Origin of the sequence: Streptomyces sp. NPDC056224 (genome assembly GCF_042267665.1) — a bacterium.
Classification (GTDB): Bacteria; Actinomycetota; Actinomycetes; order Streptomycetales; family Streptomycetaceae; genus Streptomyces.
This window is the reverse complement of sequence record NZ_JBHJTK010000003.1, coordinates 169,781-227,451: the sequence shown is the minus strand read 5'-3', so window position 1 is coordinate 227,451 and position 57,671 is coordinate 169,781. Positions and strand designations below refer to the sequence as shown.

Sequence of the window (57,671 nt, the reverse complement as noted above, 5' to 3'; positions counted from 1 at the left end):
GGAGAGGAAGTTCGAGTTCAGCCCCTGGAAGATCGACCAGATGACGATCAGGCCGATGACGACCGGGAGGGAGCCCAGGTCGCCGGCCTTCATCCGGCGCTTGAACTCGCCCACGTACCCGGCGAGGCCCTCCTCCCTGACGAGCAGCCGGGGGTCCACGGCCGGGATCGCGTCGTGCGCGGCCGCCGGGTTGACCGGGTCGATGTGCTCCTGCTGGTCGGCGGGGCCCTTGCCCAGTGGATCGGTGGCGGGGTTCTGGGTACTCACTTGCCGGCCTCCGAGGTGCGGGCCGCCCGGCGGGTCACGGCGTTGTCCGTGGCACCGGTGATGGCGGAGATGATCTCTTCCTGCGAGGTGTCGGCGACGTTGAAGACACCGTTGTTGCGGCCGAGCCGCAGGACCGCCACCTTGTCGGCGACGGCCTTCACATCGGCCATGTTGTGGCTGATGAGGATGACGGCGTGGCCACGCTCCCGCAGCCGCTCCACGAGGTCGAGAACCTGTGCGGTCTGCTCGACGCCGAGGGCGGCGGTGGGCTCGTCGAGGATGACGAGCTGGGGCTCGCCCAGCATGGAGCGGGCGATCGCCACGGTCTGGCGCTGACCGCCGGAGAGCGAGGCGATGGGGATCCGGACACTGGGGATCCGGATGGACAGGGTGGTCAGGAGCTCGCGGGCGCGCCGCTCCATCTCCACCTCGTCGAGGACGCCACGGCGCTTGAGCTCGCGGCCGAGGAAGAGGTTGCCGACGACATCGATGTTGTCGCACAGCGCCAGGTCCTGGTAGACCGTCGCGATGCCCAGGTTCTGGGCGTCGTGGGGCTTGCCGATGGAGACCGGACGGCCTTCCCACTCGATGACGCCGTCATCGATGGGGTGCACGCCGGCGATCGTCTTGACCAGCGTGGACTTTCCGGCGCCGTTGTCGCCGACCAGGGCGACCACCTCACCGGAGTGGATCTCGAGTTCTACGTCGGTCAGGGCCTGAACGGCGCCGAACCGCTTCGAGACCCCTCGCAACGCCAGCACGGGCGCAGCGGACACATGAACCATCTCCTTCGCCGCCTGACCGGCGGGGATGTCGTGCAAAAGAGCAGGAGCGGGGCGAATGGGGGAACGTTTCTGCCCGGCGCCCCGCCAGTGGCGGGGAATGAGGGGCGGGGCGCCGGTCAGGCACGGGGGGCCGCCTCGCGAGGAGGCGGCGGGGGCCGCTACTTCAGGCCGATGGCGGCGCAGGCCGCCGCGTACTTGTCGGTGCAGATCTCGTCGACCGTGTAGACGCCGTCCTTGACGACGGTGTCCTTGATGTTGCCCTTGGTGAGCGAGACGACCGGGATCAGCACGGAGGCGATGCCCTTGGCGGACGGGCTGTCCACCGTGGAGGTGGTGACGCCGTCGAGCTTCTCCTTCTTGGCGAGGGCGACGGCCATCTTCGCGGCGGCCTCGGCCTCGGGGGCGTACGGCTTGTAGACGCTCATGAACTGCTCGCCCGCGACGATCCGCTGCACACCGGCGAGTTCGGCGTCCTGGCCGGTGACCGGCGGCAGGGGGGAGACGCCGGCACCCTTGAGGGCCGTGATGATGCCGCCCGCCATGCCGTCGTTGGCGGAGTAGACGCCGATGACCTTGTCCTTGCCGAGCGCGGAGAGCGCGGCCGCCATGTTGGTGTTGGCGTTCTCCGGCTTCCACTCGACGGTGTCGTACTCCTTGCCGACGTTCACCTTGCCGTCGAGGACGGAGTGCGCACCGGACTTGAAGAGCTTGGCGTTCGGGTCGGTGACCGAGCCGTTCATCATGACGATCTGGCCGTCCTTGGCCTTGTCGCCCAGCGCCTCCAGCAGGGCCTTGCCCTGGACCTTGCCGACCTCTTCGTTGTCGAAGGAGGTGTAGGCGTCGATCGGGCCCTCGGCCAGACGGTCGTAGGCGACGACCGGGATGCCGGCGTCCTTGGCCTTCTTGACCGAGCCGGCAATGGCCTTCGAGTCCACCGCGTCGACGATCAGGACGTCCACCTTGTTGGTGATCATCGTGTCGACCTGCGAGTTCTGCGTGGTGGCGTCCTGCTTGGCGTTGGCGTAGACGACCTCGCCCTTGCCGCCGGTGAGCTCGGCGACCTTCTTCTCGATGAGCGGCTTGTCGAACTTCTCGTAGCGCGCGGTCTGGTTCTCCGGCAGGAGCAGACCGACCTTGATCGCGTCACCCTTGGCGGCGCCGGACTCCTTGGTCTTGTCGCCGGCCTCCTTGGCGCTGCCACAGGCGGCGAGGGAAACGGCCATGGCACCGGCGGCAACGGCTACAGCGGTTCTGCGCATACGCGTGTTCATTACTTGAACCTCCCTGACGAGGCCGCAACCCTGCGGCCGAGGTGGATGTGAGTCAACCCCGGCCGCAAGTTTGCCGTCAAGGAGTGAATCCTTAACGAGATGACAACGGTGCCATCCGTTATCTAACTGAAGACATGGCGGCTGAAGCACGCACTCCACTTCCATGATCTGACAAAAGTGTCGAATCGCCCATTTCACTGAGCACCAGAGCCAGCGCGCCGAGCACCTCGGCCCGCCCTCCCAGTGACCCTGTCAGCACCGACAACTGGCGCGCCGCGCTCGGAATCGCGTACCTCCCGACTGATTCACGGATCGGCGCCAGGACGAGTTCACCCGCCTCCGCCAGGGAGCCGCCCAGGACCACCCTGCTCGGGTTCAGGAGGTTGCACAGACTGGCCACGCCGCTGCCGACGTGGCGGCCCACGTCGGTGATCACGCGGCGGCAGCCCGGGTCCCCCTCGCGGGCCAGTTCGACCACCCGCTCCATCGTCAACTCCGGTCCGTGGCTGCCCTGGAGCAGCGGAAGCACGTACCGGGCCGCGGCGAAGGTCTCCAGGCAGCCGCGGTTCCCGCAGCGGCAGACGGGACCCGATTCGTCGAGGGTGATGTGCCCGATCTCGCCGGCCGTGCCGCCGGGGCCGCGGTAGATCTGACCGTTGATCACCAGCCCCGCGCCGACGCCGCTGGCGACCTTGATGTAGGCGAGGTCTTTTACTCCCCGCCCGCTCCCCCAAACGAGTTCACCGAGGGCCCCGAGGTTCGCGTCGTTGTCCACGTACACGGGTACGCCGAGGCGCTGCGAGAGTTCCTGGCGGGGGTTGATGCCGGCCCAGCCCGGGAGGATCGCGGTCGAGCCCAGGGTCCCGGATTCCACGTCGATCGGGCCCGGGACGCCGAGGCCGACGCCGATGACCTTGTCCAGGCTCACCCCGATGCCCGCGATCAACCGTCCGACCAGTGCTTCCGCCCGGTCGAAGCCCTCCACCCAGGAGGCGTCCACGTCGAGCGGCTCGGCCTCCTCCGCCAGCACCTGGTGGGCCAGGTTCCCGACCGCCACCCGCAGGTGGGTGTGGCCGAAGTCCACGCCGATCACGATGCCGGCGTCGCCGCTGAGCGACACGCTGCGGGCCCGCCGGCCGCCGGCCGAGGTGTCGGTGACCTCGACGGTCCCGCCGTCCTTGAGCTCCCGGACGATGTTGGAGACCGTGGCCGCCGACAGTCCGGTGGCGCGGGCGATCTCCGCCTGGGTCAGTGACCCCGCGAGGCGCACCGCCCGCACGACCCGTTCGAGATTCGCGCGATGTAGCGAAGACTGCGATCCGGGCGTCTGCACGACTCATCCACTCCTGCCCATAAGCGACGGCCAGCCGTCGCCCCCGGCCGGGGAACGTCGCGGCTGCGCTCGCTCCGAGACCCCGGCGTCTCTCCAACTTGTGAACCTTAAGTCGAGCCTTTGTCCCTCGACACGTCAAGAGGCTGACACGGCACGAATCGGCCGCTATCGGCCACAAGGGGAGAGAACGGTCCGTGTGATCGCGCTACGGTCGCCGGGGCGCCGGTCCTCAGCGGCCTTTCCGGCCGGACCTGGCGCTTTGTAATGACGGCGCTACGCGAGGAGATGTTCGGGACGGGTGCCGGGCCAAATCCTCTCAGCGCTGCCCGCGTCGGCTGATCCGTTAGGCTGACCTCGCTTCCCCTTCCCCCGCATGTCTGCCCCGGCTCTTGCCCGCGTCACCCATGCCCACGCGTCGGCGGCCACACCACGGGCTTCCTCGGCGGCGGGCCGTCCCCCGCCCGGTCAGCATCGCCGGCGGTGTGACGGCGACCGGTGGCGGCCGGCCCTGCGGCAGGCGCGGGACCGGGGAACCCGGTACCAGGACGCTCCCAGCTGCAGCCACACGACGACTCGGCGGGCCGGGCGTGGCACGCCGAGGGACCTGAGCCCCGCGAGCCGGCCGGTTGCCGGGCTCAGCTGCGAAGCAGGAGCAGCACGGGGCACGCGGCGGTGGTCGCGATGACCGCCAGGGCCAGAGCAAAGGTGCGCAGCCGCAGGGTGCGGTAGCGGTCCTCGTATTCCGCGCGGAGCTGAGTGCAGCGATGGGCGAGGTGGCGGGTCGTCGCCTTTGCCGTCTCGATGCGGGTGCCCGCGTAGAGGCGTTCGAGTTCTTGTCGTTCGTTGGTGGTCAGCCAGGTGAGTTGGTCGCAGAAGGCGACGGCTTCGCGGTGGGCCCGGGTGAGTTCGTTCTGCCAGTAGAGGTAGCCGTCCAGGCTGCGCAGGCCGTCCTTGACGGACGCTGCCGGTTGGCCGCCCGAGTCGTTTGCCGCCGACGCGTCCATGGCGGTCACCGCTTGCCGCCGCCGGCGCCCGCCCCGGAGGCGCCGGAATGGTCCTGTACGTGATCGAGCTGGGAGATGTCCGGGTGGTGCAGGTCGAACGCCGGGGACTCGGAACGGATCCGCGGCAGGGTGAGGAAGTTGTGCCGCGGCGGCGGGCAGGAGGTCGCCCACTCCAGCGAGCGGCCGTAGCCCCACGGGTCGTCGACCTCGATCTTCTTGCCGTACTTCGCCGTCTTCCAGACGTTGTACATGAAGGGAAGCAACGACAGGCCGAGCAGGAACGAGCTGATCGTCGAGATCGTGTTCAGGGTGGTGAAGCCGTCGGCGGCGAGGTAGTCCGCGTAACGACGCGGCATGCCTTCCACGCCCAGCCAGTGCTGCACCAGGAACGTGCCGTGGAAGCCCACGAACAGCGTCCAGAAGGTGATCTTGCCCAGGCGCTCGTCCAGCATCTTGCCCGTGAACTTCGGCCACCAGAAGTGGAAGCCGGCGAACATCGCGAAGACCACGGTGCCGAAGATGACGTAGTGGAAGTGCGCGACGACGAAGTACGAGTCGGAGACGTGGAAGTCCATCGGGGGCGAGGCCAGGATGACGCCGGTCAGACCACCGAAGAGGAAGGTGACCAGGAAGCCGACCGTCCACAGCATCGGGGTCTCGAAGGACAGCGAGCCCTTCCACATGGTGCCGATCCAGTTGAAGAACTTCACACCGGTCGGCACCGCGATCAGGAAGGTCATGAACGAGAAGAACGGCAGCAGCACACCGCCCGTGACGTACATGTGGTGCGCCCACACGGTCACCGAGAGGCCGGCGATCGCGATCGTCGCCGCGATCAGGCCGATGTAACCGAACATCGGCTTGCGCGAGAAGACCGGGATCACTTCGGAAACGATGCCGAAGAACGGCAGGGCGATGATGTACACCTCTGGGTGCCCGAAGAACCAGAAGAGGTGTTGCCACAGCAGCGCGCCGCCGTTGGCCGCATCGAACACGTGCGCACCGAACTTGCGGTCGGCCTCCAGCGCGAAGAGCGCGGCGGCCAGCACCGGGAAGACGAGCAGGACCAGGACAGCGGTCAGCAGCACGTTCCAGGTGAAGATCGGCATGCGGAACATCGTCATGCCGGGCGCGCGCATGCAGATGATCGTGGTGATGAAGTTGACCGAGCCGAGGATCGTGCCGAAGCCCGAGAAGGCCAGACCCATGATGCCCATGTCGGCGCCGATGCCGGGCGAGTGCACCGCGTCCGACAGCGGCACGTACATGAACCAGCCGAAGCTGGGAGCGCCGCTCGGGGTGAGAAAGGAGGCCGCCGCGATCAGCGAGCCGAACAGGTAGAGCCAGTAGGCGAACATGTTCAGTCGCGGGAACGCCACATCGGGCGCGCCGATCTGCAGCGGCATGATCCAGTTCGCGAAGCCCGCGAACAGCGGGGTGGCGAACATCAGCAGCATGATCAGGCCGTGCATGGTGAAGGCCTGGTTGAACTGCTCGTTTGACAGGATCTGCGTGCCCGGACGGGCCAGCTCGGCGCGCATGAACAGCGCGATGATGCCGCCGACGACGAAGAACGCGAACGACGTGACCATGTACATCGTGCCGATGGTCTTGTGGTCGGTGGTGGTCATCCACTTCACGACGACATTGCCCGGCTGCCTGCGCCTTAGCGGCAGCTCGTTCTCGTACGAGGCTTCATCCGGGGCGGTACCCCGGGGCGGTTGCGAAAGGACTCCCACGCGAACTCCTGGTCACTTCGTCATCGGTGCGGACCGCGCCGGCCTGACCAGCGACGGACCGGCCGACGGGTGACCACGCGCGCGGCGACTCTGCCCCACGGCCGCGGCCCGCGCCGCGTCGGCACGCCGAAAACGCACGGAATGGCACCCGATGGGCGCCTCGGCGTCGGCAGAAGGCGGCGAGGCCCCGCCGCGCGGCGGGCCTCCTTGTCGTCGAGCCAGCTACTTGAGGGTGGCGGAGGTCAGGCCGGCCTGGATCTGGCGCTGGAAGGAGAGGTAGACCGCCAGCATGGGGATGATGGCGATGGTGGCGCCGGCGAACAGCACCGGCAGGTCGGTCTCGTAGCCCATCTGGTACTGGAGCTGGATGAGCCCTTGCGTGAGCATGTACCGCTCGGGCTCGCCGCTCGTCTGCGGCTGCATCAGCACGGCGGGCAGGATGTACTGGTTCCACTGGCCCAGGACGTTGAAGATCCCGACGCTGATCAGGCCGGGCTTGGCCATGGGCAGCATCACCTGGAAGAAGATCCGGGTGTCGGAGGCCCCGTCGATGACCGCCGCCTCGTGTATCGCCGTGGGCAGCGTCCGGAAGAAGGAGTGCATGAAGAAGACGGTGAACGGCATCGAGTAGGCGACGTACACCAGGATCAGACCCTGGTAGGTGTTCAGCATGTCGAAGCGCTTGACCATGAAGAACAGCGGTACGAGCGCCAGGAACACCGGGAACATCGCCCCGCTGACGAAGAAGTAGTAGATGACCCGGTTTCCCCTGAAGGGGTAGCGGGCGAGTACGTAGGCGGCCATCGAGCCGAACAGCATGGTCAGCGGGACCGAGAACACCAGCACGATGAGGGTGTTGGCGAAGTAGCCCCCGATGCCCTTCTCCCAGGCCCGGCCGAACGCGTCGAAGTGCCAGTTCGAGGGCCAGCTCAGGGCCGAGCCGCCGATCTGCGCGTCCGTCTTGAAGGAGCCGAGCGCGAGCCAGATCAGGGGCAGCACGATCATTATCGCCCAGAGGACGAGGAAGCCGTGCGAGAAGACGTTGAGGACCATGCCCTCGGAGCGCCGCTGGTCCCGCTCCCCCGTCCGGCCCGGTTTGCCGGACCGCTCCGCGGCGGCTTCGCCCGGAGCCTTGATCACTGTGGACTCTGCGGTCATCGTGGAACTCCTCTCAGAACTCGATGCGCTCGCGGCGGGTGGCGCGCAGCGTGATGATGGAGAGGATCATGGTCAGGGCGAGCATGACCACGCCCATGGCACAGGCGTAGCCGCTCTTGCCGAAGTACAGGAAGTTGCGCATCAGCACTGTCGACATGACCTCGCTGTGGTGGTCGGGTCCGCCGCCGAACTGGCCCGAGGTCATGGTCGACACCAGGACGAACATGTCCATCGCGGCGATGCCCAGATAGACCGCGGACGTCTGCACAGAATCCCACAGCAGCGGCAGGGTGACCCTGAAGAAGGTCTGGGCGCGCCCGGCGCCGTCGAGCAGCGCGGCCTCGTAGATGTCCTTGGGGACGGACTGCATGGCCGCGGAGAACAGGACGAGGTAGAAGCCGACTCCGTGCCAGACGACCACGAACAGCAGGGCCCACAGGACGAAGTCGGGCTCGTTGAGCCATTCGACGGGGTGCTGCGCGTCGATCAGGCCGATCTTGGTGAGGAAGCCGTTGAGCAGGCCGCCCTCGTCGCTCCGGTAGATCGCGCCGAAGAGCACGGAGAGGATGGCGAGGGAGAGCACCTGCGGGAAGAAGTAGACGATCTTGTAGACGCGCGATCCGCCGACGCCCCGCACTCCGCCGGCCCCGCTGCGCCCGCCGGCGTTCACCATGAAGGCGAAGAAGAGGGCGAGCAGGATGGTGACGACCGGGACGAACACCAGGAGCAGCAGGTTGTGCCAGAGGGCGCCGCGGAAGACCTCGTCCTTCAGCAACGTCGCGTAGTTGTCCGTGCCGACGAAGTCGAACGTCGGGGACTGGCCGCTCCAGTTGGTGAAGGAGTAGCCGAACGTCTGTACGTACGGCCAGATGACGAAGGTCAGGTACAGCGCGAGGGGCGCGACGAGGAAGCCGGTGATGAAACCGGCCCGCCCCTTGCGCTGGGCTACATGGCTCATGGTGTCCGTCCCTGCGGTGTCAGGCGCGCTTGTTGTTCTTGGCGTTCGGGTCCTTGGCCGCCTTGTCTACCGCAGCCTGGGCCCGCTTGATCCACTCCTTTGGCTGGATCCGCTGGGCCATCAGCTCATTGGACGCGTTCTGGATCTCGGTGTCCATCTCGCTGTACCAGTCGGGGTAGCGGTAGCTGAAGGTGTTGCTCCCCGCCGCCTTGAGCGCCTCCACCGCCGACTGGGTGCCCGGCCGCAGCTTGACGCTCGGGTCCACGCCGTCCTTGACGACGGTGAGCGAGTTGGCCTGCTGGGCGAAGATCGTCGACCATTCGCGGGACAGCATCGAGCGGAGGAACTCCATGCCCGCCGCCTTGTTGGCGGCCCTCTCCGGCACGATGAAGGGCTCGTCGACACCGGCCCGGATGGCCTCGAAGGGCAGCTTGCTGTCGGCGAGCAGCGGCATCGGCAGGAACTTCATGTCGAAGTCCTCCGGGGTCTGCTTCAGCTGCTCGTTCTCCAGCCAGGAGCCGGAGGGGATGAACGCGGCCTTGTACTGGTTCCAGGCGGTCTGGGACTCCGTGTGGGTGAGGCCGTTGGTGCCCGGCATCAGCAGGCCCTTCTCGACCACCTCGTACACCGCCTCGACCGCGGCGAGGGCGGCCGCGTTGCCCTCGAAGGCGTTCGGCTCCAGGTTGTCGATCGCCTTCATGGCCTCCAGACCGCCCTTCTTGGCGATCAGGTCCATGATGACGACGTTGATGTAGTACGGGAACTTGCCCTGGTGGGCGAGGCCGCCGATGCCCGCATCCCTGGCCTTGGTGCAGACGGCCAGGAACTCGTCCCAGGTCTTCGGCGGCGCCCAGCCCTTCTCCTTGAAGAGCTTGCCGGAGTACCAGAAGCCGAACACGGCGTAGACGTACTTCAGCACGACGAACTTGCCGCCCTGCAGCCCCTGTTCGTAGGCACCCTCGACCAGCGTGTCGCGCACCTTCTTGGTCGGGTCGTCGAGCGAGGGCGCGTCGAGCACGGCGGTGAGGTCGGCGAGCTGGCCGCCCTTGGCGAGCACGTCCAGCTTGATCTGCTGGGCGCCGGAGTCGTCGACGACGTCCGGCGGGTTGCCGCCGTTGAAGCGCGGCTGGAGCTTGGCGGTGATCTCCTGGGTGCCCAGGTGGTTGCTGGTGGTGCCCCACTTCTTGTCGAAGGCGGCCTCCCAGGCCTTCGCGTAGTCGTCGCCGAAACCGCCCTTGAAGACGACGACGTCCAGCTTGCCGCCCTTCGCGACGCCGAAGGGGTTCTCCTTGGTCACGGCGCCCTTGTCGGGGCCCTTCGTGGAGTTCTCCCCACCCCCCGAGGCGCAGGCGGACAGGAAGCTCATCGTCGGCACCGTGATCAGTCCGAGTGCTGCGGAGCGCTTGATCAGATCACGGCGCCCGAGGCCCTCACCAGTGGATCCCATGCTCATGTCCTCGCCTTCGTCGGAAGTGTGAAGGAAGCCGGAGAGTCACGGCGTCGCCGCGCATGCGGACATCACCGCAGGTCCCCGCCCGTCCCCCGGTCCGGAGCCGATCGCATCGCGGTGATCCGGACGGGCACAGGTATAGTCCACTTCCGCTCGTGTGAGCAAGATCATGCACACGTATGGCCGCCAGTTTTTCCGAGTTGAGACCTGTCTGTCACCTGGGTTCGCCGCCGGACAAGCGGAAGGGCCGCACCCCCTTGACGGGGATACGGCCCTTTGGTGCCGATGGCGTGCTTAGCCGCGGATCAGGTTGCGGAGCACGTACTGCATGATGCCGCCGTTGCGGTAGTAGTCCGCCTCGCCCGGCGTGTCGATGCGGACGACCGCGTCGAACTCCACACCGGTGTCGGTGGTCACCTTGACGGTGCGCGGGGTGGTGCCGTTGTTCAGCTCCTCCACACCGGTGAAGGCGAAGGTCTCCTCGCCGGTGAGGCCCAGGGAGGCCGCCGTGGCGCCCTCGGGGAACTGCAGGGGCAGGACGCCCATGCCGATCAGGTTGGAGCGGTGGATGCGCTCGTAGGACTCGGCGATGACGGCCTTGACGCCGAGCAGCGCGGTGCCCTTGGCGGCCCAGTCGCGGGACGAGCCCGAGCCGTACTCCTTGCCCGCCAGGATGACCAGCGGGATGCCGGCGGCCTGGTAGTTCTGGGAGGCGTCGTAGATGAAGGAGACCGGCGCGCCGTCGACGGTGAAGTCGCGGGTGAAGCCGCCCTCGGTGCCCGGCGCGATCTGGTTGCGCAGGCGGATGTTGGCGAACGTACCGCGGATCATGACCTCGTGGTTGCCGCGGCGGGAACCGTACGAGTTGAAGTCGCGGCGCTCGACGCCGTGCTCGGTGAGGTACTTGCCGGCCGGGGTGTCGGCCTTGATCGCACCGGCCGGGGAGATGTGGTCGGTGGTGACCGAGTCGCCCAGCTTCGCCAGCACGCGGGCGCCGGCGATGTCGGAGACCGGGGTGGTCTCCATGGTCATGCCCTCGAAGTAAGGGGGCTTGCGCACGTAGGTCGACTGCGGGTCCCACTCGAAGGTGTTGCCCGTCGGGATCGACAGCGCCTGCCACTGGGCGTCGCCCGCGAAGACGTCCTGGTAGGACTTGCTGAACATGTCCTCGCCGATGGCGTTCGCCACGACGTCGTTGACCTCGGCCTCGGAGGGCCAGATGTCCGCGAGGAAGACCGGCTTGCCCTCGGTGTCGACGCCGATGGCGTCGGTGGTGATGTCCACCTTCATGGAGCCCGCGATGGCGTACGCGACGACCAGCGGCGGGGAGGCCAGGTAGTTCATCTTGACGTCGGGGTTGATGCGGCCCTCGAAGTTGCGGTTGCCCGAGAGCACCGAGGTGACCGCGAGGTCGTGCTCGTTGATCGCCTTCGAGATCTCCTCGTCCAGCGGACCGGAGTTGCCGATGCAGGTGGTGCAGCCGTACCCGACGAGGTTGAAGCCCATCTTGTCGAGGTACGGGGTCAGGCCGGCCTTGTCGAAGTAGTCGGTGACGACCTTCGAGCCCGGGGCCAGGGTGGTCTTGACCCACGGCTTGCGGGTCAGACCCTTCTCGACCGCCTTCTTGGCCACGAGCGCCGCGGCGACCATGACGTAGGGGTTCGAGGTGTTGGTGCAGGAGGTGATCGCGGCGACGGTGACGGCGCCGTGGTCGATCTCGAAGGAGGTGCCGTCGGCCAGGGTGACCAGCGTCGGGCGGGTCGGCACGCCGTCGGTGGCGGCCGGGGCGTCGGACGCCGGGAAGGACTCCTTGCCCGCCTCGTCGTCGTCCTCGACGTAGTTGCGCACGTCCTGCGCGAACTGCTCGGCGGCGTTGGCCAGGACGATGCGGTCCTGCGGGCGCTTCGGGCCGGCGATGGAGGGGACGACCGTGGAGAGGTCGAGCTCCAGCTTCTCGGAGAAGTCAGGCTCGGCGGCCGGGTCCAGCCACAGGCCCTGCTCCTTGGCGTACGCCTCGACGAGCGCGACCTGCTGGGCGTCGCGGCCGGTCAGGCGCAGGTACTTCAGGGTCTCGTCGTCGATCGGGAAGATCGCGGCGGTGGAGCCGAACTCCGGCGACATGTTGCCGATGGTGGCGCGGTTCGCCAGGGAGGTGGCGGCGACGCCCTCACCGTAGAACTCGACGAACTTGCCGACGACGCCGTGCTTGCGCAGCATCTCGGTGATGGTCAGCACCAGGTCGGTGGCGGTGGTGCCGGCCGGCAGCTCGCCGGTCAGCTTGAAGCCGACGACGCGCGGGATCAGCATGGAGACCGGCTGGCCGAGCATCGCGGCCTCGGCCTCGATGCCGCCGACGCCCCAGCCCAGCACGCCCAGGCCGTTGACCATGGTGGTGTGCGAGTCGGTGCCGACGAGGGTGTCGGGGTACGCCTGGCCGTTGCGGACCATGACCGTGCGCGCCAGGTGCTCGATGTTGACCTGGTGGACGATGCCGGTGCCCGGGGGGACGACCTTGAAGTCGTCGAAGGCGGTCTGGCCCCAGCGCAGGAACTGGTAGCGCTCCTTGTTGCGGCCGTACTCCAGCTCGACGTTCTGCGCGAAGGCGTCCTTCGTGCCGAACTTGTCGGCGATGACCGAGTGGTCGATGACCATCTCGGCGGGCGAGAGCGGGTTGATCTTCGCCGGGTCGCCGCCGAGGGCCTTCACGGCCTCACGCATGGTGGCGAGGTCCACGACACACGGGACACCGGTGAAGTCCTGCATGATCACGCGGGCCGGCGTGAACTGGATCTCCTCGCTGGGCTGGGCCTGCGAGTCCCAGTTGCCGAGCGACCGGATGTGGTCGGCGGTGATGTTCGCGCCGTCCTCGGTACGGAGCAGGTTCTCCAGCAGCACCTTCAGGCTGTAGGGAAGGCGGGCGGAGCCCTCAACCTTGTCCAGCCGGAAGATCTCGTACGACTCGTCGCCCACCTGCAGCGTGCTGCGGGCGTCGAAGCTGTTCGCCGACACGACAGTCTCCTTCATGCATGAATTTCGCGCGTATGACCGCATCCTGCCGCCACGCCCCATGGCCAATCCGCTAAGGTAAGGCTAAGTTAGGTAACCCTTACCAGCGGGGGCGGCTGCGGTACGCCTTCGGCAGATATCTCGATGTCGAGATAACTCTAGTACATGTCCGGGGGCAGGGACGAGGCACGTACCCGCAGGCCCGCCGGGACGGTGCGCTGCCCCGGGGGTTCCGTATACCCGGATTCGATCAGTGTGACCAGCGCGGACATCGCCGACTCGGCAATCCGTTCGGGATTGAGGGTGACGGTGGTCACGGGAGGTTCGAGCGCCCCGTACGCCGGGTCCTCACTCGCGCAGACCAACAGGAGACCTCCGGGCGTACTGATTCCATGGCGCGCGGCGGCGGCCAGTACCTGACGGCCGCCCGGATCGTAGAGGGAGTAGACGGCGTCGGGGCGGCCGGGCGCGCCGAAGGCGCGGTCGAAGGCGCGGCCCTGGTCGTCCTCGGGGTGGAAGGGGACCACCAGCGGGGGCGTACCGCGCTCCGCGCACCAGTGTTCGTAGGCGGAGGTGACGGCCCTCGTGTAGTACTCCCGGCCGAAGCCGGAGTGCAGGGCTACGCGCCGGGCGCCGGACGCGGCGAGGTGGTCGAGCACCTCGCGGGTGGTGGCCTCGTGGTCGTTGTCCACCCACACGTCGTCGGGCCGGGGGTCGGCGGGCCGCCCGTCGAAGACCACGGGCAGGCCGCGCGCCCGCAGGGCCCGGAGCACCGGATCGTCCTGCGGGCTGTCGAGCAGCAGCATCCCGTCGACGGCCAGGGTGTGCCACAGGGGCTCGGCGCCGCGGTCCGCGGGCAGGCTGATCAGGGCGTATCCGTGGGAGTGGGCCACGGAGGTGGCGGCGGTGAGCAGCCGGGAGAAGTACGCGACGCCCGCGAAGTCCCAGGTCCAGTCGGCGTAGGTGGTGACGGCGAAGCCGAGGGTGCGGGTACGGGGACCGCGGTGGGCTCCGTAGCCGAGGGCGGCGGCCACCTCCCGGACCCGGCGGCGGGTGCCGTCGCCGAGGCGGCCGGTGCCGTTGAGGGCGTGCGAGACCGTCGCCGTGGAGACCTCCGCGGCGCGCGCGACATCGGCGATCGTCGGTCCGGGCACGCGGGCCATCGTACGGATTCCGTCGTCCGGGGTGGGTTCCGGTTACGGGGTTAACCAAAGAGTGTCCTGGCCACATCGACGATCGGAGTGGTCATGACGTCTTCTTCCCTGTCCCGGCGGGGCCTGCTGGCGGCGGCCGGGGCCGCCGGTGCGGCGGGTCTGCTCGGCACGGCGGCCGGCAGCGCCTCGGCGGCCCCCTCGGGGCGCGGCCCGGCGGCCCTGGTCATTCACCACGCGCGGGTGTTCAGCGGGGCCGGGACGGGCCGGCCGGCCGAGGCGGTGGCCGTCGGCCGGGACGGAACGATCCTGGCCACCGGGGAGAACGCGGCGCTGCGCCGATTCGTGGGACGCGGCACCGAGACGGTCGACGCGGGCGGCAACACCGTGATGAGCGGCATCCACGACGGGCACGTGCACCCGCTGGGCGCCGCGGACCGCTCGCTGCGGCCCTCGCTGGACGGGGCGCAGACCACCGTGGAGGAGCTGCGGGAGATCCTTGGCGGGTTCCTCGCCGACACCGGCGGCGCGGCGGCGGAGCCGGACCGCTGGCTGGTGGTGGAGGACTGGAATCCCGTCGGGCTGCTGCCGGCGGGGACCGAGGCGCACCACTCGGCGCTGGACGCGCTGGCGACCCGCCGCCCGATCGTCCTGGTCGGCGGCGACGGGCACAACCTGTGGGCGAACCAGCGGGCGCTGGACATCGCCGGAATCAGGGCCGACACCCCGGACCCGGTGGGCGGCAAGGTCGTGAAGGGGCCGGACGGACAGCCGACGGGCGTACTCAAGGACGACGCGCAGGGCCTGGTGAAGCGGCACGTCCCGGAGCCCTCCCGGGCCGAACTGGTCGCGGCCTCGGCCGGGGTGCTGGACCTGGCGGCCGCGAACGGGATCACGACGATGATGGACGCCCTGGTCGGGCGGCACGAGCTGGAGCTGTACCAGGCCCTCGCGGGCGCCGGGAAGCTGCCGCAGCGGATCGTGCCGGCGATCCGGCTGGACGCCGAGCAGGCCAAGGACCCGGCGGGCGCGCTGGAGTACGCGCGCGGCCTGCGGCGGGAGTTCGAGGGCGTGCGCGGGCTCCGGTTCGGGATGATCAAGGTGTTCCTGGACGGGGTGATCGAGTACCCGGCGCAGACGGCCGCGCTCCTGGAGCCGTACCTCGACGGTGCGGGCGCCCCGACGGACAACCGGGGCGAGCTGTACACCTCGGCGGCGGACTACGGCCGGCTGACCGCGGCCTTCAACACCGCCGGCTGGCAGATGCACGCCCACGGACTGGGCGACCGTGCGGTACGGACGGCGCTCGACGGGTACGCGTACGCGCGCCGGGCCACCGGGCAGCGCGATCCGCGCAACGCCATCGCCCACCTCCAGATCGTAAATCCGTCCGATCTGCGGCGGTTCGCCCAGTTGGGTGTCGCGGCCTGCATGCAGCTCCAGTGGGCGGCGAAGGACACCTGGACGATGGAGGCGCTGCTGCCGTACATCGGTCCCGGGCGGCACCGCTGGATGTACCCCGCCCGCAGCCTGGAGAAGGCGGGCGCGCGGCTGGCCGGCGGATCCGACTGGCCGGTGGACGCGCTCCAGGTGTGGAACCAGCTGCGGACGGCCGTCGACCGGCAGGGCGCGCAGGGCGAGGGCGAGCTGTACCGGGAGCTGGAGGGCCTGAGCCGTACGTCCGCCCTGCGCATGCACACGGCCGGTACGGCCTGGCAGCTGCGCCAGGAGGGGCTGACGGGCACGGTGGAGCAGGGCAAGGCCGCGGATCTGGTGGTGCTGGACCGGGATGTGACCCGTTGTCCGGTGGCCGACATCAGCGGCACCCGGGTGCGGATGACCCTGGTCGGCGGCCGGGTGGTGCACGACGCGCAGTCCGCGGCGGGCCGGGCGGCTTCGGCGCGGGCCGCGCGGGCGGGATCCGGGCCGCGCCCGGCCTCGTACGCGGCAGTGCACGGCGGGCGCCACCGGGCGTGCGGGTGCGGGAACGGGGCCTGAGCGGAGCCCGGTCGGGGCCGAGGCGGGCCAAGGCGGGGTCGATCCGGGGCGGGCGCCGAACCGAGCCGAGCCGAGGCGGGGCCGGCCGGGCCGTCAGAGCCGGGCCGGGGCGGGGCCGGGCGGACCGTCAGCCGAGGAGGTCATGCCTCAGGGCCCAGGAGTTGACGGCGGCGGCGATCTCCCCGGGCCGGTCCTCCGGGGCGAGGTGGGCGGCGGGGCCGCAGTACTCGGTCTCCAGCGCGGAGATGTTCTGCGCGCACCACGCGACCGTCTCGGCGCCGATCATCAGGGCGGGCGAGCCGTCGAAGGTGAGCAGCAGCTTGGGCACTTCCGGGCTGGCCGACAGCCAGGCGCCGTACGCCTCGACGACGGCGAGCACGTCGGCGGGCTCCCCGTCGATCGGCAGCGAGCGGGCCCACCGGAGCATGGGCAGCCGGCTCTCGCGGGTCGGGTAGGGCGCGGCGTACACGGCGCGGTCCGCCTCGCTGATCGGGTTCAGCACCGTCTGCCCGATGCTGTCCTCGATGAAGATGTTCCGGTCCAGGACCATCTCCTCCCCCACCCCGGGGGTACGTATCGCCTCGAACCGGGCGCGGGCGGCGGGCGGGTACTGCGCCCAGCCGAGCGGCCGCACGATGGTCTCCATGAAGGCGACGCCGCGGACCCGGCCGGGGTGGCGGGCCGCCCAGTCGAAGGCGAGCGCGCCGCCCCAGTCCTGGCCGACCAGCACCACCTCGCCGAGTCCGAGGGCGTCGAACCAGGCGTCCAGGTAGCGGGCGTGGTCCGCGAACCGGTACTCCCCGCCGGGCTTGCCGGAGCGGCCCATCCCGATGAGGTCGGGGGCCAGGGCCCGGATCCCTCCCCCGATCCGCGGGAGCACGCCCCGCCACAGGTGGGAGGAGGTGGGGTTGCCGTGCAGGAAGACGAACGGCACGCCTTCGCCGCGGTCCTCGTAGTACATCGTCGAGTCGAGCACGCCGGTCACGGGCACGGAAGGCCCCCTTCGAGAATCGTTCGTATGACTAACGTTGGTGACGCGAACGAAGCTATACCGTTAGTGGCACTAACGCAATGGCTACCATCGACCCATGACCACGGAAGAGAACGAGGCCGTGCCCGCGCGGCTGCGGAAGCTGCCCAGCCGCCTGCTGGGGCAGGCCTCGACGCACGCGCAGCGACTGGTGACCGAGAGCCTGAGTGGGGCAGATGCGCACAAATGGCACTACGCGGCCCTGGTCGCCCTGGAGGAGTCCGGGCCGGTGAGCCAGGCCGCGTTGAGCACCCGCACGGGCATCCACCGCAGCGACCTCGTCGCCGTCATCAACGAACTCGCCGAGCGCGAACTGGTGGAGCGGGCCCCTGATCCCGGGGACCGGCGACGCAACGTCATCACCCTCACACCGCTCGGCCGGCGGCGGCTGCGCACGCTGGAACAACTGCTCGACGCGGCCCAGGAGGAACTCCTGTCCCCCCTGTCCGCGCAGGAGCGGGACCAGCTGGTCCGGCTCCTCGGCCGGCTCGTCGAGCACCACGCCACCACCGGCCCCACCATGGGACCTGACGGTCGATAACACCCAAATGGACCACCCAGCTCGATCAACATCTCATATCTGAGATACGGTGCAGCCATGGCAGACGACTACCTCGTACGCATCGGCAAGCTCATCCGTGACGCCCGGCAGCACCGGGGCTGGACGCAGAGTCAGCTCGCGGACGCCCTCGGCACCAGCCAGAGCGCCGTGAACCGGATCGAGCGCGGCAACCAGAACATCAGCCTTGAGATGATCGCCCGCATCGGGGAAGCCCTCGACAGCGAGATCGTGTCCCTCGGCTACGCCGGCCCGATGCACCTGCGCGTGGTCGGCGGCCGTCGGCTGTCCGGTGCCATCGACGTCAAGACGAGCAAGAACGCCTGTGTCGCCCTGCTGTGCGCCTCCCTGCTCAACAAGGGCCGTACGGTACTGAGGCGGGTGGCCCGCATCGAGGAGGTCTACCGCCTCCTGGAGGTCCTGAACTCCATCGGTGTCCGCACCCGGTGGATCAATGACGGCGTGGATCTGGAACTGGTCCCGCCGGCCCGTCTCGACATGGAGGCCATGGACGCGGACGCGGCCCGCCGGACCCGGAGCATCATCATGTTCCTGGGCCCCCTGCTGCACCGCATGGACCACTTCCGCCTCCCGTACGCGGGCGGCTGCGACCTCGGCACCCGGACCATCGAGCCGCACATGATCGCCCTGCGCCGCTTCGGCCTGGACATCACCGCGACCGAGGGCATCTACCACGCGCAGGTCGCGGCCGGGGTGTCGCCGGACCGCCCGATCGTGCTGACCGAGCGCGGGGACACGGTCACCGAGAACGCCCTCCTGGCCGCCGCCCGGCACGACGGCGTCACGGTCATCCGCAACGCCTCCTCCAACTACATGGTCCAGGACCTGTGCTTCTTCCTGGAGGCCCTGGGCGTCAAGGTCGAGGGCATCGGCACCACCACCCTCACCGTCCACGGCATCCCCACCATCGACGTGGACGTGGACTACTCCCCCTCCGAGGACCCGGTCGAGGCGATGAGCCTGCTCGCCGCCGCGGTGGTCACGGAGTCGGAGCTGACGATCCGCCGGGTCCCGATCGAGTTCATGGAGATCGAGCTCGCGGTCCTGGAGGAGATGGGCCTCGACCACGACCGCTCGGCGGAGTACACGGCCGACAACGGCCGCACCCGCCTGGTCGACCTGACGGTCCGCCCCTCCAAGCTCGAAGCCCCGATCGACAAGATCCACCCGATGCCGTTCCCCGGGCTGAACATCGACAACGTCCCGTTCTTCGCGGCCATCGCCGCCGTCGCCCAGGGCCAGACCCTGATCCACGACTGGGTCTACGACAACCGGGCCATCTACCTGACCGACCTGAACCGCCTCGGCGGCCGCCTCCAGCTCCTGGACCCCCACCGCGTCCTGGTCGAGGGCCCCACCCGCTGGCGCGCGGCGGAGATGATGTGCCCGCCGGCCCTGCGCCCGGCGGTGGTGGTCCTCCTCGCGATGATGGCGGCCGAGGGCACCTCGGTGCTCCGCAACGTCTACGTCATCAACCGCGGCTACGAGGAACTGGCCGAGCGCCTCAACTCGGTGGGCGCCCAGATCGAGATCTTCCGCGACATCTGATCGGCGGGGTGTCGTGCCCTTTGGCGGCACGGGGCACGACACCTCAACATGCCAGCTGACCAGCGGATACCTACCTTCAATGACCTCCACTGATCACTGCTGCTTTTCAACACCTTGTGCAACGCACGTGCAAGATGATCTTGAATGATTGACGATACGTCAGGACAATCTGAAGGTCCGTCAGCCTGCACGGAGGGTTATCGCCGAAGCGACCTCGCACCGTCCGATGTCGGTCGTGTCACACCGACCGCGGCTGGTCGACGAGGTGAACGCCCTCCGCCCGACGTCATCCGGCCTCGCGACGCAGCCTGGGGTCAGGCCGCGCATCAGAGTCCTTCGGCTGACCACTTCGCCACGCAGAAGAGCACCCGCACCACGCGGGCGGGGGTCCTCTGTCGTAGACGGGCGCGATGTCACGCGCTCAGCCTGCGCCCACCTCGTGGGAGCACCCGCCGTGACGTCCGGGCCAGCGGAGTGTCGGGCCGCCCTACGATGAGCAGAGCGACAAGCCTCCGCGCCCCAGGCTCTGGCCCTCAGAACATAGCCGTGGGGACGCCGAGACCGACCGACAGCTGACCGACTCCACCCGCTTGATGTATTCCGCCGACATGGCCGCCTTCACTGCCTGGTGCGCGAGCGTCGGTCGGCGGCCGCTGCCTACTACTGAGGTTGAACTCGTGATGTCGCTGCGACGTTCAGGCGGGTCTGATGGTCAGGCCGGTCTCGGCGAGGCAGCCGTCTATGAGGTCGCTGCGGTACTGGATGTGCCGTAGGCCGCGTCGGATGCGCTGGACGAGGTGTTCGGGGGTGCTGAAGGCGACGTTGGAGAGTCAGCCTCGTCGCAGGAGAGACCAGATCCCTTCGACGGGGTTGAGGTCGGGTGCGTAGGGCGGCAGGTAGTAGATGGTCAGCCAGTCCCGGGAGGCGGCGAACTCCCGTAGGCTGGCGGCCTTGTGGACGTTGAGGTTGTCCCAGACAAGCACGATCGGGCCGCCGAGCTGCTGGTGCGCGGCGATCAGCAGGTCCCGGTAGTCGCGCCAGGGGAAGCTCTTTCGCCCGTCACGCCGGCCGTCGTCCCGGCGTGGCCGGTAGATCAGCCGCGACCGGTGGCCGGGCTTGTAGCAGGTCAGCGCCGCGATCGATGTCCGTCTGCGGGATCGGCCGCGGACCCGCACCACCGGGGTCCGGCCGCGCTGGGACCAGGTCTTTGCGTGCGGCGGCATGGAGAATCCGGCCTCGTCCTCGAAGACCAGCCAGGCCCCACGGGCCGCCGCGAGCCTTCCGCGCCCGGCCACACCTCCTTGACCCACCCGTCCACCGCCTCGTCGTCCCGCTCGACCGCCCGTCGGGCCGGGACCTGACAGGATCAGCCGTTGCGCATCAGCAGCTTGCGCACGCCCTGGATGGTGTAGGTGAGGTGGAAACGCCGGCCGATCACCGTCTTCACACGACTCAGGGTCCAGCGCTGGTCTTCCCAGCCGTGCGCGGCCGGACCCTTGGCCAGCTCCGCCTCCAGCTGGGCGAACTGCTTCTCGCTCAGCCTCGGCAGCGACGCCGGCCCCTGCGACCGCAGAGCCCGCAGACCACCCTCGTTCCACGTCTGCCGCCACCGCTGCACCGACCGGACGCTGACCCGCAGTCCTTGGCGATCACCGAACTCGCATCGCCCAGGGCGAACCTCTCGGCCGCCTTGAGCCATAACTCCTCGCGGAACTTCTGCCGTTCGGCAGTCAGCCCGCCCCCTTGTGGATACCGCATGCCCCGGCGATACCGCACGAGCGACGAGCCGTCAGCCCCCACGACACCACGAGTTCCACCTCAGTAACCTCGTCCACCTGCTGTTATCTGACGCTGTTGCCAGCCGCAGAGTTCGGGGTCGGAGACGCCCCCGCGCGGCACAACGGCAACGACCCCGCCCCTGCCCCTGGCTCCAGCGCGAGCACGAACTCGCCATGACGAGACAGCGGCGGCGCATACTGGAAGCCGTTCTCGGTGCGGGTGATCACGATGCTGCCCGCGCAGCAGCGACTCGTGGAACGGCCACGGGCCATCGCCTTGGAGAGGTGCCCCTCGGGTGGCGGCGGAGAGCTCGACTCATGGCAGTGGACCGACAGCTGCGTGCAGGCGATGTGTGCGTCGGGTGCCGCTGCCCGTACGCCTTCGATGATTTCCGGTCGCGGGTTGGCCGTCCGGCCGCTCGTTCCCATCGAGAAGATCACCATACGCGGGTCGACCGCGGATGTGAGTGAGCGGGCGAACTCCATCGGATTCATAGCCCCGGGGAGACCGCCGTGATGCGGGAAGACGAGAACATCCGCGCCGAGTTGCTGACTCCGGCGCTCCAAGATGTCCCGCAAGCCGACGCCGTCGATGTCACTGGCGAGGAGCACGGCCGCCGCGCCGTCGAGATGGATCCGGATGACGGCGGACATGGTGTTGCTCGTCACCGTTCCGAACCGGGCATCGCGCGTGCGCGGACCTGAGAGCGCCATCAGCGATCGAGGATGACACACTTCGAGCTCCGCCCGGCCCACCCGAATGGGAAGGCCCGTATCCGTAGATACTGGAAGGATGCCGGTGGTGCGTTTGTCGTCCGCCACGAGCTGCAAGGTTTCCTGCAGGTGCCGCCACGCCAGCGTGTCCTTGGACGCGTCGGTGTTAACCCGGACACGGCCGAGCGACCACCGCGGGTCCAGGAGGAGCCTGTTCATTCCCGCGATGTGATCGTTGTCGACGTGCGAGACGATGACTTCCTCGAGGTCCGTGCAGCCGAGTCTTTCGAGTTCGGCGTGTGTGGTGTCGTCCGCGGCGTCGACAACCGCGCACCGTTGCCCGTCGCGGACGATAGCGGAGTTGCCATGACCAACATCCAGGATCGTGACCTCGAGGTCGTCCTCAGAAGATGCGCTCTGACGGGGCAGAAAGGGAACGGTCACAGGGCGTGGATTTCCTCGGACAGTTGGGGGGCCAGGGAGATGTGTGCGAAGCAAAGGTCCTCAGCCCGAGGGGCGTAGCAGTTGACCTCGGCCCTCAACCAGGTGCCGGGCAGCAGGGCGTCGGCGGGAACTCCGGTGTCCTCCTCGAAGCGCAGCAGCGGCAGTTGCGCCACCTGCGTCAAGCTCCAGCCGCTGACCAGCACTTCGGCGTACGGTGCTTCACCTGCCGGGTGCACGGCGAGGACCTCGATCGGGGTGCGGAACCGGCTCCGCTCCCGTGACCATCTGCCGGCCGCCTCCTCGAGCGCGTATCGGACGGCGTCGAGGACTTCCTCATCATCGGCCTGTTTGGGTACGACTGCGGGGATGTCGGCCCGCCATCGGTGGATGGATGATGCCTCGTGGGTGCCTACATGCGAACTCATGACGATGGCCGGGAGCTTGTGAGGGCGGCTGTTGGCGCGGGCGGCAAGCTCCGCTCCCGTGAATGCGACCGTCCAACTGTTGCGCAGCTGGTGGTCGCAGACGAGCACGTCCAGAGGGGGGAGTGACGACAGATACTCCTCCGCCGTAGCGCGGGGACGCGGCCGGGGCATAATCAGAGCCTGCATGTCGAAGTCTTCGAAGAGCCGGCCAAGGGCTTCTGCGTCGGCCTTAACATCGTCCACGATGCCGACCCTGTGGACACCCTCAAGGCGCAGAGACATCGTCACTCCTCCCGTTCGTCGTACGTGGCCCCGGCGGCGGGAGCCGACGTCGTCGAGGCAGGCAACTCGACCAGTAGCCGGGCTCCTCCCAGAGGGCCGTTTCTGAAAGCTTTCTGGCGTCCCGACATGTCGCCAACCGTGTCACGGACGATGGTCAGACCCAATCCTGTCCCACCGTCTCGGGTGGTGAACCCGGGAACCCAAATCTCTTCCGTCGAGGCGTCCTGAATGCCTGGGCCCGAATCATCCACGGTTAGGCGAATCCACGGAGCGTCCTTATCGACGAAGGAGCGTGTCGCGAGGTGGACTCTGCGCTCCAGGCCGCCGTCCGTACGCGTCAGCGCGTGGATGGAGTTGACAAGCAGATTGGACACGATGGATTCGACCGCAGCCTCGTAGGTTCGTACGCGAAGGTTTTGGCCATCGAGATCATGGGTGACGTGAATGCCGCGGTCACTGAGGAAGTTGTGGAACAGGCGCAGTGTGGCCAGGCACACTTCGTCGATGTCCACGTATGTCAGATCACGCTTCTTTCGGACAAGGAGTTCCAGGGGGAGCTTCGCAAAGATTTGCAAGGTGCGGGCCCCGTCCATGATGGCACTCAGCGAGGGTTTGTAGCGGTCGTCGACGGTTACTGGATCGATGTCCCGACGCACCCTCCGGTCGACCGTGCGCACTTCCTGGAGGATGCGATCAGCGGGCTGCTGCGCCTCGTGGGCAAACACGGCGGTACTCGTTCCCACAGTGGCGAGGGCTCGGTAGAGGAGCAACTCGGATTGAAGATCCTTGATCTCTCGCAGACGCTGGTCCGCGAGGTGCTGCGAGGTGGTCAAGATACGTTGAACCGACGCACGGTCAAGGCCGCCATCCAGGCAACCCTGGTTGTCCGCGAGTTGCTCTTCAAGGGCCTTCTTAGCTGCGGTGAAATCGGCCTCGGCATCGGCCGTCTGCGCCTTCGCACGCTTGCGTTGCTCTTGTCGTTCGGCTTCGCGAATCTGGCGACGGCGCTGCGATGCCCATTCGACCGCGGACCGGGCGAACTCACGTAGCTCACCGAAGGCGGCGTTCTGGACGAAACCGCTGCGGTCCGTCTTCGGCTGGAGGCGATCTTCCGGGTCGTTGACGACCAGCGCACCTACGGAGTTATTTGTGTAGGGCCGGAATTCGGATAGCACAGCACGACGGACGTTGATGCTCAGCCAGTCATCGTCAGGGTCACCATAGGGCTGGACTCGCAGCCCATGATGATAAAGGTGCACACCGCCGACGTCTGCAAGCCAGTTTTTGATTTCCGGTGTTGGCTGGATTGAGTCACGCAGGGCGACCGAATGTCTCGGGTTGAGGTTGAACATCCACAGGTCGAACTTGGCCGCAGGGGCACTGGTGAAAAGGCGCTGGCCGCCTGCGGCGGTCGTTTGGCGTCGGCCTCCGGCGGCCGCGGACCGAAGGTCGCTCGCCGTTGCAGTGCCGATCAGATTCCCCTGATGGTCCCTGAGTTCCGCCGACTGGCTGCCATCCTCACCGAGCCTTCCCGACAAGTGGAACTCGGCCCACTGCAGGTGTTCGTCCGTCACGGCCGAGGTGAGGTCCTCATGCCCGAACGCCGTAGGGTTCCAAAGAACTTTGAAGGTCGACTCGGTCTGAAAGGGGCCCGTGAGCAGCGTGAGCGAGCGCGTCAGCCGGTCGACATCGGCGACACTCAGCCCCTGTCGGAGATCGTGTATCTCGATACGAGTCCCCACGCGGGCGTGAGGGGGGGCGTCGCGGAGTTCAAGCGCTACGTCCTCCACCGCGTGTGCGGAGTCGAGTTCGTCCCAATCGATACCCAGGGTGTACTGCACCCCTAGGGTCGCCTCGGATCGCGTCGTGACCTTCACTCGGCGGCCTAGGCGAAGCGCCGCCAGACGCCCGAGACCCTTCTCGCCAACCCGCCTTCGACCACTGCGGGTGAACGGCGACGACGACTTCCTGGAACTGCCGATGAGCAGGAAGTCGGAGGTGAGCTCGGCATCGGTCATCCCGTGTCCGTTGTCCGAAACGATGATCGAGCCGCCAGGGCGCCCGGAGTCGACCATCTCGATGCTGCACTCAGTGGCGTCGGCGTCGTACGCGTTGCGTACCAACTCCATGATCCCCATGTCTGGATGCGGAACGAGTTCTTCACCTAGACGCGTGAGGATCTTGGGCGCGAAGCGCAGATGATGCCTGGCCAACCGGCGCCGCCTCTCATGAGCAGTGCGCTCCCAGCATGCTAACTGCATAGAGAGCCTGCAGGTGGGGTGTTCTGACGTTAAATCACAATAGGGCACCCGGGTCGCAGAGACCGCTGAACCTGCTTGGGCACAGACTGATCCCGTTCCATCTTGTTCAGGTGGCGAGTTCGAGGGCGCGACGACGGCACGGGCGATGGCGGTGATCCGGGTGGTGCTGCAATGGAGCTTCCGCAGGAGTCTCCAGCATTTGAGGGTGACCATAACGCGTTCGCCGAGGCTGCGGATCTTGGCGTGATCTCGGCGGTGACGCCGGTGCCAGCCGCGCAGACCTTTACCCCGGGACGGAACGCGGACACCAGGGCCGACGACCTGATCTGATACACCTTGTCCGCTTAGCACTTGATGGCATCGGCAGCAAGAGCGGCGGGTATGCCGTGGGTCCGGGCCGCGGCCAGTTCGTGCACGGCTCCGGGCGGCGCGTCCGAGACCCAGGCCAGATGGCTGGCTGGATCCGCGAGGGCCTGCACCTTCAATCCGTGGTACTTCCTCTTCCCCGAGTAGTACGGGCGGTCGGCGGCGATACGGTCGATCGGCAGCAACGTGCCGTCAGGATCACGTAGGCCTTTTTGCGCACGGTCTCCATGGCTTGTTGCATGCAAGTCTGCCCGCCGTCAGCTCCCGTCGAGCTGGATTGACAACTACACCGGCATGGCGTGCACCGTCGTCTCGTCCTGGTCCTGCGCACTCGGCACGTTCAGTGGGCGGTACTCGGCGGAAGCGTCTCGACCGTCAGATTTGCACGCCCCACCTGGAGGCAGGCGCCTCGTGAGGGCGATCGGGAGTATGGGTCATGGGGCCGGGCCCAAAGGGTGGCGGACGCGGCGCCGCCGAATCGGAGGAGGGCCCGAGGGGGAGCCTTCTACGGGGTCCATGTGCCGCTGAACAGTGCCAATTCCAGTACGTCGGGAGCGAGCGGCCAGTGCGTGGACCCGGCCAGCTGGTCGGTAGCGCCGTGCGCCCATCTCAGGTACACGTCGTAGCGGTGCGGGGTCCACCCACCGTCGCTCCACAGCCAGGCAGCGAGCTTCGCGGGTTCCTCAAGCCCGATCTCCTCCCCCAGTCGTGTCGTGTACGCGCGCAAGACACGAGCTACGCGCTGGTCGAGGATGAGCGGGCGCGGCCCCGGCGCATCCACTACGGCGCCGCCGGCGAAGTAGAGGAACTTGGTAAAGAACGCCGGTCCAAGGCCTGCGATCGCGCCGCTCAGCCTGCGGTAGCCCGCCACGGCGCCATCGGTCGCCAGCAGCGCAATAGCCTGTGCCAGCACCGCCTCGACCGGCGCTGGGCGCATGATCTCGCCCAGCCGGTGGGCCCCGTATCCGATGTCACCCTGTCCCCAGACGTAGCTGGCGACGAGTGTCTCGGTCCAGCTCGCCGTTGCTGCCCCAGTCCGGGCCACCGCCAGCACCTGCGCCCGGCTCAGCAAAGTTGGCTTACGTCCGACCTGCTCAGCCAACCCCGAGGGCCACGGCCGGATGCCGGCCCAGGACCCCGGGATGTAGCGAACGGTGTGCTCGCCGGTCCCGTCCGCGTACGGCGCCCCGTCTCCGGCCAGCCAGGCTCCCAGCATTCCCACTGCATCCGAAGGAAGCGGACGCTCAAGCATCCGCGCGTCCAGTTCCCCGGCGCCCTCTCGCCACCCCATCCGAACCCTCTCCTTCGGTTCCACCAGTTCGCCGTGGCAGCAGGCATCACCAGCTCGTGACGGATTCTGTCCCGAGGAAGTGCACCCCGCACAAGTGCGGAACGGTTCAGCTGGTCTTGCGGGCGGAAAGTGGGCTGGAACCAGGTACGGCCCGGATACCAGGAACGTTGTCAGCACGAAGTCTGGCGGCCACAGCACCAGGACTGATCTCACCGGCCTCGTACTGGCTTGTGGGGATCGCCACTATCTGGGAAACCGCCAGGACGCTCCCGACCGGGAGGCCGGCGAAGGCCTCTCGCATGTGGCGGGCGACATCGCGCCGGGACCGGGGCATCTGAACCGTCGCCGGCCTACCGACGGGGGTAGCCTCTCTCGCCCCCAGCCGGGGTGCCGGGAAGCCTGCAACCGAGAAGGTGGGCGCGCCTCCATCCGGACGTTGCCAGCGCCGGGAGAACGCCTCGGACAGATGGTCAGCCCGGGCCAGGATGGTCTCCTCGTCCCACTGAGCAGGCAGGGAACGGTTCAACGAAAGTGCACTGTGCACGAGGATGTCGTTCCTCTTGCGCTCCCAGGGACCATTGGAAACCGATGTGTTCAGTCTGCCGGTGAGCAGAGTCAGATTTCCCACAGTGTGGAGGAGGGACTGCCTGCGCTCATGAGCCTCGACGCTTCCGCGGCCTCCGCCCTCGGGAAGCGGCCAGTGTTCCTCCCAGGCCTGGGGCAGTAGGTGCTCAATCGTCAACTCCCCGTTGTGAACCTGTCGCTCGGTCTTGCCCGAATACAGCGTGTCCTCCAACTCGGCCAGCAGCAGCCGCATCCGGGTCCGCGTGAGTTGCTTGTACAACGGCTGGGATCGAAAGACATCTCGGATATCGCGATCGCGGGGCCAGAACCCGGAGTCGGTTTCCTGTCGGAGCAGAAAGTCCGCCACGACCGACGGGTCGTCCTTCGCCTTCAGCTCCTTGAGCAGTTCCAGGAAGAGCCGGTTGTAGTTCTTCGTCGTCAGGCGGCAGACGGTGCGCCGCACCAGGTAGGAGTCCAGGGTGGCCACCGCGCCGGCCCGGTCGTCCTCGTCGAAACGGCTCACCAGCCACAGGAGCACGGGCATCACGGTGTTGGCGTCCAGAACACCGACAGTGCGCAGAAAGCGGCCTTCCGGTGTCAGCGGCTGTTCCTCGGCCGTGAGCCGTCGGTAGGCACCTGCCCGCTCCACCAAGCGCCTCATCAGATTAACCAGGCCCATATCAGCGGCCTTGACGTACCTGCGAAAGGTCAGGAAGAGCTCGGGAGCCATCACCTCCTCGGCGAGTTCACCTGTCAGGTACTGCATGAGGAAGACGTCCAGGCGAGGCCGCTTCAGCCTTCCCTGCCGCACCTCCTTGCGCCAGTCAGGCGTCTCCAGCTGCGCCCACAGGTCCCTGTACAGCTCCTCCACCGGAAGCCCTTGCTCCTCCGCCTGCTGGAAGACCAGGTTCTTGACCAGGTCGGAGGCCTGCAACGGGGTGCCTCGATCATTCAGAGCCTCGAAGATGACCTGGGCGTTGTCCTCGGGCTTGAGATCGATAACGACCAACTCGAACTTGTCACGAAGCACGCGCACCAAGGCATCAAAGCCCTTGTCCAGCCTGCTTTCGTAGTTCAGCTCTTGTGCCCACTCGACCGTGCGGTTGCGAAAGAACCAGTACGCCTGGACGATCGCCGAGGCGCCCGGAGTGACGGGGAATGCGACGTCGACGGGCCGGCGGAGCCGACCGTCCATGACCATGCGGAACGAGTCACGGTCAATGTTGGTAGGCCACACCTTGTAGGCAGCATGCGGGTCGTCGGTCATGTCGTCGTCGTTGGCGGTCAGTTTGACGAGCGCACGTACGTACCTGTCCTGGACATCGAGCTCCCGTGCTACATCGCGGACCGCGGCAAGGAGAACCTGAAGTGTTGTCAGCCTCTGCTGTCCGTCGATGACCTGTCTGGCAGGCATCGACCCCGTGAGTGTCAGCAACTGATCCAGCACGACCGCACCAAGAAAGTGCGGATGAACTTCCTCATCCGCCATTCTTTGGTGAACCAGAGCAGTGACGTCCTCCCACAGCGGGCGCCAGTTCCGGTCCTCCGTCCAGACGTACGGCCTCTGGAAGACCGGCACGACGAGTCGCCGGTCCGGCCCGAACAGATCGCGCAGGGTCATCGATTTCGCTTCCACACTGTCCTCCAATAGGGGCTGGTCACACGAGCCGAGTACCTGCCATTGAGGTCCTCTCGGCCGATCCAGGGACTAGCGTCAACCCCGCAACCAGTGGCCCGCCCGCTCCACCGACCTACGGAAGCTGCCCCTGAAGCACACCGCGCACAACCGTGTCCGGCTCGAGATCGCGCAGATCACATGCAACCTCCCGGCCTGGATGCCGATACTCGCGTTGCCCAACAGGCACTCGGGCCACCATCCTGCCCGCGCGCGACCACAGCGTGCGACATGGGTCGTCGCCACCCTCGGCAGCCCAGCACGAATGAGCCTCAGGACTCGGTGGGCTCGATGGCCTCCTGTTTCGCCAATCTGTCCCGCAGCTTCTTCGCAACAGGTTTCACCTTGTTTTCCCAGAAAGGCTTGACATGAGGAGCGATGAGAATAGCGCCTACTACGGCCCCGCCGATGGCCAATTCTTTCCAACTGAGCTGAGGGTCGTCGTCGCCACCACTACCGGTGTAGTCCACGATGGGCTCGGGCTCGAAAGTGGCCTCTTCTTCAGCGGGAGACCCTCCGTCGTCGAAGCCCGCGGGATTCGCTTCCATATCGGCCCTAAGTGCCGCTACCGTCTCCTCGCTCCAGGTACGAGTTTCCCAGTTCCGGTTGTACTGGGCGTAGCCGCCCGTACCGCGTGAATGATATTGCTCCTTCGCGTACTGCTGCCCCTTCTCGGTGAGCCCATAAGCGCCGGGGTTTCCGTCCAGATAGCCGTACTCCTTGAGGAGCACATTCATTTCTTGAGCCGTTCGGCCAAACTCCTCGCCCAACACCCGTGCCGATTTCCCCATGGCTCAGCGCCCCCTCTTACACTTCGGCCGCACGCGGGCCGCCGCTGACGATATGGGCGACGTTACCGGCAGCACACTGCACTGCGGGGCTAGTTCTGTCAGACGCGTACCGCCTTCGCTGGGAGGCTGAGCAGCGCCTGGCCTTCAACGGCCGCAGCGGCCTCACCGAGCCCCATAGCGACACCCTCACCGCGGCGGGACCTGCGCGAGCGGACGGCGTTCGCCGACCTGCTTCGTAAGTACGTTGACTGACCCCCGTCGGGCCAACTCGTCGGTCCTTGCCGTCTGCGCACGTCAAGGGGCAGAAACCGGCCCCGTTCCCGTGACCGCAGGGATAGGGTGACCTTCGGTGATGCTGCAACACGGTGACGCGGTCGCGAGAGGGTGACTCAGAGAACATGGCAGAGGTGCCCGCGCAGATCGGCCGTTACGTGGTCGAGCGCGAGCTGGGCTCGGGGGGCATGGGAGAGGTCTATCTGGCCTATTCGCCCGGCGGGGACCCGGTCGCGGTGAAGGTGATTCGACGGGATCGCCTCGACCAGGCCACGCGCGCCCGATTCGAGAAGGAAGCGCTCATCGCGCGAACGGTCGTGGGTACGAACCGAGTGGCACGCTTCCTCGATGCCGATCCGTACGCCGAGCAGCCCTGGATGGCCGTCGAGTACGTCCCAGGACATACGGTTCACGAGCAAGTACAGGGCCGGGGCACACTCCCTACCCCCCTCGTCGCCAGCCTCGGCGCGCTGCTCGCCGAAGGGCTCGAAGCAGTTCATAAGGTGGGCCTGCTCCACCGCGACCTCAAACCGCAGAACGTCATGCTCAGCGAGTACGGTCCGATACTGATCGATTTCGGTCTCGGGGCCTTCGTTGACGCCGACAAGGACAACCTGACGCAGGCCGGGATGATCATCGGCACCATTCGGTGCATACCTCCCGAGCAAGCGCTCGCCCGCACCAAGCCGAAAGAACCTGCCGATGTGTACGGGCTCGGCACAGTGCTGCTCTATGCGGCGACCGGCCACTACCCGTACGAGGGCTCGGACTGGCTCGGAATCGCCACTCAGGTGGCGGACGAGGAGCAGTTCCCAAATCTGGCCGGGCTGCCTGATGCCCTCCTCCCGCTGATCACGGCGATGCTCGCGTACGCGCCGGCCGACCGTCCCATGCTGGCCGAGGTGACCCGGCAGTGTGTGGCACTCGTAGAGGATGCGGGGTTGTCTGCGGCACAAGCCCGCCATGCACTGGTAAATGCGACGGCTTCCTCCGAGGAGAGTGCCCGCCCGGCGCAGAACAATGGCCCGTCCTCCTCGGTGTGGGAACGCATCGAACAATTCGCGGCCCGGGTCGGCGAGACCGACACTGCGGACGAGGACGACCACGACAGCCCGCTCGACCGTCCTCTCCCGGTATCAGAAGACTCCGGCGCTGAGGCGCCTGCCGATCTCACGAAAGACATCGTGCGGGAAGCCGAGAAAACTCCCGATCCGGAGCCGCCGACCCAGAAGCCGAGGCGAGGTCGGAAGCCGGCCTCTCTGACGGTTTCCGAGGACTTGCGGAAGCGGTACGCGATGCAGTCCGCGCTGTAGCTCGCCTATCAGGCTCATCGTCCGCCGGAGGCAATGTCAGTGCACTGCGGTAAAACAACGGCAAATAATCGATTCGCCGTACCTCACCTCCGGGCTTCTCCGGAGCGCATGTGAAACAGCAGTATGAAGGAATGGAGCGGTACGTGACCAGCGTGACGGAGACCGGCGACGGTCAGGGCGCGTTCGACACGGAGTTCACTGCGGATGAAGCCGTGGACTCCGCCGTTCCCGGCCCCACAGGCGCCGCCTCCCTGACCCGCCAGGCCAAGTACGCGCCGGGCGCGCAGGTCCGGGTCCGCGACGAGCAGTGGCTGGTCAAAACCGTTACGCCAGTGGGTGACGAGGACTGGATGGTCGAGGCCACCGGCGTCTCCTCCTTCGTCCGCGGGACCGACGCCGTCTTCTACGACAAACTCGACTACATCGAGGCCCTCGACCCGAAGAAGACCCTTCTGGTCCCGGACGACTCCCCGAACCATCGCAAGGCCCGCCTCTACCTGGAGGCGGTCATCCGCAAGACCGCGCTCCCGCAGACCGAGCACGGTCTCGCGCTGGCCGACAACTTCCTCATGGATCAGCAGACCCACCAGCTGCGCCCCGCCGAGCTGGCCTTGTCCAAGGAGAACCCGCAGCCGCGGGTCCTGATCGCCGACGTGGTGGGGCTGGGAAAGACCCTGGAGATCGGCATCCTGCTCGCCGAGCTCATCCGCCGCGGGCGCGGCGAGCGCATCCTGGTGGTCACTCCGGCGCACGTCCTGGAGCAGTTCCAGCGCGAACTGTGGACCCGCTTCTCCATCCCGTTGGTCCGCCTAGACTCCACCGGTATCCAGCGCATCCAGCGGGACATCCCGGCCGGCCGCAACCCGTTCGCGTACTTCAAGCGCGCGATCATCTCCGTGGACACCTTGAAGAGCGACGTCTACGCCCACCACCTGGAGAACTCCCACTGGGACGCGGTGGTCATCGACGAGTCGCACAACCTGGTCAACCGGGGCACCAAGAACAACGACCTCGCCCGTGCCCTGGCCGATCACACCGACGCGCTGATCCTCGCCTCCGCGACCCCGCACAACGGTGCGACGGAGTCCTTCGCCGAGCTGATCCGGATGCTGGACAAGACGGCGATCGCGAACACGTCGGAGTACGAGGTGAAGGACCTCGGCCACCTGTACATCCGGCGGACCAAGACCGACCGCGAGGTACGGGATTCCCTCAAGGGCAAGTGGGCCGATCGTGGCCCGTCCCGGCCGGTGGTCTGCGAGGCCGGGACGAAGGAGCGGGCGGTCCTGGAGGAGCTCGCCGCGCGGTGGACACCGCGCGATCCGGCCGCTTCCTCGGTGTGTGCGGACACGATGGTGGCCTACAACCTGCTGAAGTCGTTCCTGTCCTCGCACCGGGCCTTCCAGGACTCGGTCGCGGCGCGGCGGAAAGTCCTGGAGGCTCCCCTCAAGGTCAGGAGGGGGCAGGACCCGGCGGCCCGCGAGGCCGAACGCCGTATTGAGCGCGAGGCCATCGTGGATCTTGAGCGCCTTGCGGCCGACATCGGCGACGACGACTCCGCGAAGCTCGACGCCCTGGTGCGCGAGCTCAAGGAGATCGGGGTGGGCCCGGGATCGGACATGCGGGTCGTGGTCTTCTCGGAGCGCATCCCCACCTTGAAGTGGCTCGCCAAAGTAGTCCCGTCCCGGCTCGGTTTCCGGGCCGGGACCAAGCTGGAGGAGTCCGTGGCGGATTCGAAGCCTTGGCTGGCCTACGGCGGCGCGGTCCAGGTCATGCACGGAGAGGCCAGCAACGAGGACGAGCAGAAGGACATCGTCTCCAAGTTCGGGCTGAAGACCGACCCGGTCCGCATCCTGTTCACCGGCGATGTCGCCTCCGAAGGTGTCAACCTGCACCAGCAGTGCCACCAGTTGATTCACTACGACCTTCCGTGGTCGCTGATCCGCATCGAGCAGCGCAACGGCCGTATCGACCGTTACGGACAGAGCAAGGCCCCTCAGTTCCGGGCCATGGTCCTCACCGGCGATGTGGAGTGGCGCACGGGTGAGAAGGGCGAGCCGCTCCATCTGGATGACCGCCTGGTGGGCTCCAAGCTCCTGGCTCGTGAGGAGGAGGCGCACCGGATCGAGGGCTCGGCTGAGGCCGTCACCGGTATCTACCGAGCAAAGGAGGAAGAGGACCGCCTGACGCGAGACTTGATCTCCGGGCGGACGGTCGAGGAGTCCATCAAGAAATCCAGCGGCGGCGCGAAGGCGATGCTTGGCCGGCTGATGGGCAACGTCGGCGCCAAGAAGCCGACCGACGACGTTCCCGTCGCCACGGTGCCGAGCCTTTTCGGCGCGTCGGGTTCCACGGCCGCCTACTTCGACGAGGCGTTGCGCCAGACGTACTTCCCCGACAAGCCGGAGAACGTGCTCAAGCTGCGCCGTGAGGACGACGGCACAATCGCCTTCGAACCGCCGCCGGACCTGGTGTACCGGCTGAAGTCGCTGCCCAAGTCGTACCTGACCGACCAGGGCATCCTGCCCACACCGAAGAAGGAGGGCCGACTGCGGCTCACCTTCGACAAGGGGCTCGCGGCCAAGCGCCTCGAGGTCGCCCGGGAGACCACCGAGAGCCAGTGGCCTAACGTCAGTTACGTGTCGGACGTCCATCCCGTCCTGGACTGGGTGACCGACAAGGCCCTGGCCGCCCTGCGGCACGACGAGGCGTTCGTTCTCGCCTACACCCCCGATCTCGAAGCGGCCGGGAAGCTGGACGAGCAGCTACCGGCCGACCTGGCCGGTCCGGTGTACCTGGTCCAGGGCATCTACTCCAACGCGGTGGGCCGCCCTACCGTCGTGGAGTGGATGGCCGTCGTCGGCCTGCCCACCGCACCGCGCGTTCTATGCATCGACGACGCCTTCCTCGCCGCGTGCAATGTCGGCCCGAAGATGCCCGGACGCGCAACCCCCGCCGACCGGGAGGGGCTCCAGACGCTGGTGCCGGCGGCCGTCGACGCGGCGACCGAGTTCCTCACCGACCGGGCGGCGGAGTACAAGGAGGCGATCGACGCGGTGCTCGCCCCGTACGAGAAGCGGGTCGCCCAGTGGCAGCAGGACGCCCTCTTCGCCGCCTCGACCCGCTCGCAGAAGGCCAAGCAGGACGTGAACCTCACGGCGAGCCGTCGCAAGTCCATGATCCGGTCGTTGCGGACCTCCGGAGCGCCGATGCTGCGCCTGCTCGGCGTCCTTGAACCGCTGTCCGCGACGCCTGCTGACGTCACCGATGTATCCGCTGCGCCTGTTGCCGGAGAGACGATCGCCTGATGAGTACCGACTTCGACTCCTTCTCCAACCGCGGCGAGTACCTGTCCGCGTTCTACTTCGCCGAGCAGCTCGGCGACGGCCTCAAGAAGGGCGTCTTCGCCACCTGGGCCAACCGAGAGAGCGACGAGCACGACCCGCGCCCCACGCCGCGCGAGTCGGTGCGGGCACTGCGCTCGACGTACCTGGACGAGAAGTACCGCGGCTTCTTCGCCGAGCAGGCCAAGGCCGACGAGCAGGATGACGAGTACCCGGAAGCCGCGGCCTTCGAGGCCCGCCTCAACACCTACGGGGACGCGGAGTGGTGCGAGCGCGTACAGGACTGGCACCGGCAGGTCCTCGCCGCGCTCGGCTTCCCCTCCGTCTCAGCGGAACCCACCGCACGGACCCTGACCGTGCACCGCGCCGGACGCGAGCACGAGGTGACCGTGGCCTGGCACAGCGACGGCATCGTAGCCCTGGACTGCGGTTGGTCGGCGAGCAACGACACGGCGCTCGACGCGGACGGGTACGGCCGCCTGCTCCACCCGCTGCGGGCGGGCAGCGGTGAGAGTTACGAGACTGGGCAGGCGCTCGCCACCTGGTTGTTCCAGAGCGAGCTGCGTGAGGAGGGTGGCGCGGCCCCGCGGTTCGTACTGCTCCTGTGCGGCGGCGTCATCGTCCTCGCCGACCGGCATGCTTGGGGCGAGGGCCGCTACCTCTCCGCAAACCTCGACGCCGCCCTGGAGCGCAACGATCGCCGCCAGCACGGCGAGCTTGCCACCATCGCGGGCCTGTTCAGCCACGACGCACTCGTACCAGCCGAGGACGGCAAGCCACCGGCCATCGACGCGCTGGTTAAGGCGTCCCGCGACAACGCGGTCGGCGTCTCCGGGGAGCTTCGCGAAGGACTCCAGAAGTCCGTCGAGATCATCGCCAACGCGATCCTGGAACGTCTGGAGGAGTCCGGGCTCGACCCGCGCGACATCGAGCGCCCGGACCTGTCGTTCGCCCGGCAGCTCACCCGAGAGTCGCTGCGCTACCTCTACCGCATTTTGTTCTTGTTGTATGCCGAGGCCCGCCCTGAACTGGGCATCCTCCCCGCAGACGACGGCTCCTACGAGGCCGGCTACTCGATGGCGCGCCTGCGTGAACTGGTGGAGCGCGACGAGCTGTTGACCGAGGAGGCGGCTCGTAACGGATTCCATCTGCACGCATCACTGGACGTCCTCTTCAAGAAGGTCAACAACGGTTACCGGCCCTATGGCACCGAGCCGAACGACGAGCTGCCCGGTGACGACGAGGACACCCGGCGTCGAAAGGCGAAGTTCCGGAGCGAGGACCGCGGGCTGCGTTTCGAGCCGCTGCGCAGCGAGCTCTTCGAGCGTGACTCCGTCCGCCTCATCGGCAACGAGACCCGCGACCCGCGCAGCGACGAGGACAACGAGCCACGCTGGCTGGACCTGCGGCCGCGCAACAGCGCCCTGCACGAGGTGCTGCGTCTACTGACCCTGAAGAAGGCCGAACGGGCCGGGGGCCGGGCCGGGTTCATCTCCTACCGCAACCTCGGCATCAACCAGCTAGGGGCCGTGTACGAGGGGCTGATGTCGTACACCGGCATCATCGCCGAGGAAGAGCTGTGCGAGGTCGCCAAGGGCGGCGACCCGGCGAAGGGCTCCTGGCTGGTGCCATCGCAGCGGCTCAAGGAGTACCCCGAGAACACCTGGGTGACGTACGACGACCGGGACGCGGTGAAGGGGCTACGCGGTCCGAAGAAGTACCCGCCGGGTCGTTTCGTGTACCGTCTGGCCGGCCGTGACCGGGAGACGTCCGCCTCGTACTACACACCCGAGTCGCTGACGAAGGTCACCGTCGAGCTGGCGCTCAAGCACCGGCTCGACCAGGAGCGCGACGCCGACGGAAACGTCGTGAAGACGCGTGCCTCGGAGCTCCTCAAGTACCGGATCTGTGAGCCCGCGCTGGGGTCGGGGGCGTTCCTCAACGAGGCGATCAACCAGGTCGCCGAGGAGTACCTGCGGCGCCGGCAGGACGAGCTGGGTGTGTCCGTGCCGACGGGCGACGCGCTGACGGAGAAGCAGAAGGCCAAGGCGTACATCGCCCTGCACAACGCTTACGGAGTCGACCTCAACGCGACCGGCGTCGAGCTGGCCGAGGTCTCCATGTGGCTGAACACCATGCATCCCGGGATGCGAGCCCCGTGGTTCGGGCTGCACCTGCGGCGCGGCAACTCGCTGATCGGCGGGCGGCGGGCCGTGTACGCGGCCGGTGACGTGGCCCCGCTGAAGGGCAAGGCCCCCTGGCTCAACGCCAAGCCTCTCGCGCCGGAGCCGCTGCCGTTCCTGAAGGACGGGGCCGAGCAGCCGCTGCCGGACGGGGCGGTGCACCAGTTCCTGTTGCCGACACCGGGGTGGGCGGCGGTCACAGGCGCGAGCGGCGACGCGAAGAAGTTGCTCGTGCAGCTGGCCGAGGGTGGGGTGAAGGATCTTGGGGAGTGGAAGAAGGGAATCCTGAAGACGCCGGCACGGCGGCTGAACAAGAAAACCGGCGAGCCGATCCTCGACCGGAAGTCCGGCGACGAGGCGGCCTCGCAGTACACGCGGCTGCGGGACGCGGCGCAGCGGGCGGAGTTCCTGTGGTCGCTCGTCGTCAAGCGGATGGAGCTGTCGGAGCGGGAGATCGCCCGCAGCATCGACGTCTGGGGCGCGGACACGGAGGACGAGGAGTTCGCCTTCCTGCGGCGGTCCGTGGGCGACGGGGGTAGTACGGATGCCGCCTCCGTCCGGATGTCGAAGGAGAGGGTGTACGCGGACCTGTTCCGCGCGGCGGGAACCCCGTACTGGCGGCTCAAGCGCGTCATGGACGCGTGGTGCGCGCTGTGGTTCTGGCCGGTGGGGAAGGCGGGGCTGCTCAACGGGACGGCCGACGCGTATGCGGGTGCCCCGGTGGTGGGGGGTGAGGGCGCCGGCAGTATCGGCGACCTGATCGAGGCGATGTCCGCGACTGTGGTGCCGCTGGATGATGCAGTGCCGCCCGTCGAGGCCGCGTCGGCGGCTGAGGCCGGGGTGACCCCGCCTCCGTCCCCGCCCATGCCCACGAGCGCGCCGCGCTTCGTGGAGAACACCATGCTCTTCGCCATGGAGGGCGACCAGATCTCGATGTCCGACATCGAGGCGTCCTCCGACGGCGTGGTCCATGTGGAGGTCAAGGAGGTCGGCCCGTCGAAAACGACGGTGAAGACCAGGAAGCAGCCCTCCCCCGATCTCTCCCGACCCGCCCGCCGGCCGCTCATCGCGCTGAAGGACCTCGACGACTGGCTGGACTTCCTGGAGGCCATGCTCGGGCGTGGACCGGTCCCGGACGCCGGATCGCTCATCGGGTCCCTCAACACCCTGGAGGAGCTCAGCGAGTACGAGCAGCTCATCCAGGACGAGACAGAGATGGACATGGACCAGTGGGAGCCTGAAGCGCGCTTTCCTTGGATGGGTGCGGTCCGTGACATCGCCGAGGACCAGGGGTTCCTGCACTGGGAACTTGAGTACGCGCTCGTCTTCGCTCAAGGCGGCGGGTTCGACCTCCAGGTCGGCAACCCGCCGTGGGTGCGTCCCCGTTGGGACGAGTCCGGGGTTCTCGCGGAGCACGAGCCTTGGTTCGCGCTGGAGGAGCGGGCGTCCACATCCGCAAAGGACAAGCGTCGCTCGGAACTGCTCGGGGCGCCACGAATCAAGCAGTATGTGCAGGGCGAGATCACGGACGTCGTCGCCCAGGTCGGCTTCTTCGGTTCCCCGCAGGTGTATCCGCTGCTAACGGGGACCCAGCCGGACCTCTACAGGGCCTTCATGTGCCAAGCATGGGATCACAACGCTGCCGCAGGCACCACGGGGTTCCTGCATTCCGACACCCACTTCACGGGTGACAAGGAGGGGGCGCTCCGGGAGGCTGCGTACCGGCGGCTCCGGATTCACGGCGACTTCGTCAACTCCGGGCAGCGATTCTTTCCCCGCCCCGTTGGCGACGGCACACATTTCGGCGTAAACATCTACGGCGACGTCAAGGAGATCGGCTTCGACCATCTCTCCTGGCTGGTATCTGCAGACGCCCTGCGGTACTCGTCTGACCACGACGGTTCGGGCGACGTACCCGGAGTTCGTTACAAGAACGCCGAGTTCGATGAACGTCCGCACAAGGCTCGCGTCGTACATGTTGATGAAGACCTGCTCGCTGTGTGGCAGCGCCTGCTCGACGACGAAGGGCAGCAGCCCGTACAGCAGGCGCGTCTCCTCTTCCCGGTCAGCACCGGGGAAGCTTCGGCCATCAGTGCCCTGGCCGACTACCCAGTAAGGCTGGGTGCTTTCGCACCACAGATCTCTCCCGGGTACCACGAGAGCGGGGCGAAGAAGGACAACCTGATCGACTACAACCGTCCCGACAGCACCACGGGGAACCTGTTCCAGCCCGATCGCTGGCGACACGTCATCCTCAAGGGCCCCCAGCTGAGTGTCGCCACCCCGGTGTTCAAATGCCATGACGCCAACAGCAATGACGCCTATGGCGCGGACCTGATGAACCTTCCGGTCGACTTCGTGCCGGACACCGCATATGTACGGGCCGAGGGACGGTCCCAGGAGTACCTTGCGGCGCAGGACCGCTGGATCGATCACCGGGCGCTCGCACGACTCCGGACTGATGAGAAGGCTGTCGCACGGGCACGTCAGCAGGTCGCCCACGCGAATTCCGTACCCGAGGCGAAGGTGGACCCTGAGAAGGTAGACGCACTTCTCGTGGATCGGGCGCGACGACGGTCCACAGTTTTCCCGCGCCTCGCGTGGCGAGTAATGATCTCTCCCAACAGCGAACGAGCTCTGTTCCCGGCGGTGATCCCACCTGGCCCTGCGCACGTCGATGCGGTGCACAGCCTAGTGATGCCGAAACCCGACCTCACAGCCTTGGCAGCAGGGTTCTGGGCCTCCTTGCCCTTGGACTACTTCGTCAGGGTGACCGGACGCTCACACCAGCGGGTAGCCGGGACCAAGGCGATGCCCGCTGCCTCTCCTGAACATCCCCTTGCTCCTGCTCTTCTCCTCCGCACCCTTCGCCTCAACTGCCTCACCCAGGCATACGCTCCCCTGTGGGAAGAGCTCTACGACCCGACTTGGGTCGCCTACGAGCCGTGGGCGCGGGGGTGGCCCGATCTCCAGCCCCTCCACGAGGTGACTCCAACCTGGGTGGCAAGTACCCCCCTCCGCTCCGAGCGCGCCCGCCGCTCCGCCCTCGTTGAGATCGACGCCCTCGTCGCCGTCTGGCTCGGCATGGACGCCGACGCCCTAATCGCCGCCTACCGGGGCCGCTTCCCTGTACTCCAGAAGTACGAGGCCGCGAGCTGGTTCGACGCCGAGGGCTGGAAGCTGGCGAGTTACGCCCGCACGATCGGGCAGCGTCAGACGAAGGATTCGTGGGCCCAGTTCGAGGCGTACCAGGGCGACCCCGAGCACGCCTCCGTCCCCGACGGCTACACCGCCCCCTTCTACAAGGCCGACCGCGAGACCGAGATGCGCGAGGCTCACGCCTACTTCCAGAAGCGTCTCGACGCCGCTGTCGAAGTCGGCAAGTGGGACCCGGTCGCACAGGAGGTACCCAAGCCGTGAGGCCGACGCTCGAGGCGCAGGGGCTCAAGGAGAGCCTGCTGCAGTACCTGTCCACCACCTACGCGCTGACCGACGAGGGCGCGCGGCAGGCGCTGCACCGGTTCCTGGGGGACGAGAACTCCGGGATGTTCCGGGGGCCGTTCCTCCGCTTGCGCACGCCGTTCGTCGCGGCCGACGCGTCCTGGACCGGGTATCTGGACTGGCGACGGACCGACGGCTGGACACCGTACGCGCATCAAGCGAAGGCCTTCGAACGGCTGTCCTCGGCGGGCGGCCGTACGCCGAAGCCCACGCTCGTGACAACCGGTACCGGCTCCGGCAAGACCGAGTCGTTCCTCTATCCCGTACTGGACCACTGCGCCCGCGAGCGGGCGGCCGGCCGGGCCGGGGTCAAGGCCGTACTCCTCTACCCGATGAACGCGCTCGCCACCGACCAGGCCCAGCGCATCAACGAACTCCTGTGTGAGCACGAGGCGTTGCACAAGGTACGGGCCGGGCTCTACATCGGCGACAAGGCGGCGACGCACTACGACCGGGTGTACACGCGCCGGTCGGACATGCAGATCTCGCCGCCCGACATCCTGATCACGAACTACAAGATGCTGGACCTGCTGCTCCAGCGGGCCCAGGACGCCCCGCTGTGGGCGGATGCGGACATCCGCTACGTGGTCGTGGACGAGTTCCACACCTACGACGGCGCGCAGGGCACGGACGTCGCGATGCTCCTGCGCCGCCTCGCCTCGGCGGTCGGGGTGGCGGAGAAGGGCCGTCCGTTGGGGCGGATCTGCCCGGTGGCGACCTCGGCAACCCTCGCCTCCGACAGCACGGACCAGGACGGGGTCCGTCAGCTCCTCGATGTCGCGACGCAGGTGTTCGGTACGGAGTTCGACGTTTCCTCGATCGTCGGGGAGCGCCGGCAGACGGTCGACGAGTTCGTGCCACCGAGCGGCTTCGATCCGATGTTGCCGATCCCGGTCCCGGACGAGTTGGCCACCCTCCCTGACCCGTCACTCGGCGAGGAGGAGTTCCTCGCGCTCGTCGAGGCCGTCACCGGCACCCGTGAGACCAACCCGCTCGTGCTCGGCGGCTTGTTGAAGAAGCACATGCTGACCTCGGCGGTGATGCATGCCCTGGACGGGCAGGTGCGGACCGTGCCCGAGGTACTGGACCTGATGTGGCGGCGGGGCGCGTTCTCCTGGGGGCAGGCGATCACCCGGCAGCCGGAGGTGGCGGCGTCCGCCCTCGCCCGGCTCCTGGCGCTACTCTCGGTGGCTCGTGATCCGGCCTCCACACCCGAGCGGCCGCGGCCCTTCGTGCAGGTCGAGGTGCATCAGTGGGCGCGGTCGGTGTCGCGGGTCGTGCGCGGTGTGCTGCCGTGGCCCAAGGCCGAGTTCCAGTGGGACTCGGCCGGTTCCGCCCACCACTCGGGCGAGCAGCCGGCCCGTACCGCCCCGGTGACGACGGCGACCGCGGGCGCGGCCGCGAACCTGTTTCTGCCAGCCGTCTACTGCCGTGACTGCGGCCGTTCGGGCTGGGCGGTGTTCTCCCCGGAGACCGACGACGCGGACGTACAGGTCGACACGCACAAGATCCGGCGAGCCTCGGTCAGCCAGGACAAGATGCGGGTCCGGAACCTGATAGCGGCCACCGAGAAGGAGTCCCAGGAGGGCTCGGGTGCCGCCCCGATGGAAGAGGCCGGGCGCGGTGCGGGCCGCGGCGGCACCGCCCTCGCGGCCACCAACGCCGGGCAGTTGCGTGTACTGGACGGGCCGAGGCGCCGCCTGCGGCTGCCGGATCCGGTCGAGGACTACGACCAGGAGACCGGCGCGCCCCGGCTGGCGGGAGCCGACTCGGCCTTCGTCCTCGTCTGCCTCGGGGACACCGCGACCACCGCCGCAGAGGACGACTGGTGCCCGGCCTGCGGCTCGCACAACGCAATCCGCTTCCTCGGTACCGGTGCCGCCGCCCTCGCCGCGGCCTCGGTCACCCAGCTGTTCACCGGCGGGGAGATGGACCGGGCGCAGGGTGAGGACAAGACCCTGATGTTCAACGACTCGGTGCAGGACGCCGCGCACCGAGCCGGGTTCGTGGCCAGCCGCTCGTACACCTTCTCCCTGCGCGCACTGTTCAAAAAGCACCTGTCGGAGGAGACGCCGACCGCGCTGCACGACCTGATCGCCGACGTGGTCGCGGCGACCACCGACCGCGAGACCCTTGCCGCCGTCGTCCCCACCGACCTGCACGACTTCAAGGGCGTCAAGCGGCTCCTGTCCGGTCAGGGGCGAGGCGGGGACAGGAAGACCTGGGAGCTGATCGGCGAGCGCTTCGCGTTCGAGGCGCTGATGGAGTTCGGCTTCCGCTCCCGCAACGGCCGCACCCTGGAACTCACCCGCACCGCCGCCGCCCACGTGCGCATCGAGGACCCTGCCTCCGCGATCGCCCTGGTCAAAGCCGCGCACACCGAGCCGTACGGGCGCGGCGGCGGGCTGCCGGTCATCGAGCAGGACGACGCCCGCTACCTCGGGTTCCTGCGGATCTTCCTGGAGCGGCTGCGGACCCGTGGCGCGATCGGTCACAAGTGGCTGGAGGGGTACCTCTCGGAGGCCGGTACCAGCCGGTACTTCATCTGGGGCAAGCGGCCTCCCGGTATGCGCGCCTTCCCCAAGGGCATCGCGGCCCCGGTGTTCCTGCTCAGCACCCCCAAGACGAGGAGCGAGTTCGACTTCGCGACCGGCCGTCTCTCCTGGTACGAGCGGTGGGCGCAGCGCACGCTCGGGCTGCCGCGAGAGCAGGCCGCGGAGTTCTGGTCGCGGCTGCTGCCTGCGTTGGTCGAGGCAGGTCTGCTCTCGGTGCGTACTCCGACCGACAGCAGCCTGCGCGTCTACGGTCTGAAGCCGGGCGCGATCGACGTACAGCTGTTGAAGGACGCCGAGGTGAACGAGGCGTTTGTCCGCTGCCCGGACTGCTTCTGGGAGCAGACCGTCCACCCCGGCCTACTCGCGCAGTGGGACGGGCAGCGCTGCCCGTCCTACCGCTGCCGCACCGGCCATCTCGTCGCGGGCGACCGGCCCGAGGGGCTCGGCAAGCACCAGCGGGACCGTAACTACCGCGAGGACTACTACCGCAGGCTGTACCGGAAGGCAGGCACGTACCAGGTCATCACGGCCGAGCACACGGGCATGCTAACCCGGCCGGAGCGGGAGCGGGTCGAGGCGGCGTTCAAGGACGGCAGCGGGTTCAAGGATCCCAACGTGTTGTCCTGTACGCCGACGCTCGAAATGGGCATCGACATCGGTGACCTGTCGGCCGTCGTGCTCGCCGCGCTGCCGAGGCGCGCTGCCAACTACGCCCAGCAGGTGGGCCGAGCAGGGCGCCGTACCGGAAACGCGTTCCTGCTGACCATCCCCGACCGCAGCCGCCGAGACCTGTACTACCTGGAGCAGCCGCGCGAGATGATCGCCGGGCAGATCGTGCCGCCGGGCAGTCACCTGTCGGCCATCGAGATCCTGCGCCGCCAGTACCTTGCACACCTCCTCGACCTCGCCGCGCGGGGCCGGCTGTCGCGCACTGACGGCCGTCCGCTGCCCGCAGTCGTACGGGACGCCCCGGCCCTCTTCGGCCCGTCCGGATATCTCGCCGATCTCGTCGAAGCGGCGCTCGCGGACGCCTCGAACCTGGTCGAGGGGTTCCTGGACCTGTTCCCCGTCGGTGTCAACGAACAGGCCGCCGACGACCTGCGGGCCTTCGCCGGGCGTGGGCTGCGCAGCGCGGTGGAGCGGGCCGAGCGACAGTGGCTCCACGCCGAGGAGGTGCTGCGGCGGCGACTGCGGTACATCGCGGAGGCCCGCGACGAACTCCACGACACCGAGGACGAGCAGCGCGAACGTAAGGCCGAACTCGACGCCGAACACCGGGCGCTCGGCAAGCGCCTGAGCAAGCTCGGGCTCATCACCGCCCAGCAGGCCCTGTGTGATCTCGGGCTGCTGCCGAACTACGCGCTCATCGACTCCGTCACCACCCTCAACGCGACGCTGTACTGGGTCGACGGTACGGATCCGAACACCGGCCGGGACCGCTTCGACTCCAAGATTCGCTCCTACGACCGGCCCCGGCGCTACGCCCTGTCCGAATTCGCGCCCGGCAACACGTTCTACGTCAACGGCTACAAGCACGAGATCACCGGCATCGACATCGGCAGCCCCTCTCAGCCGGACTGGAAGGCCTGGCGGTTCTGCCCGGAGTGCGGCTACGTCCGCACCGAGGACGCCAAGGACGACCGCTCGCCATGCCCGCGCTGCGGCAGCACCGGGATCGCGGACGACGGTTCCTGCCTGCACCAGGTCATCGAGCCCACGACCGTCACCTCCCGCGACAAACGCGAGGACGCCCGTATCGGCGACGACAAGGACGACCGGGAACAGCGCTACTACACCGTCATCGACGCGGTGGACATCCCCCGGGAGGAGATCAAGCACGGCGCCTCCTGGCGGCACGCCCACCACACCTTCGGCGTCGACTACTGCCGCAAGGCGGTGATTCGTCGCATCAACGTCGGCCCGATGCGGTTCGACAGTCAGAGCGAGGACGAACTCGCCGGGCAGGACGTCCGCATGGCCCCGTTCCACGTGTGCACCGCGTGCGGGGCGGCGACCGCCGACGGCAAGCCGGTCTTCGACCACGCCACCGACGCCTTGGACTCCTCGGCCGCCCGCAACCCGAAGGTCAAGCACCACCAGCCGTGGTGCCCGCTGCGGCGTGGGAAGAAGGCCGCTACCGTGCCCCAGCAGCCGGTGCTCCTCGCCCACCAGCTGAACACCGAGGCGCTGCGGGTGCTCCTGCCGGCGGCCACCGTGCTCGTCGAGGAGAAGATCTACTCCTTCAAGGCCGCACTGCGGCTCGGCGTCGACCGGCAGTTCGGCGGCGACCCCGCACACCTGGACACCACGCTGGCCCGTATGCCCGACCAGGCCACCGGCGAGAAGCGCCACTTCCTGGTGCTCTTCGACCGGCTCCCCGGCGGCACCGGATATCTAGACCGGCTGACCGACCCCGGCGACTTCAAGGAGATGCTCCTCAAGGCCCGTGCCGTGCTCCTCGCCTGCCCCTGTCAGGACGAGGGCCTGCGGGCCTGCCACCGCTGTCTGCACCGCTACACCGAGGAACGCCACCAGGACGTCGTCTCACGCCACGAGGCCCTGGAGATCCTCGGCGACCTCCTCGGACCGGTCGACGAGAACGGCGAGCCGCTGCGCGACGCCGACGGTAAGCCCGTCGACGGGTGGACGGTCACCAAGGTGGCGTCCACCGAACTGATCGGCCTGGACAAGCAGGTCGAGTCCGACCTGGAGGCCCGCTTCCTGGCCGCCCTGCGCAAGTGGAGCGAGAACCAGGACGACGCCGCACTCGACGAGAGTGGAACGAACAGCGGATACCTCCGCTTCACCGGTCCCACGGCCAGTGCGGGAGAGGCCGCCGATACCGGGTCCGTACGCTCGACCGGCTGGCGGCTCACCGCCCAGCGCAGCATGGAGCACACCCGCACCGACTTCACCTTTGAATCCACCGACGGCCCCCGCCGACTCGTCACCGTCTACCTCGACGGCCACAGGTACCACGCCAGCCGCATGCACAACCGGATCGCGCCCGACTGCACCAAGCGCAACCATCTGCGGGCCGACGGGCACATCGTCTTCCAGATCACCTGGGACGACCTGGAGCTCTTCGAAAAAGGTGACGCCGCCAAGGCGCAGCCGGTGTGGCCGCCCTACCGGCGCATCGGCCAGGACACCGCCAAAGAGTGGTACGAGGAGCTGGGCGGCGACCGCGCCCACTTCTCGGCCGTTGTGTTCGCCAATCCCATCGACACGCTCCTCGCCTACCTGCGCCAGCCCTCCCGTACCGCATGGGGGCGGCGGGCCAAGGCGCTGGTCGGCGGGCTGATGAGCACGCCGGAGCCGCTCGTACAGCAGGCCGACCGGGGCCAGGCACGCGAAGCCGTACGGGCCGCCCTCACCGCCCTCGGCCGCGGTCAGGCGCCGGAGCCGGAAGCCGGGGAAGGCGACGGAGCAATCCTCGTCCTGCACGCCGTGGACGAAAAAGGGCTGCCGCTGATCTACACCGTGGACGCCTCCGGCCAAGAGCCGGGATGGAGCGCCATCGCCGTACTCGACGACCGCACCGAGAGCCTGGGCACCGCCGAACACAAGCTGATGTGGCGGTCCTGGCTGTACTGGTCGAACCTACTGCAGTTCCTGGCCTTCGCCGGCGGCGACGGCATCCAGCTCGCGAGCAGCCAGGCCGCCGACTACCCGGTGGAGGTCCTCGCCATCGGCGGCGGCGTCGGCGAACTCGAATCGCTGATCGTCCAGCGGAACCCGGCTGCCGTCGAGGTGAGTTCGGTGGTGGACAGCCGCACCGCGGTGCTCGCTGGTGCGGCCGACGCCGAATCGACGGAAGAGTCCTCCCTGGAGAAGATGGTCGCCGGCGTCCTGCGGGACCGGGCCTGGGACGAGGACATCCTCGAGCTCCTGGAAGAGGACGAACCGGAATCCGACCTCACCCGGCTGGCCAAGAAGATCGCCGCCAAGGGCAAGAAGGCGCCTGTCTTCGGTTACGAACTGGGCGAACGCGGCTGGCAGACGGACTTCGCCTGGGACGACTCCCAAATCAAGATCGCCGTCGTCGTGGCGCCGGACACACACGGATCACAAGCCGAAGAAGAGCGCCGCAAGCGCGACGAGGCCTATGTCGCCGACGGCTGGACCGTACGTACCGCCACCGACTGGCTCGATCACCTCGACACCCTTCTGACACTCCTCCCCGACACGGAAGGCTCCAACTCCTGATGACCGCCCGGCTCAGCCTGTACGAAAAGGCCGAACACGAGCTGTACAAGCTCGACCGCTCGGTCAAGGGAAAGTTCTACGACTTCTGCCACCGATTCCGGCAGAACCCCGACCACCCCGGCCTCGACCTCAAGCCCCTCAAGGGTGACGGACGGGTCTTCCGCGCCAAGATCGACCAGTCCTACCGTGCCCTCCTCGCCAAGGCCGGCGTGGACGAGCAGGGCCAGGAGCGGTGGCTCGTCGTCGCGGTACGCCACCGCAAGCACGTCTACGAAGAACTCTCCGTCGCGATCAACCGCGTCACCGGTGAGATCGAGTTCGTCGACCTGTCCGTCGTCGGGCAGAGCGTGCTGCAGCGCGCCGGCGTCACCCTCACCCCGGTCGACCCGGCGCCCGAGGCCGAGATCCAGCAGCCGACGCCGGCCCCGGAGGTTCACGAGTCGGTCGCCGTAGAGCCGGCCGCACTGCTCCTCTCCGGGATCACCGGCGAGGACCTGCGGTCGCTCGGTGTCGCCGCACAGCTCATCGACCTCGCACTCGCCGTCACCGAGAGCGGCGAGCTCGACCAGCTGGTCTCCGGCGCCCCGCTCCTGACCAAGGACATCCTCTACGGCCTTGCCGCCGGGATGTCCATCGACGAGGTCCGGCGCGAGATCACGGCCCCCGTCGAGGTCGAACTCGCCGACACCGAACGTGACGACCTCGGCGCGGCGCTGGCCCGCACCACCGTCACCACCATCGACGATGACCTCCGCGTCGTACTGGAGGAAGGCGACTTCCGGGCCTGGAAGGTCTTCCTCCACCCTGCCCAGGCCAAGCTCGTCGACCGCCGTTACAACGGTCCCGCCCGGGTCTCCGGCGGCCCCGGAACCGGCAAGACGATCGTCGCCCTCCACCGGGTCAAGCACCTGGCCCAGCAGCTCCCTCCCGGCCACAACAAGCCCATCCTGCTCACCACCTTCACCACCAACCTCACCGTCGACCTCCGCGCGCGCCTCTCCTCCCTCCTCGAACCCGACCTCGTGGCCCGCGTCGAAATCACCAACATCGACAAGCTCGCGGCTCGCGTCCTCAACGAGAACTCACTCAGCGGCACCGGCAAGCAGCGCATCTACGACAGCGTCGCGATCGGCATCCTCCAGCGCCTCCTGTTCGAACTCGACGAGAAGCGCTGGGAGCCCGAGTTCCTCTACGAGGAATGGGAACAGGTGATCCTCGGCCAGTCGCTCGGCAACCGCAAGGCGTACTTCGAGGCCCGCCGCGCAGGCCGCGGCCGGTCCGTCAGCCGCCCCGAACGCGCCCAGATCTGGAAGATCCTCGAGCAGTTCACCGCCCGCCTCGACAAGGAGAACCGCGAAACCTGGGGCCAGGCAGCCGAACGTGCCGCCCGCTTCGAGATGGAACGCGCCGCCAAGATCAAGGCCCGGCAGGACCGTAAGGACGAGGTCGGCGGCAAGGACCTCATCCACCGAGACGACAGTTCCGGCATGCGCTACATCGCCCACCGCTACCAGCACGTCGTCGTCGACGAGGCCCAGGATCTGCGCCCCGCCCACTGGAAGATGCTCCGCGCCATGGTCGCCCCCGGCCCCGACGACATGTTCATCGCCGGCGACACCTACCAGCGCATCTACGACCAGCAGGTCACTCTCGGCACCGTCGGCGTCAACATCCGGGGCCGCTCCTCCCGCCTCACCCTCAGCTACCGCACCACCAAGGAGATCCTCGCCCGCGCGATGCAGGTCGTCGACGGCACGGGCAACGCCCCCGCCTACGACGACCTCGACGACGGCACCGACACCCTCGCCGGCTACCGCTCTGTCCTTCGCGGCCCCGTCCCCGAACTCGCACCCTGCGACACCTGGGACGACGAACTCACCCAACTCGCCACCACCCTCCACGCCTGGCGCGAGGAACTAACCTCCGGCGACGGCGGCAACAACTCGCGCCGCGACCCCCGCGGCAACATCGCCGTCTGCGTCGCCGACCGCGACTCCGTCAACCAGGTCATGTACTACCTCGCCACTGAGGCCGGCATCACCGTAGCCGAACTCACCAAGGACGGCGTCAAGGGCGACGGCGAAGTCCACGTCGGCACCATGCACCGCTTCAAGGGCCTCGAATACCAGAAGCTCGCCATCGTCGGCGCCCGCGACGGTGTCATCCCCCGCACCGCAGTCATCGACCGCTACCGCGAATCCGACCCCCAGCGCTACGCCCGCGAGGAACGCAAGGCCCGCTCACTCCTCTTCGTCGCCGCCACCCGCGCCCGCGACACCCTTCGCATCAGCTGGCACGGGACACCGAGCCCTTATATTTCCCGATAGTGAAAGACGAAGGCCTGCCCGGCGGGGGCGCAAAGGCTGCGCCTCATCGCCGTCCTACAAGGCTATGCATCGCGTGATGTTGGACCGGAGGTCGTTGGCTGGACGAGTCAGCTGGAGTCTTCGAGCCGATTCCCCAGCCGTCCCTCTGCGTCGCGCTCCGTCCACTTCGGCCTGGTTGGTCTGATGCTCATGCCTCCGGTCCAGCCAGGGTGAAGGCGTCCTTGGTCAGCTCCGCGCGAAGTCGCTGCTCGGCCACGTCGGCGTAGTGCGAGGACAGCTCGACGCCCACGAAGCGACGGCCCTCTCGAAGAGCTGCGACGCCCGTGGAGCCGCTGCCGGTGAACGGGTCGAGGACGGTGCCGCCCTCGGGGCAGACCTGTACGAGCTGCTGCATGATCTCGACGGGCTTCTGGGTGATGTGCACCCGGTCCTTACGGGGCTGGGAGGCGATGTAGTGGCCGGGCAGGTAGAGGTCGCGGGTGTTGTCGAGGGATCCCTTGACGCCCCAGACGATGAACTCGGAGTCCTGCTTCGGCCCGCCCTTGCGGGGCCGGCTGGCGGGCTTGATCCACGGGATGGTGCCGCTCCACGTCCACCCGGCCATCTGCAGGGCGTCGGACGTTGTCGGTTCCTGGCGCCAGTCGGAGAAGACCATGGCCACCGCGTGCTCGGTCGAGGCTCGGTACGCCTCGGTGAGCAGTTCGGTCAGCCAGGAGCGGTAGGAGCGCTGGTCGCGGTTCTCGCCGGGGAAGTTGGCGAGGTCGTGGGCGCTGTTGCTGGTGACGTACTTGGCGCGCGCGGTCCGTCCGGTGCGTTCCGAGCTCGTCCGGCCGCCGGAGTTGTACGGCGGGTCGGTGATCACGGCGTTGACGCTCTCGTCCGGCAGGGACTTCAGCACGGTCAGGGCGTCGCCTCGGTGCAGCGTGTAGCTCATGAGAAGGGCCTCTCTCAGGGCATGGCAGGGCTGGGACCCGCTCCGGGCAGCGCTCAACGGCGTTCCTCTGGGGCGGGGTTGTGCTGGAGGTTAGCGGCGGTCTCCGGCCGTACCTAACGAGCCGGTCCGCGCCGCGGACCCCGGTCCGGGAGTCGTTTGGTGCGGCCGGAATCCCGGTCTACTGTCTCGCCGTGTCACCGGGCAGGAGCCTCGCTCCACCCTCGCTGACCTGTCCTTTCCGTGCTGTCTCGTCCAGTCGAGCGGTATCAGAGGCGCCTTGCCCTCTTCCTTCCCGCACACCGTCAGGAGCCTCGGTGTACTGCCTGAGATTACGAGCGCGGCTGGCTGCCGCGCGTGACCTGAGACCGGCGTCCGGGAGCTACCAACTCCTCTGACCTGGGGCCGCCCGAGCGGCGGATGCACATCGGCGCGGTGCCGGCGGCTTTGCACGAGAAGTCGGCACCGCGTCTCCTACGAACACCGAGGAGCCGCTGCGATGCAGCATGCCCTGATACATCCGCGCCCCGACCCGACGCCGTCACCCGGCCGGCACCGCCGCCTCCGTGAACGGCGCCGGCGATGAAGAAGACCACCAAGGGCGTCGTCGGTCTCTGCGCAACCGCTCCGCTACTGATGGCCGTTCCGATTCTCGCCATCGGGGCCGGGACCGCCTCGGCCTCCTGCTCGACCGGCGGTGCACAGGATGTGGACACCGCCGCCGTCGCCACCCAGGTGAAGGCCATCCTGGACGGCGGCGACAAGGGCTCGGTCTCCGTGCCGGGCCTGGACGACCCGGCCGAGCAGGTGCCCAACGCCAAGACGATCCAGGCCACCGGCGTGGCGATGAACATCCCGGCCCGCGGGCAGGTCGTGGCCCTGGCGACCGCCCTGCAGGAGAGCGGCCTTCGGAACCTGACCTACGGCGACCGCGACTCGCTGGGGCTTTTCCAGCAGCGGCCGTCGATGGGCTGGGGCACGGCGAACGAGATCCTCGACCCGGTGCACGCCTCGACCAAGTTCTACGAGGGGCTGCGAAAGGTCTCGGGCTGGCAGTCCCTGTCCGTCACGCAGGCCGCCCAGGCGGTGCAGCGTTCGGGTTTCCCTGAGGCGTACGCCAAGTGGGAGCCCCTGGCCACCGCTCTGCAGAAGGCCATCGAGCCCCTGCTGCCGAAGGCCGGTGGCGCGTCACCGGACCCTTCGCCATCCGGCTCGGCCGGCACCGGCATCCCTGCGCCCGGTATCGCGGGCGGTTGCAGTGCCGAGGGGGACGGGACCGACTTCGGCACCATCCCGCCCGGCGCGCTGCCGACCGAGTACAAGATCCCCGCTAACGCTCCGCGAGAGGTCCAGACGGCAATCCGGTGGGCGCTCGGCCAGCTCGGCACGCCGTACCAGTGGGGCGGGACCTGCACGAACTCCCACGGCAAGGACGCCATGGGCCGGTGCGACTGCTCCTCCCTGATGCAGCAGGCGTACAAGGCCGCCGGGGTCACCCTGACGCGGACGACGTACACGCAGGTCAAGGAGGGCAAGGCGGTGTCGGTCGACACCCTCCAGCCGGGGGACCTGCTCTTCACCGAGGGGACGGCCGCCGTACCCGAGCACGTCGGGATGGCCATCGGGCAGGGCCTGATCGTGCACGCCCCGCACACCGGCGACGTGGTCCGCATCACGACCCTCGCCTCCTGGAAACCGCGGATTCTCGCGGCCCGCCGAGTCGTCTGACCGGCGCTTCTTCCCCTCTCCCCCATTCCTCGCACCGCCGCTTCGCTCTAGCGGGTTTGGGCGTACACGTAATCGAACTGGAGTTCTCCATGTATCTCGCCGACCAGGTCATTCAGCTCGCCTACGATCCCGGAATCAAGCCGAACGAGGGCGGTCTGCCGGGCCTGTCCGTCCTCAAGCAGGTGATGGGCTCCATCAACCTCTTCGGGCTCATCGCCGTGGTCGGCGCCCTCGCCGTCAGCGCGGGCGTATGGGCCTGGGGCCACCACTCTGGCGGCCACCAGGCGGAGGCCAACGGCAAGAAGGGCGTGCTGGTGAGCGCCGGCGCGGCCCTTCTGCTCGGTGCGGCGAACGGCGTGGTGGCCTTCTTCAGCACGCTGGGGACGCAGGTCCACTGATGGCTCAGCACTCCACCCACCCCGGCGGCGCGTCTCGCGTGCGCCGCCGGGCGCTACTCGGCACCGTCGTCCTGGTGGTGCTCGTCGCCCTCGCCGGCCTGGCCGCGTACCTCACCCGCGACGGCAGGAGCCCCGCCGAAGCTCCTGCTCCACCACCGAGTTCTCCCAGGGTCTCCTCCTCACCGGCGTCGCCGTCCGGGCCGCTCACGCCGCACACCCGTCCCCATGCCCTTCCGGTCCCGCCGAAGACCCATGACCCGATCGCGTACGGGAAGGCAGCCGCAGCAGCGCTGTGGTCCTACGACACCCGTGCGTACTCGCAGCCCGAGCTGCGGAAGGCTCTGCGCGGGTGGCTGACCACGGAGGCGAAGTACGTCGATCCGGCGTCGGTCGACAAGGTCGTTCCCTCGGCTGTGCTGTGGAAGGAGATGGCCGCCAACGGCCAGTTCGCCACGGCCAAGGTGTACGAGGGGCACTTCCCGAACGCGTTCACCCGGGCCCTGCAGGAAGACCCCGGCGCGATCACCCAGGCGTACGTCTACGCCGTCACGGTCTCCGGCAAGCAGTCGATCGCCTGGAAGGGCTCGCCCGCCGGCGGCGCGGAGAGCCGTGGCACCACGCTCGCGGTCCAGTGCCGGCCCGACCACCCCTGCGCCCTTGTCGGCGTCATGCCGTCCGTCGTGCCCTAATCCCCGTTCGAGATTCGAGAAAGGAGGTAGCACCATGGGAGTCTGCGACTTCCCGCTGATGGACAAGGTGTGCGGCGCCGTCGACTTCGCCACCAACCCCGCCGGAACCGTCACGGACGGCATCGGCGCGTGGATCGCGAAGTCGATGGGCGAACTGGCGGCCAGCGCGGCCGATCTCGCCGCCAAGGCCGTCAACGAGACGACCGCCATCGACCTCAACGCCGGATGGTTCCGGGACAACTACGAGCTCCTGCTGCCCATCGGGCTCGCTCTGACCGTCGGCATCTTCTGCATCCAGCTCATGACCGCGGCCTGGCGACGCGACGAACGCGCCCTTGCTCAGGCCGCGTTCGGCACCATGACCGGCGTCCTCTTCAGCTTCTCTGCCATCGCCTTCACCACCGTCGCCATCACCGTGGTCGACGCCCTGTCGGACGGACTGTTCCAAGCAGCCAACACCTCCGTCGACGACGCGATCCGGCGCGTGGTGAAGGTCAACCAGTTGGGGGCGATGTACGGCCTCGGCTGGGGCGTCCCAGCCCTGGTCGCCCTCGGGTGCGCGATCGGCGCCTTCCTCTACTGGGGCGTCATGGTCGCCCGCAAGGTCGGCGTCCTGATCATGGTCTCGCTCGCCGTGTTCGCCGGCGCCGGCGGCGGCTGGGAGGTCGCCAAGCGGTGGCGGCGCGGCTGGATCGAGGCCACCGCCACCCTGGTCGTCTCCAAGCTCCTCATGACCGTGGTCTTCCTCATCGGCGTCTCCGCCATGGGCAAGAGCGACGCCAGCGACGGGATGGCGGCCCTGTCCGACGCCATGGCGGGCATCGTCGTGATGGTCCTCGTGCTGCTCTGCCCGTACGCGACGTACAAGTTCGTGCACTGGGCCAGTGACGGCGGCGGCCACGACGACCTGCACCGCACCGGCGTCGCCGGCATGGCGGTCGCCGCCGGGGCGGCGAAGACCGCGGCCACCCTGGCGATGCAGGCCGGCACCGGTGCTCCCGCTCCCCAGGGCCCGAACAAGGTCCCCGGTGCGGGCGCCGACGGCGTCGCCTCCGGCATCAATCCCGCCGGCGGCAACCTCAGCAAGGAGGGCATCGACGCCGGTCCGCCCAGGCAGCAGACCCGCTTCCGGTACGGCGAGGACCCGAACGCGACCGGCGACAAGGGCCGGGCCCTGATCCAGCGGCCCGGGATCCCACCGCTGATCACGCGTCCCGGCGCGGACGAAACGGAAGGGTCCGAGATGGTCGTCCACGGCGTCACCGGCACTTCCGACCATCTGGTCGGCGCATCAGCACCGGGCGGCAGCATGACCTCCCTGCCGCCCGTCGGCCCCGCGACCGCGCCGCCGCCCCCTGCCGGGCCGTCGGCCACCGGTTCTCCGACGCCGACGAACTGGGTGTTCCCCACCCAGCCGCCGTCGGGTTCCTGACCCACCGCACCCGGGGCGGGCCGTATCCCACGGCCCGCCCCACCCTGACCGACCAGCACAGGAGTCCCCCATGACCTCCAGAAGACCGCCGCGCGCCCGTCCTCCGCCCGCCCCCACCGTCTGGAACCACCATGTCCGGCAAGCACCAGGCCCCCACGGCCACCGTGAAGTTCCCCCACCGCAGCAGGCGCGGCATTCTGCTCGGCCTGACCGCCCCGCAGCTGATCGTCGCCGGCCTCACCGGCCTTCTCCTTCTCGCCGTCGTCCTCACCCGCGGCGTGGTCGGCGCCCTCCAGCTCATCCCGCTGTGGGCCGTCATCGCCCTGTTCGTCTTCGTCCGCCACCGTGGCCGTGCCCTGGCGGACTGGGCTCCGATCGTCACCCGGTACGTCCTGCGCCGGATGCGCGGCCAGCTCGTCTGGCTCACCCGGCCCTCCCGTCGGCCGACCCGCGAAGGACTCCTCCACCTTCCCGGCACCGCCGCCAGCCTGCGCGTGGTCACCGCCCCCGACGGCCGGTACGGGGCGGTCCACGATCCCCACAGCGGCACGCTGACCGCCGTGGTCAAGGTCTCCTCCCGCGCCTACGCGCTGCTCGACCCGGGCACCCAGCAGGCCAACGTCAACGGCTGGGGACGCGCGCTGGCCGCGCTGGCCCGTACCGGGCAGGTCGCCCGCATCCAGGTGATCGAGCGCACCGTCCCGGACTCCGGCGACGCGCTTCGCCGCTACTGGGAAGAGCACGGTCGGCCCCACGCCCCCATGGCCGGCGCGATCTACAGCGAGCTGATCCAGAGCGCGGGCCCGGCGGCGGCACCCCACGAGGCGTACGTCGCGGTGGCGCTGGACACCAAGGCCGCGCGGCGGCTGATCAACCAGGCCGGCGGTGGCCTGACCGGCTCCTTCAGCGTCCTGGCGCAGCTGACCTCCACCTTCGACCAGGCCGCGCGGACCGCCGGGCTCAACCCCACCGGCTGGCTCACCGCCCACGAGATCGCTGCCGTCGTGCGCACCGCCTACGACCCCAAGGCCCTCACCGCGCTGGACCGGTGGTCCACCGTAGGTCGTCCCGAGGCCGAGCCCGCAGCTGCCGGCCCCGTCGTGGTCGTCGAGAAGGCGGACCACATCGCGACCGACTCGGCCGTCCACGCCACGTACTGGGTGGAGAACTGGCCCAGGACCGAAACGTCGGCCGGCTTCCTGCACCAGCTCCTGTTCACCGGCGGCGTCCGGCGCACGCTGTCGCTCTCCTACGAGCCGAAGGGACTGGACGCCGCCCTGCGCGACGTCCAGCGCAAGAAGGCCAGCGTGATCGCCGATGCCGCCGAGCGGGCCCGGCGCGGCCAGGTCGACTCCGAGGCGGACTCGATCGAGTACCAGGACATCAAGTCCCGCGAGCGCCAGCTCATCGCGGGCCACGCCGATGTCGCCCTGACCGGGCTGCTGACCGTCTCGGCCGACTCCGAGGACGAACTCCGCTCCGCCTGCGCGGTCGTGGAGACCGCCGCCGTCGGCGCCCAGCTCGACGTCCGACCGCTGACCTGGCAGCAGGCCGAAGCGTTCACCGCCGCCGCCCTGCCGCTCGCGCTCGCCGCCTGACGCCGGCCCATCCCTCCCTTCGAAAGAGCACCCCCATGTCCCGCACCGCCAGCCCGACCGCGCAGGACTTCGTGCCCTTCGCCACCGCCGCGCTCGACTTCCACCGCGCGCTCAACCTCCCCGGCGGCCCGCTCGTCACCACTCGGGCCGAACTAGACGCTCTGCACGCGCATCTCGTCTCGGTGCACGGGCTGCTCGACGCCCATGCCGCCCGTACCGGTCAGCTCGTACCGATCGAAGGCGACCAGCTTCGCGCCGCCCGCACCCGCATCTGGCAGGCCGCCGACCACGTCCACGCCGCCTACCACACGGCGCCCCGGACGGACTCCGGCGAGGTGCCCGAACCCGAGGCGTGCCAGGCCGGCCTGCCCGAAGGGGCACCCGAGCTGACCATCTGCCAGCGCCACCAGCGCGCCGCACACCTGGTCCGCCGCCGTACCACCCCGGCCGACCTGCACACGCCGTTCACCGGCCTCGTCCGCCGCTGACCCCATCACCTGCCTGGAGAAACGTTCATGCCCCGTACCCGTGCCAGCGCCTCTCCCCTGTACGTGCCGCACAAGGTTTCGCGGGCCCAGCAGAGGGCCGCCCGAGCCGGATTCGCCGAGGCCCGCCGCCAGGCGCGCCTCGCCGGCACCCCGCCCAAGCACCGCGCCGAGGAAACCCTCGACCCGGAGCTGCGGCCGGCCTACCCGCCGACAGGTCGTCCCGGTCCGGCCTCGGCCCGGGGCGGCAAGCTCCGCCTGCCCGCCCACCGGATGACCACCGCCACCGCTTCGGGGGCCTACCCCTTCGTGGCCGAGGGCGGCCTGGGAGCGGAGGGCATCTTCATCGGCCGCGACGTCCACGCCGAAGCCGCCTTCTGCTTCGACCCGTTCTCGCTGTACAGCAGCGGGCGGATCGAGGGCTTCACGAACCCCAACGCGGTCCTCGCCGGGATCATCGGCATGGGCAAGTCCGCGCTGGCGAAGTCCATCGCCACCCGGTCGATCGCCCACGGCTACCGGATCTACATTCCCTGCGACCCGAAGGGTGAGTGGACCAGCGTCGCACAGGCCCTCGGCGGCTACAGCATCGCCCTGGGCCCCGGCCTCCCGGGCAGGCTGAATCCCCTGGACGCCCCGGCCCGGCCCGCCTCCGTCAGCGAGGAGGACTGGGCGACCGAGGTCCGAAAGCGGCGTCTGCTGCTCCTGGCCGGTCTGGCGCGCACCGTCCTCAAGCGCGACCTGTTGCCGATGGAGCACACCGCACTCGACCTCGCCCTCGACCTGGTCGTCGCCGAGGCAGCCGCCCGTGGCACGGTCCCGCTGCTCGGAGAGAT

At 68.4% G+C, this 57,671-nt stretch carries 36 protein-coding genes and 2 pseudogenes (2 of these 38 running past the window's edge); 16 read left to right on the top strand and 22 right to left on the bottom strand.

Annotation, left to right across the window (positions count from 1 at the left end; genetic code table 11):
* The 11 genes from ACFCZ1_RS06650 to ACFCZ1_RS06600 form a co-directional block, all read right to left on the bottom strand.
* Window positions 1-237, bottom strand: partial view of a sugar ABC transporter permease gene (locus ACFCZ1_RS06650; RefSeq protein WP_376677399.1) — the 5' portion only. 1,053 nt of this gene lie to the left of the window's left edge; the window shows 237 of its 1,290 coding nt (coding positions 1-237); its start codon is at window positions 235-237; its stop codon lies off the left edge, out of view.
* Window positions 238-263: 26 nt separating this feature from the next.
* Entirely contained in the window at window positions 264-1,052 is a 789-nt protein-coding gene (locus ACFCZ1_RS06645) for an ATP-binding cassette domain-containing protein (RefSeq protein ID WP_376677272.1), read from the bottom strand.
* A gap of 158 nt (window positions 1,053-1,210) precedes the next feature.
* Complete coding sequence (locus ACFCZ1_RS06640) at window positions 1,211-2,323, bottom strand: sugar ABC transporter substrate-binding protein (protein ID WP_376677271.1); 1,113 nt, start codon at window positions 2,321-2,323, stop codon at window positions 1,211-1,213.
* Between the two features lie 118 nt (window positions 2,324-2,441).
* A complete protein-coding gene (locus ACFCZ1_RS06635; protein WP_376677270.1) occupies window positions 2,442-3,656 on the bottom strand; it encodes an ROK family protein in 1,215 nt (404 codons plus the stop codon).
* Window positions 3,657-4,291: 635 nt separating this feature from the next.
* Complete coding sequence (locus ACFCZ1_RS06630) at window positions 4,292-4,660, bottom strand: cytochrome C oxidase subunit I (RefSeq protein WP_376677269.1); 369 nt, start codon at window positions 4,658-4,660, stop codon at window positions 4,292-4,294.
* A 5-nt stretch (window positions 4,661-4,665) separates the two neighbouring features.
* Window positions 4,666-6,399 (bottom strand): cytochrome c oxidase subunit I, encoded by a 1,734-nt coding sequence (gene ctaD / locus ACFCZ1_RS06625; protein WP_376677268.1) that lies wholly within the window; start codon window positions 6,397-6,399, stop codon window positions 4,666-4,668.
* A gap of 222 nt (window positions 6,400-6,621) precedes the next feature.
* Complete coding sequence (locus ACFCZ1_RS06620) at window positions 6,622-7,557, bottom strand: carbohydrate ABC transporter permease (RefSeq protein WP_376677267.1); 936 nt, start codon at window positions 7,555-7,557, stop codon at window positions 6,622-6,624.
* A 13-nt stretch (window positions 7,558-7,570) separates the two neighbouring features.
* Window positions 7,571-8,515, bottom strand: a complete 945-nt coding sequence (locus tag ACFCZ1_RS06615) for a carbohydrate ABC transporter permease (protein ID WP_376677266.1) — start codon at window positions 8,513-8,515, stop codon at window positions 7,571-7,573.
* A gap of 19 nt (window positions 8,516-8,534) precedes the next feature.
* Window positions 8,535-9,962: an N-acetylglucosamine/diacetylchitobiose ABC transporter substrate-binding protein gene (ngcE, locus tag ACFCZ1_RS06610; RefSeq protein ID WP_376677265.1), complete on the bottom strand. Its 1,428-nt coding sequence runs from the start codon at window positions 9,960-9,962 to the stop codon at window positions 8,535-8,537.
* A gap of 297 nt (window positions 9,963-10,259) precedes the next feature.
* On the bottom strand, window positions 10,260-12,974 hold the full coding sequence (gene acnA, locus ACFCZ1_RS06605; protein ID WP_376677264.1) for an aconitate hydratase AcnA: 2,715 nt from the start codon (window positions 12,972-12,974) through the stop codon (window positions 10,260-10,262).
* 155 nt (window positions 12,975-13,129) lie between these two features.
* Entirely contained in the window at window positions 13,130-14,134 is a 1,005-nt protein-coding gene (locus ACFCZ1_RS06600; protein ID WP_376677263.1) for a LacI family DNA-binding transcriptional regulator, read from the bottom strand.
* An 84-nt stretch (window positions 14,135-14,218) separates the two neighbouring features.
* Between ACFCZ1_RS06600 and ACFCZ1_RS06595 the strand changes: the two genes are divergently transcribed.
* On the top strand, window positions 14,219-16,120 hold the full coding sequence (locus ACFCZ1_RS06595) for an amidohydrolase (RefSeq protein WP_376677262.1): 1,902 nt from the start codon (window positions 14,219-14,221) through the stop codon (window positions 16,118-16,120).
* 127 nt (window positions 16,121-16,247) lie between these two features.
* Here the strand turns inward: ACFCZ1_RS06595 and ACFCZ1_RS06590 are convergent, their stop codons facing one another.
* Entirely contained in the window at window positions 16,248-17,111 is an 864-nt protein-coding gene (locus tag ACFCZ1_RS06590; protein ID WP_376677261.1) for a haloalkane dehalogenase, read from the bottom strand.
* A gap of 97 nt (window positions 17,112-17,208) precedes the next feature.
* On the opposite strand from ACFCZ1_RS06590, the gene ACFCZ1_RS06585 reads away from it, so the two are divergent.
* Window positions 17,209-17,691 (top strand): MarR family winged helix-turn-helix transcriptional regulator, encoded by a 483-nt coding sequence (locus ACFCZ1_RS06585; RefSeq protein ID WP_376677260.1) that lies wholly within the window; start codon window positions 17,209-17,211, stop codon window positions 17,689-17,691.
* Window positions 17,692-17,748: 57 nt separating this feature from the next.
* Window positions 17,749-19,278 (top strand): helix-turn-helix domain-containing protein, encoded by a 1,530-nt coding sequence (locus ACFCZ1_RS06580; RefSeq protein ID WP_376677259.1) that lies wholly within the window; start codon window positions 17,749-17,751, stop codon window positions 19,276-19,278.
* A 695-nt stretch (window positions 19,279-19,973) separates the two neighbouring features.
* Here the strand turns inward: ACFCZ1_RS06580 and ACFCZ1_RS06575 are convergent.
* From ACFCZ1_RS06575 to ACFCZ1_RS06555, 5 genes and pseudogenes are all read right to left on the bottom strand, one after another.
* Window positions 19,974-20,501 (bottom strand): annotated as a pseudogene (locus ACFCZ1_RS06575) (transposase).
* A gap of 2 nt (window positions 20,502-20,503) precedes the next feature.
* A pseudogene (locus ACFCZ1_RS06570) lies at window positions 20,504-21,036 on the bottom strand (winged helix-turn-helix domain-containing protein); the annotation flags it as partial.
* An 83-nt stretch (window positions 21,037-21,119) separates the two neighbouring features.
* Complete coding sequence (locus ACFCZ1_RS06565; protein WP_376677258.1) at window positions 21,120-22,214, bottom strand: ComEC/Rec2 family competence protein; 1,095 nt, start codon at window positions 22,212-22,214, stop codon at window positions 21,120-21,122.
* On the bottom strand, window positions 22,211-22,921 hold the full coding sequence (locus tag ACFCZ1_RS06560) for a response regulator (RefSeq protein WP_376677257.1): 711 nt from the start codon (window positions 22,919-22,921) through the stop codon (window positions 22,211-22,213). The genes ACFCZ1_RS06565 and ACFCZ1_RS06560 overlap by 4 nt, the downstream gene beginning before the upstream one ends.
* Before the next feature lie 2 nt (window positions 22,922-22,923).
* Window positions 22,924-25,059: an ATP-binding protein gene (locus ACFCZ1_RS06555; protein ID WP_376677256.1), complete on the bottom strand. Its 2,136-nt coding sequence runs from the start codon at window positions 25,057-25,059 to the stop codon at window positions 22,924-22,926.
* Between the two features lie 294 nt (window positions 25,060-25,353).
* Between ACFCZ1_RS06555 and ACFCZ1_RS06550 the strand changes: the two genes are divergently transcribed.
* Window positions 25,354-25,512: a hypothetical protein gene (locus tag ACFCZ1_RS06550; protein WP_376677255.1), complete on the top strand. Its 159-nt coding sequence runs from the start codon at window positions 25,354-25,356 to the stop codon at window positions 25,510-25,512.
* 14 nt (window positions 25,513-25,526) lie between these two features.
* On the opposite strand, the gene ACFCZ1_RS06545 is transcribed toward ACFCZ1_RS06550, so the two are convergent.
* From ACFCZ1_RS06545 to ACFCZ1_RS06530, 4 genes are all read right to left on the bottom strand, one after another.
* Window positions 25,527-25,733 (bottom strand): transposase family protein, encoded by a 207-nt coding sequence (locus ACFCZ1_RS06545; protein WP_376677254.1) that lies wholly within the window; start codon window positions 25,731-25,733, stop codon window positions 25,527-25,529.
* Window positions 25,734-26,053: 320 nt separating this feature from the next.
* A complete protein-coding gene (locus ACFCZ1_RS06540; protein WP_376677253.1) occupies window positions 26,054-26,800 on the bottom strand; it encodes a hypothetical protein in 747 nt (248 codons plus the stop codon).
* A gap of 145 nt (window positions 26,801-26,945) precedes the next feature.
* Window positions 26,946-29,039 carry a DUF262 domain-containing protein gene (locus tag ACFCZ1_RS06535; RefSeq protein WP_376677252.1) on the bottom strand — a complete coding sequence of 698 codons (2,094 nt, stop codon included), beginning with the start codon at window positions 29,037-29,039 and terminating at the stop codon, window positions 26,946-26,948.
* Window positions 29,040-29,350: 311 nt separating this feature from the next.
* Window positions 29,351-29,869: a hypothetical protein gene (locus tag ACFCZ1_RS06530; protein WP_376677251.1), complete on the bottom strand. Its 519-nt coding sequence runs from the start codon at window positions 29,867-29,869 to the stop codon at window positions 29,351-29,353.
* Window positions 29,870-30,267: 398 nt separating this feature from the next.
* Here ACFCZ1_RS06530 and ACFCZ1_RS06525 point away from each other — a divergent pair, with 398 nt between their 5' ends.
* The 5 genes from ACFCZ1_RS06525 (at window position 30,268) to ACFCZ1_RS06505 (ending at window position 49,574) form a co-directional block, all read left to right on the top strand.
* A complete protein-coding gene (locus ACFCZ1_RS06525) occupies window positions 30,268-31,455 on the top strand; it encodes a serine/threonine-protein kinase (RefSeq protein WP_376677250.1) in 1,188 nt (395 codons plus the stop codon).
* Window positions 31,456-31,598: 143 nt separating this feature from the next.
* Window positions 31,599-34,763, top strand: a complete 3,165-nt coding sequence (locus ACFCZ1_RS06520) for an SNF2-related protein (protein ID WP_376677249.1) — start codon at window positions 31,599-31,601, stop codon at window positions 34,761-34,763.
* Window positions 34,763-40,402 carry a hypothetical protein gene (locus ACFCZ1_RS06515; protein WP_376677248.1) on the top strand — a complete coding sequence of 1,880 codons (5,640 nt, stop codon included), beginning with the start codon at window positions 34,763-34,765 and terminating at the stop codon, window positions 40,400-40,402. The genes ACFCZ1_RS06520 and ACFCZ1_RS06515 overlap by 1 nt, the downstream gene beginning before the upstream one ends.
* The gene (locus ACFCZ1_RS06510; protein ID WP_376677247.1) at window positions 40,399-47,247 is read left to right on the top strand and encodes a DEAD/DEAH box helicase; all 6,849 of its coding nucleotides are present in this window, start codon (window positions 40,399-40,401) and stop codon (window positions 47,245-47,247) included. The genes ACFCZ1_RS06515 and ACFCZ1_RS06510 overlap by 4 nt, the downstream gene beginning before the upstream one ends.
* Window positions 47,247-49,574: a UvrD-helicase domain-containing protein gene (locus ACFCZ1_RS06505; protein ID WP_376677246.1), complete on the top strand. Its 2,328-nt coding sequence runs from the start codon at window positions 47,247-47,249 to the stop codon at window positions 49,572-49,574. The genes ACFCZ1_RS06510 and ACFCZ1_RS06505 overlap by 1 nt, the downstream gene beginning before the upstream one ends.
* A gap of 187 nt (window positions 49,575-49,761) precedes the next feature.
* On the opposite strand, the gene ACFCZ1_RS06500 is transcribed toward ACFCZ1_RS06505, so the two are convergent.
* The gene (locus ACFCZ1_RS06500) at window positions 49,762-50,508 is read right to left on the bottom strand and encodes a DNA-methyltransferase (protein ID WP_376677245.1); all 747 of its coding nucleotides are present in this window, start codon (window positions 50,506-50,508) and stop codon (window positions 49,762-49,764) included.
* Window positions 50,509-51,087: 579 nt separating this feature from the next.
* On the opposite strand from ACFCZ1_RS06500, the gene ACFCZ1_RS06495 reads away from it, so the two are divergent.
* From ACFCZ1_RS06495 to ACFCZ1_RS06465, 7 genes are all read left to right on the top strand, one after another.
* On the top strand, window positions 51,088-52,233 hold the full coding sequence (locus tag ACFCZ1_RS06495; RefSeq protein WP_376677244.1) for an NlpC/P60 family protein: 1,146 nt from the start codon (window positions 51,088-51,090) through the stop codon (window positions 52,231-52,233).
* An 89-nt stretch (window positions 52,234-52,322) separates the two neighbouring features.
* Window positions 52,323-52,631: a DUF6112 family protein gene (locus tag ACFCZ1_RS06490; protein WP_030195549.1), complete on the top strand. Its 309-nt coding sequence runs from the start codon at window positions 52,323-52,325 to the stop codon at window positions 52,629-52,631.
* On the top strand, window positions 52,631-53,320 hold the full coding sequence (locus ACFCZ1_RS06485; protein ID WP_376677243.1) for a hypothetical protein: 690 nt from the start codon (window positions 52,631-52,633) through the stop codon (window positions 53,318-53,320). The genes ACFCZ1_RS06490 and ACFCZ1_RS06485 overlap by 1 nt, the downstream gene beginning before the upstream one ends.
* 34 nt (window positions 53,321-53,354) lie before the next feature.
* A complete protein-coding gene (locus tag ACFCZ1_RS06480) occupies window positions 53,355-54,752 on the top strand; it encodes an ATP-binding protein (protein ID WP_376677242.1) in 1,398 nt (465 codons plus the stop codon).
* 131 nt (window positions 54,753-54,883) lie between these two features.
* Complete coding sequence (locus ACFCZ1_RS06475; RefSeq protein WP_376677241.1) at window positions 54,884-56,350, top strand: SCO6880 family protein; 1,467 nt, start codon at window positions 54,884-54,886, stop codon at window positions 56,348-56,350.
* A gap of 35 nt (window positions 56,351-56,385) precedes the next feature.
* Complete coding sequence (locus ACFCZ1_RS06470; protein WP_376677240.1) at window positions 56,386-56,838, top strand: DUF6238 family protein; 453 nt, start codon at window positions 56,386-56,388, stop codon at window positions 56,836-56,838.
* Window positions 56,839-56,865: 27 nt separating this feature from the next.
* On the top strand, window positions 56,866-57,671 hold the 5' portion of the coding sequence (locus ACFCZ1_RS06465; RefSeq protein WP_376677239.1) for an ATP-binding protein. The gene runs 700 nt beyond the window's last position; 806 of the gene's 1,506 nt are visible here — the first part of the coding sequence; it begins with the start codon at window positions 56,866-56,868; its stop codon lies beyond the right edge, outside the window.

What these genes read in the sequence shown, in the direction of transcription:
- ACFCZ1_RS06500 (WP_376677245.1), bottom strand. Translation starts at nt 50,508, where the DNA reads ATGAGCTACACGCTGCACCGAGGCGACGCCCTGACCGTGCTGAAGTCC.
- ACFCZ1_RS06620 (WP_376677267.1), bottom strand. Translation starts at nt 7,557, where the DNA reads ATGACCGCAGAGTCCACAGTGATCAAGGCTCCGGGCGAAGCCGCCGCG.
- ACFCZ1_RS06560 (WP_376677257.1), bottom strand. Translation starts at nt 22,921, where the DNA reads ATGTCTCTGCGCCTTGAGGGTGTCCACAGGGTCGGCATCGTGGACGAT.
- ACFCZ1_RS06595 (WP_376677262.1), top strand. Translation starts at nt 14,219, where the DNA reads ATGACGTCTTCTTCCCTGTCCCGGCGGGGCCTGCTGGCGGCGGCCGGG.
- ACFCZ1_RS06505 (WP_376677246.1), top strand. Translation starts at nt 47,247, where the DNA reads ATGACCGCCCGGCTCAGCCTGTACGAAAAGGCCGAACACGAGCTGTAC.
- ACFCZ1_RS06580 (WP_376677259.1), top strand. Translation starts at nt 17,749, where the DNA reads ATGGCAGACGACTACCTCGTACGCATCGGCAAGCTCATCCGTGACGCC.
- ACFCZ1_RS06555 (WP_376677256.1), bottom strand. Translation starts at nt 25,059, where the DNA reads ATGGGGATCATGGAGTTGGTACGCAACGCGTACGACGCCGACGCCACT.
- ACFCZ1_RS06475 (WP_376677241.1), top strand. Translation starts at nt 54,884, where the DNA reads ATGTCCGGCAAGCACCAGGCCCCCACGGCCACCGTGAAGTTCCCCCAC.
- ACFCZ1_RS06550 (WP_376677255.1), top strand. Translation starts at nt 25,354, where the DNA reads ATGGAGCTTCCGCAGGAGTCTCCAGCATTTGAGGGTGACCATAACGCG.
- ACFCZ1_RS06640 (WP_376677271.1), bottom strand. Translation starts at nt 2,323, where the DNA reads ATGAACACGCGTATGCGCAGAACCGCTGTAGCCGTTGCCGCCGGTGCC.
- ngcE (WP_376677265.1), bottom strand. Translation starts at nt 9,962, where the DNA reads ATGGGATCCACTGGTGAGGGCCTCGGGCGCCGTGATCTGATCAAGCGC.
- ACFCZ1_RS06585 (WP_376677260.1), top strand. Translation starts at nt 17,209, where the DNA reads ATGACCACGGAAGAGAACGAGGCCGTGCCCGCGCGGCTGCGGAAGCTG.
- ACFCZ1_RS06515 (WP_376677248.1), top strand. Translation starts at nt 34,763, where the DNA reads ATGAGTACCGACTTCGACTCCTTCTCCAACCGCGGCGAGTACCTGTCC.
- ACFCZ1_RS06530 (WP_376677251.1), bottom strand. Translation starts at nt 29,869, where the DNA reads ATGGGGAAATCGGCACGGGTGTTGGGCGAGGAGTTTGGCCGAACGGCT.
- ACFCZ1_RS06615 (WP_376677266.1), bottom strand. Translation starts at nt 8,515, where the DNA reads ATGAGCCATGTAGCCCAGCGCAAGGGGCGGGCCGGTTTCATCACCGGC.
- ACFCZ1_RS06470 (WP_376677240.1), top strand. Translation starts at nt 56,386, where the DNA reads ATGTCCCGCACCGCCAGCCCGACCGCGCAGGACTTCGTGCCCTTCGCC.
- ACFCZ1_RS06630 (WP_376677269.1), bottom strand. Translation starts at nt 4,660, where the DNA reads ATGGACGCGTCGGCGGCAAACGACTCGGGCGGCCAACCGGCAGCGTCC.
- ACFCZ1_RS06490 (WP_030195549.1), top strand. Translation starts at nt 52,323, where the DNA reads ATGTATCTCGCCGACCAGGTCATTCAGCTCGCCTACGATCCCGGAATC.
- ACFCZ1_RS06600 (WP_376677263.1), bottom strand. Translation starts at nt 14,134, where the DNA reads ATGGCCCGCGTGCCCGGACCGACGATCGCCGATGTCGCGCGCGCCGCG.
- ACFCZ1_RS06525 (WP_376677250.1), top strand. Translation starts at nt 30,268, where the DNA reads ATGGCAGAGGTGCCCGCGCAGATCGGCCGTTACGTGGTCGAGCGCGAG.
- ACFCZ1_RS06495 (WP_376677244.1), top strand. Translation starts at nt 51,088, where the DNA reads ATGAAGAAGACCACCAAGGGCGTCGTCGGTCTCTGCGCAACCGCTCCG.
- ACFCZ1_RS06645 (WP_376677272.1), bottom strand. Translation starts at nt 1,052, where the DNA reads ATGGTTCATGTGTCCGCTGCGCCCGTGCTGGCGTTGCGAGGGGTCTCG.
- ACFCZ1_RS06480 (WP_376677242.1), top strand. Translation starts at nt 53,355, where the DNA reads ATGGGAGTCTGCGACTTCCCGCTGATGGACAAGGTGTGCGGCGCCGTC.
- ACFCZ1_RS06485 (WP_376677243.1), top strand. Translation starts at nt 52,631, where the DNA reads ATGGCTCAGCACTCCACCCACCCCGGCGGCGCGTCTCGCGTGCGCCGC.
- ACFCZ1_RS06540 (WP_376677253.1), bottom strand. Translation starts at nt 26,800, where the DNA reads ATGCTTGAGCGTCCGCTTCCTTCGGATGCAGTGGGAATGCTGGGAGCC.